Genomic DNA, 46,085 nt, shown 5'->3' on the forward strand with positions numbered 1-46,085 from the left:
CTCGTCCCACTTGCGGTTCTGCTCGTCCCACTTGCGGTTCTGCTCGTCCCACTTGCGGTTCTGCTCTTCCCATTTGCGGTTGTCCTCCTCCCACTTGCGGTTCTGCTCTTCCCATTTGCGTTCCTGTTCATCCCAGTGCCGACGCTGGTTTTCGCGATCGGCGGCCAGTTCGTTCAGGACGCGGTCGAAGCGCTCATCGAAGGTTTCCCGCGATACCGTCTGGCGGCGTATGAAGTCCTGCAGCCATTCACGGAAGCCTGGCGATTCCTGCAATATCGCCGGCACCTCGGTTTCCAGCAACTGTTTGATCTCCTGGGCGTTCATGGTCGATCCCTCGCGTCGTCTGCGGGGATTGCGCCTGGTCTCCCGCCTGTGGCAGAGCATAGAAGATCCGCCACCGGTTCAGCAAGGGTCGTGCGCCCGGACGGGCCGTCCGCTGCCGTGGCCTGGGAACGGCTGCCCTGGGTCGCTGGATCGCACGGCCGATGAGGCGAGCGCACCGATCGGGAGGGTCAGGCAGCTCGCGATCTTCAGGCGGGTGACGGCCGGCAGGCGGCAGATCATCGGGATCGTCTGGCCCGCTCGACGCCATTCGTCGTTGGCGACGGCTTCGGCGGTAGAGCCTGCCTGCGGGAATTCGCTGGACAGGAATCGGGCGAGCTTGCTCCGGGGGGCCATGCGGCAGACTCCTCTGGCGTCGAAGCACAAATCGGCGGCGCTGCGCGGGGCTGTGCACGGCGTCGCCGCGCTGGCAAGCTTGCCAAAGCGGACACGCGACGCGCCGGGGCGCATTCTGGCGGGCATGAGCGATGCGGCGCGAACCCTCTACCTGGTCTGCTACGACGTCAGCGAGCCGAAGCGGCTGCGCCGGGTGCATCGCTTCCTGCTCGGCTACAAGGTCGGCGGCCAGAAGTCGTTCTTCGAGTGCTGGCTGACTCCGGCCGAACTGCGCGAGGTCGAGCGGACGCTCGGCGAGCTGATCGATCCGGAGGAGGATCGGGCGCACATCTTCCAGCTCGACCCGCGGATGAAGCGCGATCTGCTCGGCTGCGCGAAGCCGGTGGTGAACGACGTTTTCCTGATCGTCTGAAGGGGGAGGGCGATGACCAGTCTGTATGTCGATCGACGCGGGGTGACGCTGAAGGCGGACGGCGAGGCGCTGGTCTTCTACGAGAACGACGAACGCGTCGGGACGGTGCCGCTGGCGCCGCTGTCGCGCGTCTTCCTGCGCGGCGACGTGACGCTGTCTTCGGCGCTGCTCGGCAAGCTCGGCGAGCGCGGCATCGGCGTGGTCGTCCTCTCCGGGCGCAAGGCGGTGCCGACGATGCTCCTCGGCCGGCCGCACAACGACGCGGCGCGGCGTGTCGCGCAGTACCGCCTGGCGCAGGACGCCGACTACTGCCTGCGCTTTTCAAGGGCGATCGTCGAGGCCAAGCTGCGCGCGCAGTCGGCGTTTCTCGCCGCGCGGCGGGAGAGCGAGCCGCAGTCGCGCTATCTGCTGACCGTCGCGCTGCGCCGGCTGGCGGGGCACATCGCGGCGGTCGACGAGCAGGCTTCGCTGGCCTCGCTGCGCGGCCTCGAGGGGGCCGGGGCGGCGGCGTACTTCGAGGGCTTCGCCGACCTGTTCGCCGATCGCCTGCATTTCTCGGGGCGCAATCGCCGGCCGCCGCGCGATCCGGTCAATGCGTTGCTCTCGCTCGGCTACACGCTGCTCCACGCCGAGGCGGTGCTCGCGCTCTACGGCGCCGGGCTCGATCCGTTCATCGGCTTCTTCCACTCGCTCGACTTCGCCCGCGAGTCGCTGGCCTGCGACGTCGTCGAGCCGCTGCGCGTCGAGGTCGATCAGCACGCGCTGATGCTCTTCCGCACCGAGAAGCTGCGCCCGGAGGACTTTTCGATGACCAGCGCCGGCTGCCTGCTCGGCAAGGCCGGACGCGCGTGCTTCTACGCCGAGTGGGAGCCGCTCGCCGCGCGCCTGCGCAAGCTGCTCGCCGAGAGCGTCGGCGACGTCGCCGCGGCGCTCGGCACCGACGGCGTGACGCCCGAGGGCGGCGAGGGAGCGCCGGCGGGCACGCCGGGTGGCGCAGCCACGGACGACGATCCGCCGGCCGACGACGATCCGGCCACCGACGACGACGATGCGTTCTGAGCAGGCGTTCGTGATCGGCTACGACATCACCCAGCCGCGGCGGCTCGCGCGCGTGCATCGCGAGATGTGCCGGCACGCGACGCCGCTCGAGTACAGCATCTTCCTGCTCGTCGGCAGCGTCGCCGACAAGGACCGTTGCCTCGGAGAGGTCGAGGCGCTGATCGACCGCGACGAGGACGACGTGCGCTGCTACGCGCTGCCGCTGCGCGGCTTCCAGGGGCGGATCGGCCGGGCGAGCCTGCCGGCCGGGATCGTCTGGACGGGTCTGCCGGCGGCGGTCGCCTGAGCAGGGGGTAAAAATGGGGACAGACCCCGTTTTCTGCTCTGCAGAAAACGGGGTCTGTCCCCATTTTTACCATTTTTACCAGGCGTTGAATTTGCCCGTCCGATCCCGTAAAGTGCCGGCTTCCGTGACCCAGGGGGGAGGCAGCGGACCGGTCTCGCGCCAGGCGTGCCCGTCGTCGGGCCGTGCCTCGTTCCGGTGGGTCGATCACGCGGCGTTTTCCCAGCGTTCATTCCGGGGCCTGAATTGTTCGGCCAAGCGAGACATTTGCTGCATTTTCACGAGAACCCCACGGTCGTCGCCTGGTGGCGTACGCGGCTCGGCCGTCCGCTCGACTGGCTGACTCCGGCGCGGCGCCGGGCGATCCTCGCTGTCGGTGCGGGGCTGGCGGGGATTCTTTATCCGCTGACCACGCTGCACGGTGGCAAGGACTGGCAGCAGGCCTTCGATGGGCTGGCGATTTCCCTCGTCGTGCTCGTCCTGTTCGGCTTCCTCTGGCTGGTCTACCGCGCAGCGGCGGCCTTCGCCGCGCTGCCGGCCGCCGTCCGCGGCCATCCGCAGCTCAGTCTGCATCTGATTTACTGGGCGTGTCTGGGCATCCTGTGGTCGACTCCCGCCGACGCGGGCCTTTGGCGGACGGTGCTCTTCGGGGTCGCGGTGATGTTCCCGTTCCTCCTCTGGCGCTGCGGCTACCTGATTTTCTCCGGCCAGTACGGGCGGATGCGCGGCACGGGTTTCAGCGATCACCTGATCACGCTGTGGCCGGCCTTCGGCGGCAACAACACGCCGTACGGCAAGGGGCTCGACTACCTCGCGCGCTGCGAGGCGAAGACGGCCGAGCAGCTCGCCCGCGCGCAGCTTTCGGGAATCCGGCTGATCGGCCTGGGGATGATCTGGGGGGTCACGCTGTTCGTTCTCGAGGGCACTCTCTACGGCGACGGCAACGCACTGACGCACTTTCTGGGCGGCCAGCGGCTGCCCGTTCCGAGTCTCAAAGAGCTCGTCTTCGAGGGGGCCGAGGCGCCGTTTGTGGCGGCCTGGGCGAGCATCTACTGCGAGCTGTTCAAACAGGTGCTGCGCCACGCGGCGGGCAGTCACGCAATCATCGGCGTCCTGCGCATCTTCGGCTTCAACGTCTTCAGGAGCACGTACAAGCCGCTGCTGGCCGAGTCGATCAGCGAGTTCTGGAATCGTTACTACTATTACTTCAAGGAGTTGCTGGCCAATTTCTTCTTCCTGCCGACCTTCGCGCGGCTCGGCAGGCGGCTGCGCAACTGGCCCCGGCTGCGCCTGCTCTGTGCAGTCTTCGCCGCGGCGTTGGTCGGCAACCTCTATTACCACCTGCTGCACATGGCCGTCCCGCTGGCCGAGGGCCGGATCCTGCCGGCCCTCGCCGCCCTCGATTCGCGGATGCTCTACTGCCTGCTGTTGGCGATCGGCATTTACGTGTCGATGCTTCGCGAGCAGGGCCGGCTCGGCCAGGGTGCACGACCCGGGGGCGTCCGGCGCCTGTTGCGGATCTTCGGTGTGTGGACCTTCTTCGGGCTGATCTTCATCTGGGACGTGCGCAGCCCGGCCTCACTGCTCACCCGCGTCGATTTCTTCCTCGGCCTGTTCGGCCTGCGCTGAACGGGGCGGCAGTCGAATCTCCGCGCCGGTGCTCAGCAGCGCGGGGATCGGCTATCATGCCGGCCTGGCCTCGCTCGCGCCGCAGCTGCGCGCGGCGCCCTTCCCATGGAGCACCGATTCCCGGATCAACGACAGATGAATCAGTCTTCCCCATCACGGGCGACGCGCCTCTTCGCCCATCGCTACGGACCCTTCTGGCTGCTGCTGGCGGTCTTCCTGGCCATCTCGCTGCTCACGCGGCTCGCGCTGCTGGTCAAGACAGGTCTCGCCGCCGAGCCGGGTCCGGGCAATCTGCTGCAGATTTTCGGTCTCGGCCTGGCCTTCGATCTGGTCGCCGCGAGCTACTTCTTCATCCCGCTGATCGTTTTCCTCTTCCTCGTTCCGGACCGTCTCTATCGCTGGGCGCCGTTCCGCTGGTTCCTGCTCGCCGGGACGGTGGTCTGGATCTTCATCATGCTCTTCAACGCCGCCGCCGAATGGACCTTCTGGGACGAATTCGGTTCGCGCTACAACTTCATCGCCGTCGATTACCTGTTGTACACGCACGAGGTGATCGGCAACATCATGGAGTCGTACCCGGTCGGGCCGATCCTCGCCGGACTGGCGATCGTCTCGCTTGCCGTCGCCTGGGCGCTGCGCCACTGGCTCTGGGCGTCGCATCACGTTCGCTCGCACTACACCGGGCGGGCCGGCTGGCTGGTGCTGTTCCTGATCCTGCCTTTCCTCGCCTTCTCGCTGGTCGATTTCCGGCTCAAGGACCTGTCGGCGAACCGCTACGTCAATGCCCTCTCGGGCAATGGCGTCTACGAGTTCTTCGCCGCGGCGTACAACAATGAACTCGATTACGCCACCTTCTACTATTCGTTGCCGCCCGAGCAGGCCTTCGCGCGGCTGCGTGAGCTGCTGCCGACCCGGCATGCGCGGCTGGCCAGCGACGACCCGCGTGACGTGACGAGGATCGTCAGTCATCCCGGTCCCGAGAAGCGCCTCAACGTGATCCTGATCTCCGTCGAGAGCCTGTCGGCGGAATACCTGACCCGTTTTGGCGAGAACGGCGGGATCACCCCGAGGCTCGACGCACTGGCCAGGCAGGGGCTGCTGTTCACCAACCTCTACGCAACCGGCACGCGAACGGTCCGCGGTCTCGAAGCGCTGGCGCTGTCGATCCCGCCGACTCCGGGGCAGTCGATCGTCAAGCGTCCGGCCAACGAGGGGCTCTTTGCCCTCGGTGAGGTGTTCCGTGCGAAGGGCTATGAGGTCCGTTTCCTCTACGGCGGCTACGGCTATTTCGACAACATGAACGACTTTTTCGACGGCAACGGTTACCAGGTCATCGACCGCGTGGCGATTCCCGCGGAGCGCATCCATCACGAGAACATCTGGGGTGTCGCCGACGAGGATTTGTTCACCCAGGCGCTGATCGAGGCCGACAAGGCGCACGCCGCGGGCAGGCCGTCGTTCATGCAGCTGATGACCACCTCGAACCACCGGCCGTTCACCTATCCCGAGGGGCGGATCGACATCCCCTCGAAGAGCGGCCGCAAGGGCGGCGTCAAGTACACCGACTGGGCGATCGGCGACTTCATCGACCGGGCAGCGACCCGGCCGTGGTTTGCCGATACCGTCTTCGTGATCGTCGCCGATCACTGCGCGTCGTCGGCGGGCAAGTCCGACCTGCCGGTCAACCGCTACCAGATTCCCGCGCTGTTCTACTCGCCGAAGCACATCCCGCCGGGCGAGTTCGACCGGCTGACCAGCCAGATCGACCTGGCGCCGACTTTGCTCGGGCTGCTCAACTTCAGCTATCGCAGCCGCTTCTTCGGGTACGACATGTTCGACCTGGAGCCCGGACGCGAGCGAGCGTTCATCAGCACTTACCAGGACCTCGGTTATCTGCGTGGCGACCGACTCGTCAAGCTCGATCCGCGGCGCGGCCGGGGGGTCTATCGCCCGGATTTCGACGATGGATCGGCGGTGCGCGTCGAAGACGACCCGCAAATGGTGACCGATGCGGTCAGCTGGTATCAGGTCGCCGCCTGGGCCTACGGGCACGGCGCACTGAGGTGGATTCCGCAATAGCGAAAGGACGATCATGGCCGTAGCGCCCGAAACCGCGATCATGGCGCTGTTCTGCGACTTCGAGAACGTCGCGCTCGGCGTTCGCGACGCCAAGTACGACAAGTTCGACATCAAGCCGGTGCTCGAACGTCTGTTGCTCAAGGGCAGCATCGTCGTCAAGAAGGCGTACTGTGACTGGGAGAGATACAAGGGCTTCAAGGCGACGATGCACGAGGCGAGCTTCGAGCTCATCGAGATTCCGCACCTGCGCCAGTCGGGCAAGAACTCGGCGGACATCAGGCTGGTCGTCGACGCCCTCGACCTGTGCTACACGAAGGCCCATGTCGACACCTTCGTGATCATCAGCGGAGATTCGGATTTTTCGCCGCTGGTTTCGAAGCTGCGCGAGAACGCCAAGTACGTGATCGGCGTCGGGGTCAAGCAGTCGACCTCGGACCTGCTGATCGGCAACTGCGACGAGTTCATCTTCTACGATGATCTGGTCCGCGAGATGCAGCGTTCGGCGAGACGCGACGCCAGGGAGTCGCCGCCGGCGGTGCGGCGCTCGCCTGAAGAGGAGGCACAGCGGCGGGCCGAACTCGATGCCCGGCGCAGCAAGGCGATCGAGCTGGCCGTCGCGACCTTCGATGCCCTGGTCGACGAGCGCGGCGACAGCGGCAAGATCTGGGCCTCGATGCTCAAGGAAGCGATCAAGCGGCGCAAGCCGGACTTCAGCGAGTCGTACTACGGTTTCCGGGCCTTCGGCAACCTGCTCGAGGAAGCGCAGGCACGAGGGCTTCTCGAACTCGGCCGCGACGAGAAGTCGGGAACCTACATCTCGCGGGGGAGCGGCCTCGCCCAAGTCTCCGAGGCACCGGCAGAGGCGGTGATCGAACTACCGGCTGCGCCGCTGGCCGAGGGACCAGCCGAGCCGGCTCCGGTCGACGAGGCCGGCGACAAGACCGGCACACGGCGCAAGGGTGAAGGTCGTCGCAAGGCGGCCGAGAAAGGCACGCGGCGGGCGAGGGGAGCGAAGGAAGCGAAAGACGACGAAGCGCCGTCGGCCGAGGCCACGGGAGCGCCAGCAGTGGCCGCCGAAGACCGTCCGCCCGACGCCCGGCCGGTTATCCCGGCCGACTTCGCGGAAGCTGCGGAGCCGGCGGCGCTTGCCCCGTTGCCGCCGGCTGCCGGCGAAGCCCCGAGCGGCGCGCCGAGCGCGCTGGTCGCCGACGAACGCGCAGCGGAGGGGCTTGCCGCGGAGAACCCCGAGGAGTTCACCGCGGGTGAGCGGACCGCGCGGCCGGCGCGCAAGGCGCCGAGCCGACCCCGCCGTCCGCGTGTGCCCAAGCCCGTGGCCGAGGAGACCTGACCACCGGGCGGACCCGCCGGGAGTCGGCGGCGCGGCACCCCGCCCCGATCAAGCGGAGCCGAGCCGCGCGGCGGGAGTCGGTGGGCAGAATCGCTTCAGGCGGCGGCCTGGACCGGAATCCACCCGGCCGTGCGCACGATGCGGTTCTGGGTATCGACGTAGATCAGCCGCGGCGCGTACTCGCTCATTTCCGCATCGCTGTAGCTCGCGAAACTGGCGATGATCAGGATGTCGCCGGGAGCTGCCCGGCGCGCCGCCGAGCCGTTGACCGAGATGACCCCTGAACCGCGCTCGGCGCAGATCGCGTAGGTCGTGAAGCGCTCACCGTTGTTGACGTTCCAGACGTCGACCTGCTCGTATTCCCGGATGCTCGCCGCGTCGAGAAGATCCTCGTCGATCGCACAGGAGCCTTCGTAGTGCAGCTCCGCGTGGGTCGCGGTGACGCGGTGCAGCTTCGACTTGAGCATGGTTCTGTGCATGGATTCACCGCCGGGGAAGTTGGGGGAAGCGCATTTTAGCGGCTGCCCCGAACGTGTCAATGACCGCCGGAATCAGTGATTTCGAGGTTGTCGATCAGCCGCGCGCTGCCCAGACGGCTGGCCGCGAGGACCACCAGTGCTTCCCGGCCGTTGCCCTCGGGCACCTGCAGGTCGCTCTGGCGTCGCACCGCAACATAGTCGGTCGTCCAGCCGTGCGCGTTGAGCTCGGCGCTGGCGGCCGCCTCGAGCCCGGCGAAGTCGCGTTCTCCGCCGCAGATGGCCCGGCCAATTTCCTGGAGCAGGCGATGCAGCCGCGGCGCTTCGGCGCGCTCGGCCGGCGTCAGATAGCCGTTGCGCGACGACAGCGCCAGTCCGTCGTCGGCGCGCACCGTCTCGCCGCCGACGATCTCGATCGGCAGCGCCATCTGGCGCGCCATGTTGCGCAGAACCATCAGCTGCTGGTAGTCCTTCTTGCCGAAGATCGCCGCCTGTGGCTGGACGATGTTGAACAGCTTGAGGACGACCGTGGCCACGCCGCGGAAGTGCCCTGGACGGAAAGCGCCTTCGAGCTGCCGCTGGATCTCCGGGGGGTCGACGTAGTACTCCTGGGGTTCGGGGTAGAATTCGGCCTCCGCAGGGGCGAAGAGCAGGTCGACGCCGGCGGCCGCGAGCTGGGCGCAGTCGGCGGAGAAGGTCCGGGGATAGCGGTCGAAGTCGTCGTTCGGACCGAACTGCAGACGGTTGACGAAGATGCTCGCCACGACGGTCTCGCCGTAGGCACGCGCCGTGTGCATCAGGGCGATGTGTCCGGCGTGCAGGTTGCCCATCGTCGGGACGAAGGCGATCTCGCCGCGTCGCCGCAGCTCGGCGCGCACTTGGGCGATCGAAGAAACGATCTGCATGTTGTCCGCAGGCGTTCAGTAGCAGTGCTCGGCGGCCGGGAAGCTGCCGTCCCTGACCGCCGTCACGTAGGCCGCGATCGCCGCGGCGATCGACGGCTGGCCGGACATGAAGTTGCGCACGAAGCGCGCCTTCCTTCCGGACGAAATGTCGAGCATGTCGTGCAGGACGAGGACCTGGCCCGAACACGCAGCACTCGCGCCGATGCCGATCGTCGGAATCGAGAGCTGACTGCTGACCTCCGCAGCGAGCCTTTCGGGAATCGCTTCGAGCACGATCAGACTCGCCCCGGCGTCCTGCTGGGCGATCGCGTCGGCGATCAGGCGGGCGGCAGCCGACTCGCCCCGGCCCTGGACACGGTAACCGCCGAGCTGGTGGACCGACTGCGGGGTCAGTCCGACATGGGCGCAGACGGGCAGTCCGCGTGCGCAGAGGAAGTGTGTCGTCTCGGCCATGTCGACCCCGCCCTCGATCTTGACCATCTGGGCGCCGGCGGCCATCAGCACGACGGCATTGCGCAGGGCCTGCGGCGGGCTTTCCTGGAAACTGCCGAAGGGCATGTCGGCGATGATCAGCGGCCTTCGGCTGCCGCGGGCAACGCATCGGGTGTGGTAAGCGACGTCATCGAGACTGACCGGCAGCGTCGAGTCGTGGCCCTGGAGGACCATGCCCAGCGAGTCGCCGATGAGCAGGGCGTCCACGCCGGCGGCATCGCAGAGTCCGGCGAAGCTCGCGTCGTAACAGGTGAGCACGGCGATCTTCTCGCCACTGGCCCGCATCCGGGCCAGGTCGGCGGGAGTCAGGCGGCGCGTCGCGGCGTGGCTGGACATGGCGTCACTCTCCCCGGTTGAAGTACTCGCGGTGTCCGCGCATCGCCTCGATGCGCCTGACCAGCAGCTGGAAATCATCGTCGCTGTCGACGAAATTGATGTTCTCGGAGTTCACCACCATGACCGGTGCGGCGTCGTAATCGTGGAAGAAGTGCATGTAGCTCTCGGCGAGCACGGTCAGGTACGCGTCGTCGATGCGTCGCTCCATGTCCACGCCGCGCCTGCGCACCCGGGCGATCAGTGTTTCCGGGCTGGCCTGGAGATAGATCACCAGGTCGGGTCGCGTTGCGGGTGGCGAGAGCTGTCCGGAGATCCGGCCATAGAGCTCGTATTCGTCAGCGGAAAGGGTCAGTAACGCGAACACCGCGTCCTTCTCGAGCAGAAAATCGGCGACGACCGGGCGCGCCAGAGCGTCGGGCTGCGACAGTTCGCGCGACTTGGCGATGCGCTGGAGAAGGAAGGAGAGCTGCGTGGCCAGCGCGAAACGCTCGCGATCCTCGTAGAAGCGACTCAGGAACGGGTTCTGCTCGGGCTCTTCGAGTACCAGGCGGGCGTCGAGCAGCGCGCCGAGCCGACGCGCGAGGCTCGTCTTGCCGACGCCGATCGGTCCCTCGACGACGATCTGGCGCGCGCCGGTCAACGTGCTGCGCCCGCCCGACGGATGGCGATCGGTGAAACCCTCCTTGCGCGCTGCAGACTCCATCCTCGTTCCTCTCCGGCCGGCGATGCTTGCAGGCTGTTCGTTCGCCGCGCGGCCTCTTCTGCGATGGCCGCGTAGGATACACAGTGCAGGCGGCCAATGGTCGATTTCGCGGCTTCCCGGTGCACAAAAAATCTTGCCAGGCCCGGCTGTGCCGAGGCCCCGCCTCGTGCCGACCTCGACCGGTGGTGCCGGGCTGTCCGGTCGGCCGGCGAAACATCCCGTTACAAATGGCGGTGAGCCGATCGGCTGCTGGCGCGTTAGCCGATCATCGATCCCCGGAGAGCACTGCAAATGAAGAACACCGTCCTCCCGCTGGTCCTGCCGTTGGCTCTGGCCGGTTGCGTCGTCGTCCCGGCCCAGCCGGCTTATGTCCCGCCTCGCGTCCATCCACCGCCGCCGGTCGTCTATCCATCGCCTCCACCGCCGCCGCCGGTGATCTTTCCGCCGCGACCGTACGTCAATCCGCCGCCGGTGTTCATCGTTCCCGGTCGGCCGTATCGAGGACCCGGTTACTGGCCGCCACGCTACTATCGGGACTGAGCGGGGCGCGGACCGATCCGCGTTCGGGCTGCCAGGCGGCGAGCCTTTCGATGCGCTGCCGGCTGACTGCAGTGAGCCAGGCCGCGGCCAGTCCGCGCCCGGGGATCCGGCAGTCGGCGGCGATCTCGACGAGCGGCGCGAGGACGAACGCGCGCAGGTGCATCCGCGGGTGAGGCAGGCTCAACCGGGGGCTGTCAAGGACGAGTTGATCGTAGAGCAACAGGTCGAGGTCAAGCGTTCGCGGCGCGTTGCGGAACTCGCGCAGTCGCCCGAAGCGGCGTTCGACGGCGAACAGTGCGTCGAGCAGTTGTCCGGCTCCGAGCGCAGTGTGCAGCGCGGCGACGGCGTTGATGAAATCAGGTTGACCACGGATGCCGACCGGTTCGGTGCGGTACAGCGAGGAGAGCCTGGTCACGGTCGACTGCGGCAGCTCGCCGAGCGCCTCGTGCGCGGCTCTGACCTGGGCTACGGGATCGGCCAGGTTGGCCCCGAGCGCGACGAAGGCGAGATGACCCGCGTCACTCATCTCCGCCGTTCTGCGTGTCGGCGGCAGCCGACCGCCGGCGCCGGCGGCGCTTGCGCGTCGCTCCGGCCGACGGTGGCAGCAGCATCGCCGCCCGCTCGTCGTCGGAGGCGTGCAGGAAGGCCGTCCACCACTCGCCGACTTCCGGCTCGAGCTCGCCCGACTCGACACGCAGCAGCAGGAAGTCGTAAGCGGCGCGGAAACGCGGGTGTTGCAGGACGCCGTACGCGCGCTTGCCGCCGCGCTGGGCGAAGCGTGGCTGCAATGCCCAGATTTCCTTGATGTCGCCGACGATGCGCCGGGTGATGGCCAGCTTTTCGGCCTGCACGTCGACCACCTCGTCCATCGCCCGGAACAGCGCAGGGATCGACGGCTCGCCGTTCGCCTCGAACTGCTGCCACTTGCTCAACACCTCGTGCCAGAGCAGCGTGGCGAAGAGAAAGCCCGGCGAGATGTGCCTGCCTTCGCGGACGCGTCGATCGGTCGTCTCGAGCGCGAGGGTGACGAAGCGTTCGCCGAGCGGCTGGTCGAAAATCACGTCGAGCAGCGGCAGCAGGCCGTGGTGCAGCCCTTCCTCGCGCAGCTGGGCGAGGCAGCGGACGGCGTGTCCCGAAGTGAGCAGCTTGAGCATTTCGTCGAGAAGCCGCGACGGCGGGACGTTCTCGATCAGCTCGCTCATCTCGCGGATCGGCCGGCGGGCTTCGGGATCGATCGACAGACCGAGCTTCGCCGCAAGGCGGACCGCGCGGAGCATGCGCACGGGATCCTCACGGTAGCGCGTGCGTGGGTCGCCGATCATCCGCAAGGTCTTTTGCTGGAGGTCGGCGACGCCGTGGTGATAATCGACGATCGTTTCCGCCGTCGGGTCGTAATACAGGGCGTTGACCGTGAAATCGCGCCGTGCGGCATCCTCGGCCTGACTGCCGAAGACGTTGTCGCGGAGCACCCGGCCCTGGTCGTCGATGTGCGCCCTGGCGTTGCCCTGTTCGCCGTGGTGACCGCGGAAAGTCGTCACCTCGATCGTCTCGTTGCCCATGCCGACATGGACGATCTGGAAACGCCGTCCGATGATCCGCGACCGGCGGAAACACGAGCGCACCTGCTCGGGCGTCGCGTCGGTCGCCACGTCGAAGTCCTTGGGTTTGAGGCCGGCGAGCAGATCGCGGACGGCGCCGCCGACGATGTACGCCTGGTAACCATTTTCCTGGAGGATCTGGACGGTCCGTTGCGAGGCGCGGCTGATGTGGTCGCGCTCGAGTCCGTGCTGGGCGACGCCGAGAATCGCTGGCTGATCGTTGGTTGCGCTGTCCTTGTGCCCGAGGACGCGGGAGATGAGCTTGCGGATCATGGCGGTGGGCTCGGCTCGGCGGCTGCTCTGGCGGCCGATGGTGGCGGCTGGTTCATGGTAGGCGCCCGGTCAGTCGCGCAGGCTGAGGATCCGCCAGCCGGCCGCCTCGGCGTGCGCACGCAGCGTCGGGTCCGGGTCGACGGCGACCGGGTGACTGACCCGGGAGAGGAGCGGCAGATCGTTCAGCGAGTCGCTGTAGAACCAGCTGCGCTCGAAGCTTCCCCACCACAGGCCGAGCGACTCGAGCCAGGCGTCGACGCGGACGACCTTGCCTTCGCGGAACGACGGGATGCCGCGCGGCCGGCCGGTGAACTGGCCCATCTCCTGCGCCGGGATCGTCGCGATCAGGTGGGCGACACCGAATTCGCCGACGATCGGCCCGGTGACGAAGCTGTTGGTCGCGGTGACCACCGCGCACAGCGCGCCAGCGTCGAGGTGGCTGCGCACCAGCGCGCGCGCCTGCTCGCTGACCAGCGGCCGGATGTGCCGCGCGAGGAACTCGCGTTGCCACGCTTCGAGCTGCGCGCGCGGGTGCCTGGCCAGCGGTTGCAGCTGGAAGTCGAGAAAGGCGTCGATGTCCAGCGTGCCGGCCTTGTATTGCTCGTAGAACTCGACGTTGCGCGCCTCGTACAGTTCGCGCTCGAGGATTCCCTTGCCGATCAGGAACTGCGCCCATTCGAAGTCGCTGTCGCCGCCGATCAGCGTGTTGTCGAGGTCGAAGAGGGCGAGGTCCATGCCTGGCTCCGGGCGGATCAGAAGTCGAGCGAGGTCTGGAGCACCTCGCGCACCAATGAGACGGTGATCGGTCGCTGGCGCTCGAGCGAAAGCCGGTCGAGCGCTCCGAGCAGCGCGGTCAGGCTGCGCATGTCGCGCGGGGCCCGGGAGAAGAGATACTGGATCGCTTCGGCCGGGAGGACCAGGCCGCGTGCGCGGGCCCGTTCGGCGAGCGCCGTCCGCTGCTCGGCGTCGGTGAGTGGCTGCAGCCGGTACACGAGGCCGCTGCCGAGCCGGGTGCGCAGGTCCTCACGCAAGGCGAGGTGCAGCGGCGGCCGGCCGGCGGCGACGAGCAGGCGTCCGTGCTGCGCCGGCAGCGCGTTGATCAGCCGGAAGAGCGCGATCTGTCCATCTTCGTCGAGCGCCTCGAGGTGGTCGATGGCCAGCAACTCGCCGGCCATCGGCTCCTCGTCGCGGTCGGTGAGACCGGGCGTTTCGATCGCGTCGTGGTAGCGCGCGCCACAGGCCCGGAGCAGATGCGACTTGCCCGCTCCCGGCTCGCCCCAGAGGAAGAACAGGGGCTCCTGATTGTCGGCCGAGAGCCAGGCAGCGAAGGCGGTCAGCGTCTCGCCGTTGCGGCCGGTGACGAAGCTGTCGAAGCTCGGCACCTCTTCCGGCAACAGATCGAGGATCAGCTGGCGCATCGCAGTCTCGGGGCCGGGGCTGCGCGAGCCGCACGGCTCGACCATTTGGGATAAGATTCGCGTTTCATGAGGGTGGAGCCGGGCATTCTACCACCGCGCCGCCCTTCCCAGTCCCGCCCGGAAGGCAGTCGATGACCCAGGAATCCCTCTCGTACCGTGACGCCGGTGTCGATATCGAAGCCGGCGATGAGCTCGTCGAAAGGATCAAGCCGTTCGCGCGAAGGACGCTGCGCGCCGGCGTGCTCGCCGGGATCGGCGGGTTCGGCGCGCTTTTCGAGGTGCCGCGAGGCTACCGCGAGCCGGTCATCGTTTCCGGTACCGATGGCGTCGGAACCAAGCTCAGGCTCGCCTGGGAACTGCGGCGCCACGACGCCATCGGCATCGACCTGGTCGCGATGAGCGTCAACGACATCCTTGTCCAGGGCGCCGAGCCGCTCTTCTTCCTCGATTACTTTGCCTGCGGCAAGCTCGACGTCGCCATCGCCGCCGAGGTCGTCAAGGGCATTGCACGCGGTTGCGAACTGGCCGGCTGTGCGCTGATCGGCGGCGAGACGGCCGAGATGCCCGGGATGTACCCCGAAGGCGAGTACGACCTCGCCGGATTCGCGGTCGGCGTCGTCGAGAAATCGGCGATCGTCGATGGCTCGTCGATCGTCCCGGGCGATCTCGTCCTTGGCTTGCCGTCGTCCGGTGCACATGCCAACGGGTACTCGCTGATCCGCCGGATCCTTGCCCGGTCGGGAGCCGATCTGACCCGACCTTTCGACGGCGAGGCGACGCTCGCCGAGGTGATCATCGCGCCGACGCGAATCTACGTGCGGCCGCTGCTCGCGCTGATGCGCGCGTTGCCGGTCAAGGGGATGGCGCACATCACCGGTGGCGGGCTGACCGGCAACGTGCCGAGGATCCTTCCGCCGGGAGTCTGCGCCGAAATCATCGAGGCCGCGTGGCCACGCTCGAAGCTTTTCTCGTGGCTTCAGGAGCAGGGTGGCGTCGCGGACAGCGAGATGCACCGCGTCTTCAACTGCGGCATCGGCATGGTCGTCGTCGTCGCGCGCGAAGACGCCGACCGGGCGATCGCGGTGCTGCGTGAGGCCGGTGAGACGGCGCGGGTCATCGGCTGCATCAGACCAAGGGAAGACGGGGAGGCGGCGACCGTCGTCGTTTCCGGCTAGCGGTCGCGCGCTGCCGCCGACGCGTCGCCGCGGCGCCAGCGAGCTTTCTCGGTGACGTGCTCGAAGCGGGCGGCCGACGGCGCCTGACTGAAGAACCTGTGCCGTTCCCGCAACCAGCTGCGCGGCCTGCGCGACCGCTGGCAGGCGGGTACCGCGGAGAACCCGAGATCAAAGCAGCGCGCGTGTCGTCGAGGATCGCCCACGCCGGCCACGCCGCCACGTGGCACTTGCACGCCCTCCTTCGCGGCGGGTGGTTCGACCCGTCGCGGGAGCCTGACGGCCCGCCTGTCGGGCGCGTACTGCGTGGCGGCTCGTGGGACAACAAGCCGCACAACGCACGCGCAGCCAAACGCAACAGGAACGACACGACGAACCGGAACGACAACGGGGTTTCGTCTGGCCAGGATGCCTCCGATCGCCGGAGCCGACGGATCCGCGGATCCGCCGGGTGTGCAGGGAAGCATCCACGAGCCGTCATGATCAGTGCTGCATCCCGCCCCCGTCTTGCCGGACGACCGGGACGGGGCGGGTTGGGCCAGCCGGACGTTTTGGTCGACATCGACGAACGCCGCTGCGTCCGTCAGAGTCGGTGGATCGCGGGCCAAGGCAGAAGGGCGCGGCTCGACCCGCCTGACGCAAGGGCTCAGCCCGGAAGCGCGTGAGACAGCGGACGTCGTCGGGGCGAAGCAGGCTGGTTGCTTGCCGAGTCGCACGCAGCCGCTCGCCGTCAGTCGGGACTCGAGGGAGATCGCAGTGGCACGAGCCTTCGCCGACGGGATCGCGTCCGAGCGGCGGCAGCGTGGCGACCGACCGTGAGGAGAACGGTCACGTCAGCCCGGCTGCCCGCCGGGCGGTGTTTTCGACACGTGCGGGCGTCGCGACTGCTATCATCAGGGCCTTCCAGCGTCACGCGTCGGTCTGCCAGCAGGAGCGGGGCCACGGGGCGCCTGCCGGGCCAAAGGCATGAAGCTGAGGGTTGCCACCTACAACATACACAAGGGCGTCACCGGAATTCGCCGACGGCCGCGCATCCACGACGTGCGCTTCGCGCTCGAAGCGATCGATGCCGACATCGTCTTCCTGCAGGAGGTCCAGGACCGCAACGAGCGGCTGGCGGGCCATCCCGCCTATCCGTCCGGTACGCAGCTCGATTTCCTGGCTACCGGCGCGTACGCGCATCGCGCCTACGGGATGAATGCGGCGTATCCGCACGGCCATCATGGCAACGCGATCCTCTCGCGCCAGCGGATCATCGCGCACATGAACCATGACATATCGGACCATCTGCTCGAGCGGCGCGGTCTGTTGCATGTCGTGGCTCGTTGCGGGCGGGGCAGGGGCCGCGAGGTCCATCTGATCTGCGTCCACTTCGGGCTGATCAAGCGCAGCCGGCTGCGCCAGGCCGTGTTTCTCGCCGACTTCGTGTTGAGGGAGATCCCGGCCAGGGCGCCGCTGATCATCGCTGGCGATTTCAACGACTGGCAGCGGCGCGTCGATGGCCTGCTGCGCGATCGGCTCGGCGTCGAGGAGGTGGCGGCCGCTTCGGCGCCTGCGCGCCAGGGGTCCAGCGTACTCGACTGGCTGCTGCCCTGGCGATCGTCGGGAGACGTGCAGGCCGGTGTCGCGCGGACCTTTCCGAGCATCGCTCCGTGGCTGACCCTCGACCGCATCTATGTCCGCGGCTTCCGGATCCTCGGCATGCACGTTCCCAAGGGGATCGCCTGGGCGCGGTGTTCGGACCACGCGCCGCTGATCGCCGACCTCGAACTCTAGCAGCCGGTCGGACTCAGGGCGGAAAAACCATCGGCCGGATGAAGGGGCCGCGGTTTGGCGATTTTCCCGCCTTTTCCGGGCGTTTCCCCGGGTTTCTCTTAGGATCTTCGGCGGCGCCAAGCGGAAAGTCCGACAGGCGGCCAGGCGGAAGTGGGCCGGGACGCTCCGCCGGGCACGTCGCGTGCGATCAGCGGATCGCGCCGACAAAGGAATCGATGCTCGCCCTGGACGCAGCAAGCTGGGCGAGGCAGTCGTCCCAGATTCTCGCGCCGAGGCCAAGGCCGTCGACCAGGACCGTCGCCGACGGAGTCAGAGTGCCGACGGAGGAGGGCGCATCGAATGCGGCGTGGGCGGCCGCGTCGGCGAGGCCGATCAGCGCGCAGAATCGGCTTTCCTGCCCGGCGGCGGCCGGATCGTGGTGAAAGGCGATCGCCGCGACGTGTCTGGCCGGCAGGTTCCAGCGCTCGGCGACGAGCTGGCCGACCTCGGCGTGGGTGAAGTCGAAGAGTGTCCGCTCGGCTTCGAGGCTGCCGATTGTCGAGTCGCGCCTGAGTTCGAGGGATCGCCGGTAGGCCGTTTCTGCCTGGAGAGCGAAAATCAGTCTCCCGATGTCGTGCAGCAGGCCGGCCATGAATGCCTCGTCGCCCGAGCAGCGGGCGCCAGCAGCGAGGAAGCGCGCGGCGGTGGCCGTGGCGATCGAGTGCTTCCAGAAGTCGACGAGGTCGAGCTGTTCGGTCCGGAACGCGTCGAAAGCGGCGACCGAGATCAGCATGCCCTGGACGTTGGTGAAGCCGAGCACGCGGACGGCCTCGGCGACCGTCCCGACGCGCCGCGAGAAGCCGAAGAACGCCGAGTTGGCGACGCGAAGGATCTTGGCCGAGATCGCCGGATCGTGGACGATCACCCGTTCGACGGCGCGCGCGTCGCTCTCGGGACTCTGCAGCACCTCGAGCGCCTGGACGACGACGCTGGGCAGCGTCGGCACCTCGTACAGGTCGACCGGCCGGAACTGCGCGATCGGCTGAGCGGTGAGCTTCGCCGCACCCGTGTTCTCGCTGACCTGCTGCAGTTCGGGCGGCAGGTCGGGGTGGATGAGCTGGTGGACATGCATCGGCTGGGGCAGGTCGCGCAGGCGTAGCATGCCGGTGTCGCGGAGCCGGCAGTCGGGTGGCAGCGAGTCGCGAACGAGCGTTTCGGTCGCCGAACTGAGCAGCGTCTGGCCACCGTGGGTCACGGCAAGCAGCCGGGCAACCCGGTTCAGCGTCGTGCCGAAATAGTCGCCGCCGCTGAGGTAGGCGGCGCCGGTGTGCAGCGCGATGCGGACGCGCAGCGGCGAGCTCGTCGGCCACTTCGCGAGGGCCAGGCTTCTCTGGATCGCCGAGGCCGCCGCGACTGCGCTCGCCGGTTCGTCGAAGCTGACGCAGAAGGCGTCGCCGACGGTCTTGAAGACGCAGCCGCCGTAGCGCTCGATGGTCGCGCTGAGCAGGCCGTTGTGGCGTTGCAGGGCAACGCGCATGGCCTGCGGTTCGCGCTCCCAGAGGCCGGTCGAACCTTCGATGTCGGTGAACAGGAAGGTGGCGGTGATCAGTGCGGCGTCGCCGAGAGTCGGTCCCATGGTTGTCCTGCAATGGCGGTCGGTGGAATGCAGCGCCGGTCTTTGCCCCGGATGGTCGCTGGTGAGTGACAGAAGCCGCACTTGGCCGCGAGAGTATCCGGGCACTGGTCGTGCGCCGTCAATCCCCGGCGTGCACGAGGGATCGGACGACCGGCGGCAGTTCCATGGCTCCGGGAGCATCGACCAGGCGTTATGCACAAGGGTATGCTGCGCAGGACCCGTGGGTGGCGAGGTGGCCGGCGATGGCCTGCGAGCGAATAGGCGGATTCTTTGGGCAGTCTCGTTGATTCTTGGCGTCGCTCGGGCGCTGGCCGGGGAGATTACCGTGTCGGCAGCGGCGAGCCTGACCGGTACGTTCAGGGAGATCGCCCGCGATCTCGAAGCCGTGTGGCCGGGGAATCCGCCTGCTGCTGAATTTCGGTGGTTCGGGCGCTCTGCTGCAGCAGGTCGCGCGGGGCGCAGCGGTTGACGTCCTCGCCTCGGCCGACGAGGAGACGATGAATGCGGCGATCGTCCAGGGCCTCGTCGCCAAGGGCGCGGCGCGGGTCTTGGCGCGCAACAGCCTCGTGCTGATCGTTCCAGCGGGCAGCCGGCTGGCCATCGGCCAACTCGACGATCTGGCGCGCAGCAGCGTGCAGAGGGTGGCCATCGGCGGCCCGGCGAGCGTGCCGGCCGGCCGCTTCGCCCAGCGCGCGCTCGAAGCCGCCGGCGTCTGGGCTGCCCTCCAGGGCAGGATGGTGATGACCCAGAACGTGCGCCAGGCCCTCGACCATGTCGCCCGCGGTGAAGTCGATGCCGGCTTCGTCTACGCGACCGACGCTGCGCTGATCGGCGACCGGGTGACGGTTGTTCTGAATGTGCCGACGGGTACCGCGATCCGTTACCCGATCGCCCCGATTCAGGGCAGCGCGAACCGGCAGGATGGCGCACGCTTCGTCGACCATGTATTGTCGCCGCCCGGCCAGACGATCCGTGGTCGGCACGGCTTCGAGAAGCCCTGAGCACGGGCAGCCGATGGGCGCCTCGGTCAGGCCGGCGCTGGTCCTTTCGCTGAAGGTCGCCGGCTCGGCAACGGTGCTGACCCTGGCGCTCGGCGTCACCGTCGGCTACCTGCTGGTCGTGCTCGGCAGGCGCGGCCCCGTCGGCGCCTGGCTTGACGCGACCTTCGGCGTGCACCTGGTCTTCACCTGGCAGGGGGCAGTGATCGTCTCGAGTATCGTGGCCTTCCCTCTGGTCTTCAAACCGGCTCGTGCCGCCTTCGAGTCGGTCGACCGGCAGCTCGAACAGGCGGCGCGGGTGCTCGGTGTTCCTGATGTGGCGATCTTCTTCCGGGTCACTCTGCCCCTCGCTTGGCGCGGCATTCTGGCCGGCCTGCCGCTCGCTTTCGCGCGTGCCCTCGGTCCCGACGACGGAAGGGCGCCGGGTGAGGAGGTGCTGTCGATGCGTCGCGGCCGGACCGTCGAGCAAGCCGAGGTTGGAGCGGTGAATGCGGCGCTGGTCTGAAGACCGGCTTCCGGGAAAGTTGGCGACGACCGTGAACGGATGAACCCAGGGGCCCAAACCAGCGACGGCGGAATAGGGCTGCACGGTTCGCTGTCGATGACCGCCGGGGGAAGGACCCTCGGCGGAAGAGGGCGTGTCATACTGCTCGCCGCGCTCGCCGAGCACGGCTCGATCACCCCGGCCGCGAGAGCGCTGGGGATGAGCGACCGCGCGGCCGGCAGCTGGTCGACAATTTCCGGCTGATCGAGCAGGAGCATCGGCGTTTCATCGAACGACTGGACCGCCACGCTCGGTGCCTTGCGGACGATTATCTGCTGATCGGAAGGTTGGGCATGAGGACGAGCGCACGCAATCAGTTTCAGGGTCGGGTGACCGGGATCACGTCGGGCGCGGTGAATGCTGCGCCTCGGGACAGCCGATCGCGCGACCTGCAGTCACCCTCTTGCGCACGCGAAGGAGCCCCATTGAAAACCTGTATCGCCATCCGCCACGTTGCCTTCGAGGACCTCGGCTCATTCGCTGAGGTCCTCGAACAGCGGGGCTTCTCGGTCGCTTACCGCGAAGCCGGCGTCGATGATCTGGCCATCATGGACGTCGTTTCACCCGATCTGCTGGTCGTCCTCGGCGGACCGATCGGCGCCTGCGACGAAGCGGCCTACCCGTTCATTCTCGACGAACTGCGACTGCTCGATCGACGTCTGGCCGCCGACCTGCCGCTGATCGGAATCTGTCTCGGCGCGCAGATGATCGCCCGTGCGCTCGGCGCGCGGGTGTACCCGGCGCCAGTCAGGGAGATCGGCTGGTCGCCGCTGATTCTGAGCGAAGCCGGGCGGGCCTCGCCGCTCGGGCAGCTTGATGCTTCGCTGACCTCGATGTTCCACTGGCATGGCGATACCTTCGACCTGCCGCCAGGGGCGACGCTGCTCGCCTCGACCGAGGCCTGTGCCCACCAGGCCTACGCGTGGGGCACGCGCACGCTGGCATTTCAATGTCATCCCGAGGCGCGGGCCGGCGATCTCGAGCGCTGGTTCATCGGTCACGCCTGCGAGCTGGCGAGCGGCGGGCTTTCGGTGCCGCGGCTGCGTGCGGAAAGCCGGCGCCTCGCGCCGGTGCTCGAGCCGCGCGGGCGCCGTTGCCTGGCCGAATGGCTCGCCGGGATCGGCCTGGCGGAAGTCGAGCGGTCCTCGCCTCGGCGAGACGCGGACGGGAGCTGACCGGCCGGTTATCGGCGTTTCCCGGGAACGCGCGACGCTCGCGCGTGTCAACCACGATGTCCTGTCCGGGCTTGATCCGAGCCCATCGAGGAGATCGTCGATGCCCGCCTCACCGTTCGCCACGCTGTCCCGTTTCACTCCGCCCGGCCAGCAGGCGGTCTGGTTCCACTCGCTTCCTGCACTGGCGGCAGCGGGGTTCGCTCGCCTCGGCCGGCTGCCGGTGTCGCTGCGCATCGTTCTCGAGGCGCTGCTTCGGCACTGCGACGGTCATCGGGTGACTGCGCAGCACGTCGCCGACCTGGCCAACTGGCAGCCATGCGAGGAACGCAGTGCGGAGATTCCCTTCGTCGTCGCACGGGTCGTTCTCCAGGACTTCACCGGTGTGCCGCTGCTCTGCGACCTGGCGGCGATGCGCCACGAAACGCGCCGTCGCGGACTCGATCCACGACGGATCGAGCCGCTGGTCCCGGTCGATCTGGTCGTCGATCACTCGGTCCAGGTCGACCACTACGGGACACCTCTCGCGCTGCAGCAGAACATGGCCCGCGAGTTCGAGCGCAACCGCGAGCGCTACCAGTTCCTCAAGTGGGGCATGCAGGCGTTCGAGAGTTTCCGGGTCGTGCCGCCAGGCGTGGGCATCGTCCATCAGGTCAACCTGGAACACCTGTTCGGCGGCGTCCACCATCGGCCGACCAGCGACGGGCGACTGTGCTTCCCCGACACGCTGGTCGGAACCGACTCGCACACGACGATGATCAACGCCCTCGGCGTCGTGGGCTGGGGAGTCGGCGGCATCGAGGCCGAGGCGGCGATGCTCGGCCAGCCGGTCTATTTCCTGGCCCCCGACGTCGTCGGTGTCGAGCTCTCGGGTCGCCTGCGCGAAGGAGTCACGGCGACCGACCTGGTGCTCACGGTGACCGAACTGCTGCGGCGCGAGAAGGTCGTCGGCTGCTTCGTCGAGTTCTTCGGCGACGGAGCGAGCGCGCTGCCGGTGACCGATCGGGCGACACTGGCCAACATGGCGCCCGAATACGGGGCGACGATGGGCTTCTTTCCGGTGGATGAACAGACCGTCGCCTATCTGCGCAGCACCGGGCGCAGCGACGAGGAGTGCGCCCTTTTCGAAGCGTACTTCCGCGCCCAGCAACTGTTCGGAATTCCGCGGGCAGGCGAGATCGACTATTCGCGAAACGTGCGCCTCGATCTGTCGACGATCGTTCCGTCTCTCGCCGGGCCCCGCCGGCCCCAGGATCGTGTCGCGCTGCCCGAGATGGCCAGGCGCTTCGACGAGCTGTTCGTCGCAGCCGAGTCGGCCGGCGGTTTCGGGCGTTTGGCCGAGAGCCTCGCAGAGCGCCACCCGAGCGATCTGCCCGGCGTCGACGTCGGGCACGGCGACGTGCTGATCGCCGCGATCACTTCGTGCACCAATACGAGCAATCCGGCGGTGATGATCGCCGCCGGCCTGCTCGCGAGGAAGGCGATCGAGCGCGGCCTGAGCGTCAGACGGCACGTCAAGACCTCGCTCGCGCCCGGGTCGCGGGTGGTCACCGACTATCTCGCGAAGGCCGGCCTGCTCGAGCCGCTCGCCGAACTCGGCTTCGCGCTGGCCGGATACGGGTGCACGACGTGCATCGGCAATTCGGGCGACCTCGACCCGGCGCTGAACAAGGCGATCGCCGAGCATCGGCTGATCGCCGCAGCCGTTCTCTCGGGCAATCGCAACTTCGAAGCGCGAATCCATCCGAACCTCCGCGCCAATTACCTCGCTTCGCCGCCGCTGGTCGTCGCCTTTGCCATTGCCGGCAGGGTCAACATCGATCTGAGCAGCGAGCCGCTCGGTGTCGGCCGTGCCGGCGAGCCGGTCTTCCTGCGCGACGTCTGGCCGTCGTCGGACGAGATCTCGGCGCTGCTGCCGTTCGCCTTCGATCCGCAGACCTTCCGCAGGCGCTACACCGATTTCGCGGCGGACCACGAGCTGTGGCGGGCGATACCGGCTCCGCAGGGCGATCTGTACGACTGGCCGGAGTCGACGTACATCGCCCGACCGCCCTTCCTCGATCTGGCCGAACAGCCGGTCGGCGATATCCGCGGGGCGAAGGCGCTGCTGATTCTCGGCGATTCGGTGACCACCGACCACATCTCGCCAGCGGGCTCGTTCGGCGAAGCGACTCCGGCCGGCTCCTGGCTGCGCGAACGGGGGGTCGATCGTGCCGACTTCAATTCGTACGGCGCGCGCCGCGGTCACCACGAGGTGATGACGCGCGGCACTTTCGCCAACGTGCGCCTGCGCAACCTGATGCTCCCGGCGGATGTCGACGGACGGCGCAGGGAAGGCGGCTACACTTTGCTCGACGGGCAACTGGTCAGCGTCTTCGAGGCCGCGTCGAGCCACATGCGATGCGGCACGCCGACCCTCGTCTTCGCCGGCGAGGAGTACGGAACGGGATCGTCGCGGGACTGGGCGGCCAAGGGTACGCGGCTGCTCGGCGTTCGCGCGGTGATCGCGCGCAGCTTCGAGCGGATTCATCGAGCCAATCTCGTCGGCATGGGCGTGCTTCCGCTGCAGTTCACCGGCGACGATTCCGTGCTGACGCTCGGTCTGACCGGAGGGGAGAGCTTCGCGATCGTCGGCCTCGGCGAACGCCTCGCACCGAGGCAGACGCTGACGCTGATCGTCGAGCACGCCGATGGGCGCGTCGTCGAACGGCCGCTTCTCTCGCGAATCGATACACCGGTCGAGGTTCGCTACTATCTCGCCGGTGGCATCCTCCCCCATGTCCTCGAGCAGGTGCTCTCCGGGTCGTCCGGCACGGGCTGACCAGCGGGCCCCGGGCAGGGCCCGCAAGGCTAGACGCCGCGCACCCGCCGATTGCCTGGAGTGCGACGGGATGCGGCCGTCAGACCGGCTGGAGCGAGCCGGCGAAAGGCGGCCACGCGCCAGGCGCTGCGGCGCTGTCGCGCGCGCGGGTGGCGCGCAGATCCTTCTTGTAACTGCCCAGCAGCGCGAGACTCCGCTCGACGTACTCGGGCGAAGACAGCTCGCTGGCGGCGTAGGCGAGCAGCAGTTCGAGCCACTGATGGTGGATCGCGCAGGGCGTCTGGCGGTTGCCGCCGGCGAGCGGACAGTCCGGACAGCGCGCCCGGGAAAGCGCGCCGACAGCCGCGCGCTTCTGCCACTGCAGGCGGTACTGGCGCGCGTTGGCCTCGATCCATTCGAATGCCCTCTGCTCCCTCTGCGGCTCGGGAAAACGGTCCACGTAGGCTTCGATGGCGGCGAGCTGCTGACGGAAGAACTCCTCGTCCGAGAACTCGGAGTCCTCGGCGTCGCCGACGAAGCGCGCGATCAGTGCCAGGGTGGGATCGTCGATGATGTACATGATCGCCTCGTCAGGCAGCGAGCCGGCGCTCGACACAATCGCACTATAGTGCAGACCTTGTTGCAATGCAACATAGGTGGGGGCGCTTCGACTGGTGCGCTGCACAACCCGGCCGGTGGCGAGAGGGGCGCAAGCGGGGCTGGCGGGTAGCCAGGTCGAGGCGCCATCGCCGCGTGGCTTGGCCGCCTGCGCCGCGCGGTTTACACTGGCCGCCTGCGCTGGCCATCGAGGTCGGCCGGCCGTCGGCCTGCGGGCTGCCGGGTGGCCGAAGCAGGGCAGCCCGGCCAGCGGCTGCCGCTTGTCGCCAAGGAGGTTCCGATGCTGATGTCCGTCGATCGTTCCGTGCTCGTGCTCGTCGATCTGCAGGAGCGTCTTCAGCCAGCGATTCACGATGCCGCGCGGGTGCTCGAAGCGAGTGTCTGGCTGACCCGCGTCGCGCAGAAGGTCGGTGTGCCGGTAATCTGTACCGAGCAGTATCCGCGCGGGCTCGGGCTGACGATGCCGGCGCTGCGCGCGCTTCTGCCGGCGAACTGCGTGGTCGAGAAGATCCACTTCTCGGCGGTTCCCGAGAACGTGCTCTACGGCATGCCCGGTGGCGAGCGCGAACAGTTCGTCGTCGCCGGCACCGAAGCGCACGTCTGCGTGCAGCAGACGGTGCTCGATCTGCTTGCCGCCGGACGCCAGGTGTTCGTCGTCGAGGAGGCGGTCGGGTCACGGCGCGAGGGCGACAAGGCACTGGCCATCGAGCGCATGCGCCGCCGTGGCGCGGACGTCGTGACGCGCGAGATGGTCGTCTTCGAGTGGCTCGGAAAGGCCGGAACCCCGCTCTTCCGCGAGATCAGCCGCGACTTCGTCCGCTGAGCGAGCGTGGAGCGCCGCCTGCGTTGGCGCGCGGCTCAGGCGGCGCTGGGGATCGTCTCGGCGCCGCGGGTTCCGAAGGCCTGCTCGCGCAGTCGGAACAGTTCGTCGCGAGTCGCCGCCGCCTTCTCGAATTCGAGGTTCTTCGCGTGGTCGAGCATTTCCTTTTCGAGACGCCGCAGGTGGCGAGCGAGCTGTTTTTCGCTCATCGCGGCGTAGGTCGCCTGCTTCTCGGCAGCGCGCAGTTCGCGCTGGGCGCTCTCGCTGTCGTAGACGCCGTCGATGATGTCGGTGATCGGCTTGCTGACTCCCCTGGGGATGATGCCGTGCTGGTCGTTGAAGGCCAGCTGCTTGAGACGGCGCCTTTCGGTTTCGGCGATCGCCCGCTGCATCGATCCGGTGACCCGGTCGGCGTAGAGGATCGCCGTACCGTTGAGATGTCGAGCGGCGCGGCCGATGGTCTGGATCAGCGAACGTTCGGAGCGGAGGAATCCCTCCTTGTCGGCGTCGAGAATCGCGACCAGTGAGACCTCGGGGATGTCCAGGCCTTCGCGGAGCAGGTTGATGCCGACGAGCACGTCGAACTTGCCGAGGCGCAGGTCGCGGATGATCTCGACGCGCTCGACGGTGTCGACGTCCGAATGCAGATAACGCACACGGATGCCGTGTTCGTCGAGATACTCGGTCAGATCCTCGGCCATGCGCTTGGTCAGCGTGGTGACCAGGACGCGCTCGCCGCGTGCTGCGCGCACACGGATTTCGGAGAGCAGATCGTCGACCTGGGTCGATGCCGGGCGGACGATCAACTGCGGATCGACGAGCCCGGTCGGGCGCACGACCTGCTCGACGACCTGGCCCTGGTGTTCGGCTTCGTATTCGGCCGGGGTCGCCGAGACGAAGACCGTCTGGCGCATCATCGCCTCGAACTCGGCGAACTTGAGCGGCCGGTTGTCGAGCGCCGAAGGCAGTCTGAAGCCGTAATTGACGAGGTTCTCCTTGCGCGAGCGGTCGCCCTTGTACATGCCGCCGATCTGCGAGATCGAGACGTGCGACTCGTCGATGAACATCAGCGCGTCGGGAGCCAGATAGTCGATCAGCGTCGGTGGCGGCTCACCGGCCTGGCGGCCCGAAAGGTGCCGCGAGTAGTTCTCGATGCCCTTGCAGAAACCGAGTTGATCGAGCATTTCGAGGTCGAAGCGGGTGCGCTGTTCGATCCGCTGCGCTTCGACGAGGCGGCCCTCGGCGTGGAAGAAGGCGACGCGTTCGCCGAGTTCGAGCTTGATCGCCTCGATCGCCCGGAGCACGGTGGCTCGTGGCGTGACGTAGTGCGACGACGGGAAGACGGTGAAGCGCAGCAGCCGGCTGTGCAGGTGCCCGGTCAGCGGGTCGAACAGTTGCAGGCTTTCGATCTCGTCGTCGAAAAGCGTGATGCGGATGGCCTGTTCGGCGTGCTCGGCAGGGAAGACGTCGATCACGTCACCGCGAACGCGGAAGGTCGCCCGGTGGAAGTCGCTTTCGTTGCGCTCGTACTGCATCTCGGTCAGGCGCCTGATGATCTCGCGCTGTCCCATGCGGTCGCCGACGCGCATGGTGAGGATCATCCGGTGGTACTCGTCGCGGTCACCGATGCCGTAAATGCACGAGACCGTCGCGACGATCACGCAGTCGCGACGTTCGAGCAGGCTCTTGGTCGCCGACAGGCGCATCTGCTCGATGTGCTCGTTGATCGACGAATCCTTCTCGATGTACAGGTCGCGCGCCGGCACGTAGGCCTCGGGCTGATAGTAATCGTAGTAGGAGACGAAGTACTCGATCGCGTTGTCCGGAAAGAACTCGCGGAACTCGGCGTAGAGCTGTGCGGCCAACGTCTTGTTCGGAGCCAGGACGAGTGCCGGGCGACCGCTGCGCGCGATGACGTTGGCCATCGTGTAGGTCTTGCCCGAGCCGGTCACGCCGAGCAGCGTCTGGAAGGAGAGGCCATCGGCGAGGCCTTCGATCAGTCTGTCGATCGCCTCGGGCTGATCGCCGGCTGGTGGGAAAGGCCGGTACAACCGGAAAGGGCTGTCCGGGAAAGTCGTCCACGGCTCGGCGCCGGAGGGCTTTGCGGAATCGCTCATGCTAGAATTCTACGCCGTCTGGCCCTCCGCTGTAGCGGCCACCGGGAAGCACCCGGGGCTGCCGGACGCTCAGAGGTTGTGAGGAAGTCTGCTGCGCGACCGATCTGCGGTGTTGCCCGCTCGCTCACTTGTCGCCTATCTATCTGATATGTCTCGTCGTTCTTTCGCTCGCGCCGGGCATCTCGGCGTGCTCGCGACGATTTCTTCGCGATCTCCCGGCCCAGTCCCTGGAGTTGGCCGGGAAACCCCGGCAAAGGGAGCCGGTGCCGCGATCCGCGCGTCCACGCTCTGCCGGGAATTCCCGAAAACCCTCAACAACCTGGAAGGCTCTTCATGACCGCTTCGCTTTTCGCCGCCGTGGAAATGGCTCCGCGCGACCCGATCCTCGGCCTGACCGAATCCTTCAACGCCGACCCCCGGACGACCAAGGTCAATCTGGGCGTCGGCGTCTATCTCGACGACAACGGCAAGGTGCCGTTGCTTGCTGCGGTTCGCCAGGCCGAAAAGGCGCGCGTCGAGGCGATGCCCGCGCGCGGCTATCAGCCGATCGAGGGGCCGGCTGCCTACAATCAGATCGTCCAGAAGCTGCTGTTCGGTGAGGCGTCTCCCTTGCTTGCCGAAGGCCGGGTGCTGACCATCGAGGCGCTCGGCGGAACTGGCGCGCTGAAGGTCGGCGCAGACTATCTACGTCGTTTGCTGCCCGAGGCGCAGGTCTTTCTCAGCGATCCGAGCTGGGAGAACCATCGCGCGCTGTTCGAGTACGCGGGCTTCGCCGTGGCGACCTACCCCTACTACGATGCGGCGACGCGCGGTGTCGACTTCGCAGCCATGAAGACTGGCCTGGCGTCTGTCCCGGCGGGTTCGATCGTCGTTCTGCATGCCTGCTGCCACAATCCCACTGGCGCCGACCTCGACGAAGGGCAGTGGCGTCAGGTGATCGAGCTGATCTCCGCACGCGGGCTGGTCGCCTTCATCGACATCGCTTACCAGGGCTTTGCCGACGGCATCGAGCGCGATGCCGTTGCGGTCAGGTTGTTCGCCGAGTCGGGCTTGCAGTTCTTCGTCGCCAGCTCGTTCTCCAAGTCGTTCTCGCTCTACGGCGAGCGTGTCGGGGCGCTGTCGGTGGTCACCGAAAGTCGCGAAGAGGCAGCGCGCGTCCTGTCGCAGGTCAAGCGCGTGGTGCGCACCAACTACTCGAATCCACCGACGCACGGGGGGGCGATCGTCGCTGCCGTGCTGGCCAGTCCCGAGCTTCGCCGGATGTGGGAGGACGAACTCGCCGGGATGCGCGAGCGTATCCGGACGATGCGCGAGACTCTCGTCAGCCGCCTTCGGGCCAGCGGAACCGCTCAGGATTTCTCCTTCGTGATCAGGCAGCGGGGGATGTTCTCCTACACCGGCCTGAGTGTCGCCCAGGTCGACAGTCTGCGTGAGGATTTCGGCATCTACGCGGTGAGCACCGGCCGTATCTGTCTCGCCGCGCTGAACACGCGCAACGTCGATTACGTCGCCGAAGCGATTGCCGCGGTTCTCCCGGCCGATCACTGAGGGTCTGGCTCAGAACGATCCGCGGCGACCTCGGGCAGCCGGGCGGGTTGGCGCTCTGCGCGCGACCCTTGCCAGGCGCGTGCTCAGTGCTTGACGGCCTGGCTCAGCGGCGACTTCAGCGGTCCGCTGAGCACGACCGTCGTTGCCGTCTGGTCGGTATGCCCGCGCATCTGAACGTTCATCCGGCCGTTCAGCTCAAGATCATGGCTGATTTCGAGCTGCCCGGTCGACTCCATCAGCCCGGCGTTGAGGACCAGCCTCGAAAAGCGGTAGACTCCGGGTGCGAGATTGATCACTCCGGAGAGTTCCTCGAAGCGCGTTGCGCCGCCAAGTGTTGCCGGGGTCGTAGACACGCGCCTGACCGCTTCGGGCAGGTCGATCGCGCCGAGGCTGCCGCGGTGGACCAGGAACTCGCCGCTGCCGTTGATCTGCGAGAAGATCGATGGCCAGGTTGCCGCGCTGGCCGAGAAGCGCAACCTCCCCTTGGCTTCCCCGTCGAACTGAGCACCGATGCCCAGGGCCTCGCCGAGTCGTTTCAGATTGATCCGCTCGAAGGATACGTCACCCGACAGACTCGCCTTCCCGTTCCCGCTCAGGCGAGTCGTCCCGCTGACGGCACCGTCGAAGATCCGGAGATCGAGCGTGTCGATGGCCAACTGCGGCCCGACGACCTCGCCCTCGATGCTCACCGAGTCGAAGACGAAAGGCGATCCGGGCACTGGCCGCCAGGCCACTCCGTCGACGCGCACGGCGACGCCGTGCGGTGTCGGCATGAGCCTGACTCGCAGACTGCCGTCCGCGGAGCGCAGCGCCAGCGACTCGGTCCGGTGGTCGGCCGAGACGTTGACTTCGCCGTGCATTCCTCCGAGAACGAGCCCGGCGAAAGACAGGCTGGCGTCCTTGAGGGTGATCCGCTCGACGCTGGCACTCAGAGACGCTGTCGTGACATGGTCGATGATCGCCGCCAGATCGAGCAAGCCGTCCGCGGACAGCATCAGTCCGCTCAGCTCGGCTTCGTGGAAGACCTTGCGCGATCCGCTCAGCGACGAGACGACCGGCAGCAGCCGGATCGAGTCGATCCTGAGCTCCGCTTTCCCGGGGTCTGCGCCGAGATGCACGTCGGAAAGCAGCAGGCCTGGCATCGGACGCAACTGGACGTGCATCTCGCCGATCTTCGCCATTTTCCCGGTGCTTTCGGCAAGAGCCGCTTCGACTTCCGGCAGGTAACGCGAATAGGGAAAGAACAGGGCGAGCAGGGCGACGACCGCCGCAAGCACCACGATGCCGAGCAGCAGAGCCATCGGCCAGGTCACTGACCGGCGGCGCGTGCCGCGCCGGATTGGCTTGAGGAGTACCGGTTCTTCGACGGGAGTTGCCGGAATGCTGGCAGGCACCGGAACGCCCGGCGGCGGCGTATCCTTGGTGGCTGCCAAGGCCGGACCGGCCGAGGTCAACGAGGGTCGCGTCGGGGTGCCGGAGTCGGGCGCTTTGCTGGATCGCCCGCCCGTCGACGGCTCGAAGAAACCCGCGCCGACCGTCGTCGCTTCCCCGAGCGGCCCGCCGTCGGCCAGCAGGCTGGGTTTCCTGTCCCGGGCTTCGGGGAAGGGGATGACCTGGGCCCCTTCGGCGGGCGGTGCGGCCAGCGTCGCGGGCCGCTCGCCACCGGTCGGGGGCGCGGAGTCCGCCGGCGACTTGACCGCGGAGCCCTTCGGGCGTGACGCCGAACTGCCAACGTGGCGCCAGACCGATTCCTTGTCAACTCGTCTCTCGATGAAACCGTCCGTTTCAAGTTCGAGCAGCGCGCTCTGGGTCAGCGGCGGATTTCCAGTCTTCTCGCAGAGTTCTGCGACGGTCGCGTTGCCATCGACGAGGATCAGGACCATGCGCAGGTTGCGCTGGACGACCCGCGTCCTCTGCACCATCGCTTCCTCGCCAGCCGGAGTCTTGGCGAAAACCAGGGTCGGCTCGAGCGTTTCAGCGTCCATCTAAGCAGCCAGCGGGCGGTGCGGGTCGAGGATCGGCGCGGCGGCCGGCTTCGCGTTGTGCAGTTCGCAATGCTCGGCGATCACCGTTCGGGCTGGTCGCTCGCGGGTCGTCGCCGGGCCGTGAAGCCGCTCGGCGACCCGTCGCGCGCTCGTAGCGAGTGTGCGATGCGCGGCCGTCCGGCGCGGCCTGCCCGCTCGTGCAGAGATTCGGCAGAGCGTCGCCTTGCGCCGTGCGACGAGGCTCATCCGGACAGTTCCGGCAAGCGGTAATGGATGGTCAGCCATATCGTTTGCGGCCGGGCGCTGGTCGCCTCGACGCGGTGTCGGCGGTGCGCAGCGATGTCCAGGTAGTCGCCGGCGACCAGCTGGCGCGATTCGGGCTCGTCGGCGAAGCGCAATGAAGCCTCGCCCTGGATGAGCAGGATCCACTCCGCGTTCGGCTGATCGTACCAGAAACCCGGCGGGCTCGACTGCCCGCTCGAGACGATCCGTTCGACGACCAGATTCCGCTGGACGAGCAGGCGCGAGAACTCCTCGGCTGAAGCATCTGCGGCTGGCAGGTTGGCGAAGAGATTGGGCATGCAAGATCCGGCTCCGCAAAGAGGCGTCCCGACCCCCGGAGCAGGCCGGAGGCGATTCGGCACGGCGACGATCATACGACGTGTGCAGCGCGTATGTTAGCGCGAACGCCCTGACAAGAGGGCGCCCGACGTCATGTCAGCGCAGCGCGTTGCAGCGGACTCGCGCCCGCCGGCTGCCCACGACGCGGCCGGACGCGGGATCCGGCCCGCCGAGTGGCGCCGCCGCTTCGTCCGGCTGACCCTTTCTTGGGTCAGCAATCGTTTAGGCTGTCGACTTCCACCCGTGAAAGGACTGCCATGAACACGATTCTGCGTGCGTCGCTGATCGCCGCGCTGCTGATCACCCTGCTCGTTCCCCCGACTGCGGCGTCGTTCGCCGGCGACTCTGGCGGGCCACGCCGGACCCTCCGTGCGTTTGCCAGCGAGCAGGAACTCGACGACCTCTTCCGCACCTGGGCTGAAGAAGCTCGCCGCCGTCGCGACGAGCTACGGGTCCGCCGCCAGATGTCCGCCGAGTCGGCGCCGGAGGCGGCGGTCACGCAGCCCGTCCCGGCTCCGGAGGCGGCTGCGAAGGGCGCTGCCGGAGACCGGAGCGAGTCGGTGACCAACGTCCAGCATGCCGGTGTCGACGAGGGAGGGATCGTCAAGCTGCACGGCGAGCATCTCGTCATCCTGCGCCGCGGCCGGCTGTTCACGGTCCGTGTCGGTGGCGACACGCTGCAGCCGGTGGCGGCGATCGACGCCTACGGCCCGGGTATCGATCCCGGCGGTGCCTGGTACGACGAGTTGCTCGTTTCCGGTGATACGGTCGTGGTCATCGGCTACAGCTATGCGCGTGGCGGAACCGAAATCGGTGTCTTGGACATCGACCACGCTGGACGACTCACCTGGCGAGCCAGCTATCATCTGCGCTCGAATGACTACTATTCGTCGCGGAACTACGCCAGCCGCCTGGTCGGCAGCCGCCTGATCGTCTACTCGCCGCATCTGCTGAGTCCGTGGTCCGACCCCTACGCGGCGTTCCCGGCGCTGCGCCGCTGGCATCCTGGCGCGTCGCTGGGCGAGTTCCGGCGCATTGCCCCGGCGACGCGCATCTACCGGAGCGACGAGCCACTCGATCCGTTTGCCGGAGTCGCCCTGCACAGCGTGACGATCTGCGACCTCGCCAGGCCGGAGATGGACTGCGCGAGCACGGCCGTGTTGGGGCCACCAGGCCGTGTCTTCTACGTTTCGCCGGGTGCGGTGTATGTCTGGACGACCGTGTCGTCGCGCGCGCCGGAGCCGGCCGGTCGTCCGGGTTCGGCGGTGTTCCGGATCCCGCTCGACGGGTCGGCTCCAGGTGCGCTCAAGGCGTCGGGCAGCCCGATCGACCAGTTCTCCTTCCATGAGGACGCCGACGGAGTACTCAACGTGTTGTTGCGTGATGGTGGGCGAGGCGACGCGATGTGGGCCGCCGAGGGTCAAGGCGGCGGCCTGGCGCTGCTGCGCGTGCCGCTGGCCAGCTTCGGCGACGGCCGGGAGAGCGCGCCGAGCGGGTCGTACCGGCGGCTGCCGGCTGCAGTGGGGCGCGCGCTGCATAGCCGCTACGTCGGACCGTTCCTGCTCTACGGTGCGGGCAGCGGCTGGGGCGCTGCGCAGGCAGGCAAAACGTCGCCCCTGTACGCCGTGCGCTACGCTCAGGGAACGGTGTTCGAGGTTCCCGTCGACCATCCGGTCGATCGCCTCGAAGCTCTGGGGGAGAACGCGCTGGTCGTCGGCAGCGACGGCAGTCAGCTGCATCTGACGAGCATCTGGCTGCGCGAACTGCCGCTGGTCGCCGGTCACTACACGCGCGCTGATTCGGCGCAGGGAGAGACGCGCAGCCACGGCTTCTTCTACAAGGCCGAAGGCGAGACCGACGGGCTGCTCGGTCTGCCGATCGTCGGCGGTGGCGAATCGGCCGCGCGGCAGTTGCGCAGGGAGTCGGCCGCCGTGCTCTTCCTGCGCAATCGCCGGTTACAACTCAGCGAACTCGGAACACTCGACGCGCGTCCGGCAACCACCGGCGCGAGCGACGGCTGCCGGGCCTCGTGCGTGGATTGGTACGGGAACACCCGGCCGCTGTTCGTGAGCGGTCGGATCTTCGCCCTGCTCGGTTACGAACTCGTCGAGGGGACGGTCCGCGAGAAGCGGATCGTCGAAAGGCGCCGGGTCAGTTTCGCGCCGGTCATGCTCGCCGTCGCGCGCTGATCCGTTGGCCGGTCGATCATCGCCGGTGCAGAACCTTGCGCAGCAGACCGGCCATCCGCTGCGACGAGGCCGGGGGAACGTCGCGGACGATCTGCAGAACGCCCTCGCTCCGGTCGCCGGTGACCACGAAGTGCAACGAGCGGGCGAGCCTGAGCATCGGCTGGTTGTCGGCGAGCACCTCGCCGGAAATCTGCCGCAGGCCGCGGCGCGATGCTTCGCGCAGCAATGCCTTGAGCAGGCGCCGTCCGACCCTCTGACCCTGCCAGCGGTCGCCGACGAGCAGCGAGAAGGAGCACTCGCCATCGCCTGGGTGCTCGACCAGCCGGCCGCCGGCGACTGGCACTGGAGTCCCTTTATCGAGATGGGTGACGACGAGCGCGTAGACGTTCTGCGGGTCCACGTCGACGAGCTGACGAACCGCTTCGTCGGAGAACTCGGTGATCGGCGCGAAGAAACGGTTGCGGCGCGACTTCGGGGACAGCCGGTTCAGCGACTCCTTGACCAGCGGCGCGTCGCGCGGCTGCATCAGGCGCATGTGCAGCCAGCTGCCATCTGCTGCGCGCCAGCGGTCGACGAGGGGCTTCTTCATCAGCGGAGGCTGCCCACGAGGGGGACCGGCAGGTCGGAAGCCCATTGTACGCGGATCCCGCCAAGCCGATGACGGTCAGCCGAAGCGCCCGGTGATGTATTCCTCGGTCAGCTTCGACGACGGGTTGGTGAACATCTTTCGCGTGTCGTCGAACTCGATCAGTTCGCCGAGATACATGAACGCCGTGAAGGCCGAGACGCGCGCGGCCTGCTGCATGTTGTGGGTGACGATCAGGATGGTCACCCTCTCCTTCAGTTCGTCGAGCAGTTCCTCGATTCGCGCAGTGGCGATCGGATCGAGCGCCGAGGTCGGCTCGTCGAAGAGCAGGATTTCCGGGTCGGTGGCCAGCGCGCGCGCGATGCACAGGCGCTGCTGCTGCCCGCCGGAGAGGTTGAAGGCGAGGTCGTCGAGCCGGTCCTGGACCTCGTTCCACAGCGCAGCCGAACGCAGGGCCTCCTCGACCTTCTCGTCGATCAGCTGCCGGTTGCGCACGCCGCGGACGCGCAGTCCATAGGCGACGTTCTCGTAGATCGACTTGGGAAAGGGGTTCGGCTTCTGGAAGACCATCGAGATGCGCATGCGCACTTCGATCGGGTCGACGTGCCGGTCGACGATGTTGACGCCGTCGGGGTAGAGCAGAATCTCGCCGGCGTAGCGCATGTTCGGGTAAAGGTCGTGCATCCTGTTGAAACAGCGCAGAAAGGTCGACTTTCCGCAGCCCGACGGGCCGATCAGGGCGGTGACGCGGTTCTGCTCGACCGGGAAGTCGATGTTCTTCAGCGCCTGGAAGTCGCCGTACCAGAAGTTCAGCGACCTGACCAGCGCCTTGAGTCCGGCCTGCGCTGCGTGGGCGGGCGTGCTCGGCGTGTTCACGGGATCCTCAATGGTCTTCGGGAGTCTGGCTCACCACTTGATCGTTTTCCGGAAACGGTAGCGGATCCAGATTGCCAGTGCGTTCATCGACAGGGTCATCCCGACGAGGACCAGTCCGGCGGCTGCTGCGTTCTGCTGGAACGCCTCCTCGGGCCGCGACAGCCAGTTGAACATCTGGATCGGCATGACCGAGAACGGGGCCATCAGCCAGTCGAAGGAAATCAGGCGGTGTGGATCCGAGAACGGGGACGGCGGCAGGAAGGCGATGAAAGTCAGCGCGCCGATGGTGATGATCGGGGCGGTTTCGCCGATCGCGCGCGCCAGTCCGATGATCACCCCGGTGAGAATGCCCGGCAGCGAGTACGGGATGACGTGATGCGCGACCACCTGCCATTTCGTTGCTCCGCAGGCATGTGCGCCTTCACGGATGTGCTGCGGGATCGTGCGGATCGCTTCGCGCGTGGCGACGATGACCACCGGCAGGATCAGCAAGGCCAGCGTCAGTCCAGCCGAGGCAATGCTCTGTCCGAGGCCGAACTGGTAAACGAAAAGCCCGAGGGCGAGCAGGCCGTAGATGATCGACGGCACGCCCGCGAGGTTGGTGACGTTGATCTCGATGATGTCGGTGAGCAGGTTCCGTGGGGCGTATTCCTCGAGATAGATTCCGGCACCGATACCCAGCGGGACGGCCACGCAGGCAGTGACCAGCATGACCAGCGTCGTGCCGACCCATGCCGAGAGGATGCCGGCGTCGGCTGGCCGCCGTGACGGGAAGCTGGTCAGGAAGTCCCAGGAGAGATGCCGGAACCCGGCGACGAGCATTTCGCTGAACAGCGCTGCGAAGACCGAAGCCGCGAGCACCAGCGCGAGCACGCCGACGAGGCCGAAGAGCCAGTCCCAGGCCCTGCGGCGGGCGATGACCCGGCGCCTCCAGCGGACTTCGGATTCACCGGCGGGGCGCATTTGCCGAGGGCTGTCCATCGTTAGTAGACCTCCCGGAATCTCTTGCGCAACAGGTGCCCGAGGATGTTGAAGAGGAGGGTGATGAGCATCAGCGTCAGCCCGGCTGCGAAGATCGTCTGGTAACCGATCGAGCCGTGCGGCAGGTCACCGAGAGCGACCTGGACGATGTAGGCGGTGATCGTCGCTGCCGGCTCGGTCGGGTTGAAAGTCAGCTTCGGCTGCATGCCGGCAGCGATCGCGACGACCATCGTCTCGCCGACGGCCCGCGAAATGCCGAGGATGTACGACGAGGCGATTCCCGACAGCGCCGCCGGGGTGACCACGAACAGCGCCGTCTGCAGGCGCGTCGCGCCGACCGCGTACGAGGCCTCGCGCATGTCCATCGGCACTCCGCGCATCGCGTCCTCGGACAACGAACTGACGTAGGGGACGATCATGATGCCCATCACCAGTCCGGCCGAAAGCATGTTGAAGCCGGGCAGCTCCGGGTACAGCTTCTGCAGCATCGGGGTGACGAAAAGCAGCGCGAAGTAACCGTAAATGATCGTCGGTATCCCGCCGAGCAGTTCGAGGAACGGCTTGGCGAACTCGCGAACCCGGTAGCCCGCGAACTCTGAGAGATAGATCGCCAGGATCGTCCCGAGCGGGATGGCCACGACCAGTGCGACGAGCGTCGTCGTCAGGGTTCCCGAGAGCAGGGCGATGATCCCGAAGTGTGCATCGTCGAAGAGCGGAGTCCACTGCGTGTCGGTCAGGAAATCGATCAGCGGGACGCTGCGGAAGAAGACGATCGACTCCCAGACCAGGATCGCGACGATGGCCAGCGTCGTGGCGACCGAGACGAGTGCGGCGAGGAACAGCAGCCCCTCGATCGCTGCTTCGCCGAGCGCCCGGCGCCAGCGTCCCGGTGGCGTCGCCCGCCAGGGTGCCGGGCCGACCGCCGCCGGCTGGGCGGCGGCCTCCTTCCAGGGAATGCCGTTCATGCGGCGAAGGCCACGCGATTCGTCCGGCGCGCGAGGCTCGCCCGGCGACTCGCCGGGCAAGCGCTGCCGATCGTCGGCCGGCCCGGTGCGCAGCCCGGTGGCGGTGGGTGCCCGATGGTTCAGATCTGGGCCTCGCGCTTGATCAGTTCGTCGATGGTCAGGCCGACCTCGCTCTGTCCGCCGAAGACCGTGCCGAGCTTCCGTTTGGCGAGGTGTTCGAGATTGCCCGTATACGCCCTGGCCGGTAGCGGTATGTACTTGACTTCCCTGACCAGCTGAGGCGCGTTGTTCATGTAGAAGTCGACGAACTCGCGGAGTTCGGGGCGTTCGAGGGACTTCTCGCTGACGTAGATGAACACCGGTCTGGACAGCGGCTGGTAGGTGCCGTTCTCGACGGTTTCGGGCGTCGGCGCCACCGGACCCTTGCCGTTGTCGATGGCCACGGCCTTGAGCTTCCTGCGGTTCTCGGCGTAGTACGCGAAACCGAAGTAGCCGAGTGCTCCCCGATCTCCGGAGACCCCCCGGACGAGCACGTTGTCGTCCTCCGACGCCGTGTAGTCGCCGCGGCTCGACCTGGCCTTGCCGACGATCGCCTCGGTGAAGTAGTCGAAGGTTCCGGAGTCCGCGCCCGCGCCGTACAGCATGATCTTCTGGGCGGGCCACGCCGGATTGACGTCCTTCCAGGTGCTGATCCTGCCCTGGGCCGACGGTTCCCAGATCTTCCTGAGCTCGGCGACGGTCAGGCTGCCGACGAAGCGGTTCTCGGGATTGACGATCACCGTCAGCGCGTCGTAGGCGACGGGCATCTCGTAATAACGGACTCCCGTCTTCGCGCAGTCGTCCATCTCCTTCTTCTGAATCGGGCGCGAGGCATTGGCGACGTCGATCTCGCCACGGCAGAATTTCCTGAAGCCGCCGCCGGTACCGGATATGCCGACGGTCACCCGGACGTTGCCTTTGTGGGCTTTCTGGAATTCCTCTGCGACGGCCTCGGTGATTGGAAAGACGGTGCTCGACCCGTCGACCCGGATCACCGGCGCTGCGGCGGTAGCCGGGGTGGCGACGGCGAAGCCGCAGACGAGGGCGAGGATCGGGCTCGCCGGCGCGGGCCTTTTCGGCTTCAGGTTCATCATCGGCTCCTGGTTGTCGTGTCTCGGGGTGTCACGGACCGGGAGTGTACCTGCACAGTGTGTCGGCCGGATGACGGCTGGCGTAGTGCTAGCTGCGAGTGTTCGCTTCCGGGGCGATCACGTCGCGTATCGCCGCCTTCAACTCTGCGCGGTCGAGGTTAGCCAGCAGAAGCAGCCCGGCACGCAGCAGTTGCCCCTTGCCGGCGGCAACGCCGCGGCTGGCCAGGCGCTTCCTGAGGCGGACGAGTTGCTTCGCTTCGCGCGTGGTCAGGCGGACCGTACAGCTGACCGCCTTCGCCGGCGGGCTGGCGGCCGCCGTGGCGGCCTTGCGTCGGACTTCGAGTTCGCGTGCGGCGGCAGCGATCGCCTTGCTGTTCGCCTTGCTTTCAGCAGGGGACATCAGGATCTCCATCAGGGGAAGGGGAAGTCAGCGACTGCCCGCGCCCGGCGCGTGCAGTCGATCGTCCCGGTGTACTCGAGGCCGCACGATCCGGCGGGACGCCGGGAGCGCGGCGCGGCCGACGGTCAGGAACCGTGGATCAGCGCACGGAAGATCTGCAGAGAATCGGCCGGACGCATGCGCGCCTTGTTCTCGCCGCCATAGACGCTGCCGACTTTCTTCGCCGCGATACGTTCGAGGTTCTCGGAATAGGCTCTAGGCTGCAGCGGCAGATAGTTCGCTTCGACGACCAACTGCGACGCGTTCTTCATCGCGAAGTCGACGAAGTCCCTGACCGCCGGCTTTTCGAGCGACTTCTCGCTGACGTAGAGGAACAGCGGGCGCGACAGCGGCTGGTAGCGACCGCTGCGCACGTTGTCGACGCTCGGCAGGACGGCGGCCTCCTTGCCTTCGCTGATCGCCACGGCCTTGAGTGCCTTCTGGTTCTCGACGTAGTAGTCGAGACTCAGGTAACCGATCGCGTCCTTGTCGGCAGCGACGCGCTGGGCAAGGACCCCGTGGTCCTCGGCGGTACTGACGTCGCTTCGGCTAGACCGCGGCGTCCCGACGATCACTTCGGTGAACGATTCGAAGCTTCCCGAGTCGGCGCCCGGCGCGTAGAGCTTGATCTTCTGCGCAGGCCAGGCCGGGTTGAGGTCCTTCCAGGTATTGACCTTGCCCTGCGCGCGAGGCTCCCAGAGACGTCTCAGCTCATCGACGCTGAGGCTGCTCACGAAATCATTCTGCGGATTGACGATGACGGTCAGCGCGTCATAGGCGATCGGCAGTTCGTAGAAGCGGACGCCGGCCTTGCTGCACTCGTCCATTTCCTTCTTGAGAATCGGCCGCGAGGCGCTGGCGATGTCCGTTTCGCCGCGGCAGAACTTGGCAAAGCCGCCATGAGTCCCCGAGACGCCGATATTCACGTGCACCTCGTTGAGCTTGAAGCGCTGGAATTCCTGGGCGACGAGTTCGGTGATCGGATAAACGGTACTCGAGCCATCGATCCGGACGACCGGCGACGCAGCGAATGCCTGCGCGCTGAAGACCAGCGCAGCGGAGAGGGCGAGCGCCCTGAAGAGGGGGGCGGCGGGTCGATCGGACTGGCGGCTTTGCATGAGGCATCTCCCTGAGTGAATTGAAACGGCACACAGATTGTCTGACGATCGTGTGACGACTTGATGACGATTTCTGATCCGTGTTCCCGGGCGGGGAACCCGGCCGGTTGCGGGACGAATTGCGCGGCCTTTGGCGAGGGCCGATAATGGCGCGCCGCCAGCCGAGCCCGGCGGCGGCCAGCGGGAGACAGCGAATGGATTTGTGGTCATGTCCGGCGGTGGTCACCGGGGCGGCATCCGGCCTCGGCGCCGAGACCGCGCGTTACCTCGTCGAGGCCGGTGCGCGGGTGACGGTGATCGACATCGACGCCGACGGCGTGCGCCGTCTCGGCGCCGAGATCGGCGCGCACGCGATCCACTGCGACGTCGCCGATGCGCTCGCTGCCGAGCAGGCGCTGGCCAGCGCTCGCGCCAGGCACGGGGCGGCTCGGGTTCTCGTGCATTGCGTCGGTCGCGGTCACGCGCAGCCGATCGTCGCCGCCGACGGGCCGATGCCGCTCGACCAGTTCCGGCAACTCGTCGAGGTGAACCTGATCTCGACCTTCAACATGCTGCGCCTCGCCGCCGCCGACATGGCTCGCCTGCAGCCGTTGGCCAACGGCGAACGCGGGGTGATCCTGTCGACGGCGTCGGTCGCCGCCTATGAAGGGCAGAGTGGCGAGGCGGCGTATTCCGCGTCGAAGGGCGGGGTGGTCAGCATGATCCTGCCGGCGGCGCGCGAACTCGGGCCGCTGGGCATCCGCGTCGTCGGCATCGCTCCGGGCCTCTTCGGCACGCAGACGCTGTTCCACATGGAGAAGAACCTCGACTCGCGCCTTGCGCACCAGATCCCCTTCCCGCACCGCTTTGGCGATCCGGCCGAGTTCGCGATGCTCGTCCTGCACGTGCTCAAGAACGTGATGATCAACGGCAGCGTGCTGCGCCTCGACGGAGGCTACCACCGGTGACCGACACCGCACCGGTGAGCGAGTCCGAGGGAGTCGGGAGGACGATCGTCCTCTACCTCGTCTCGCATGCCTCGGGCGAGATGATCGAAATGCTCGCGCGCAACGCGGTCACCCAGCTCTCCGGGGTCGAGGCGAGGCGGCGGATCTGGAAGATGGTCCGCCACCTCGAGCAGATTCCCGAGATCCTCGGCGAACTGGCCAGCTGCCCCGGCTACGTCCTGCACAGCATCAGCCATACCGACATCCGCGAGGCGCTCGAGGACGGTTGCCGGCACCTCGGGTTGCCCTGCCAGTTCGCGCTCGAGCCGCTGCTCGGCCAACTCGCCGAGTATTCCGGGGCGGCGATCCGCAGCCACAGCAGTTCGGGCGATGCGTTCGACGAAGACTACTATCGCCGCGTCGAGGCGATGAAATATACGCTGGCGCACGACGACGGGCTCGGCAGCGACGACCTCGACGGTGCCGACGTGATCGTCGTCGGCGTTTCGCGGGCGACGAAGACGCCGACCTGCATGTACCTCGCGTCGCGCGGGATCAAGGCGGCGAACGTGCCGCTGGTTCCGGGAGCGCCGTTGCCGTCGGGACTGCTGCGCGCGAACGGACCGCTGATCGTCGGGCTGACCGTGGACCCGGCGCGGCTGGCGATGATCCGCGCGGCGCGGCTGAGCGCACTCAGGGACGAGGCCAACGCCGACTACGCCGACCTCGACGCGCTGCGCAAGGAGGTGCTGGAAGCGCGTCGCCTGTTCGTACGCTGGGGTTGGCCGATGATCGACGCCAGCCACCGCTCGATCGAGCAGACCGCATCGATGATCATCGCGATGCTCAGGAAGCGTGCCGGCGACGCCCGCTGAACGGCGATCGTTCGCTCTCAGACGAGCAGCCGGTGGACGGCGAAAGCGGCGAGCCCGGCGGCGATGGTCAGCAGCAGCCTGCGCGTGGCGATTCCCGAAGCCAGCGCGACCAGAGCCGCGACGAGGTAAGCGTTGGCCAGCGAGAGATCCCACTGCCCGCGTGGTAGCAGCACCGCGGGAACGGTGATCGCGGTGAGCACCGCCGGCGGGATGAACTTCAGCGACTCGGCGAGCCACGGCGCCATGCGGATGCGTCCGGCGACGCCGAAGAGCAGATAGCGGATGCCGAAGGTGACCGCGACCATCCCGCCGATCATCCACGCTTCGCTGGTGCTCATCGCCGGTTCGCCTCGCGGCGTGCGCGCCCGGCGCGCTGGGCGGCGATCCCCGAGCCGACGCCGGCGAGCGTCGAGACGACGAGGCCGAGCCGGTACGGCAGATCGATGGTCAGCAGCGAGGCGATTCCCGCGGTTAGCGCGCAGACCACCGCCGGGCGGCTGCTCAGGAAAGGGATGACCATGCCGATGAAGGTCACCGGCATGGCCACGTCGAGGCCCCAGTCCTGCGCGTCGGGAAGGCGGTTGCCGAGCAGCAGGCCGGCCGCGCACCAGAACTGCCAATTGAGATACATGGCGATCGACGAACCCAACTGGTACCAGTGCTTGCACGGCGAAGCGTCGTCCTTCCCGTAGCGATGCACGCTGACCGCGAAGGTCTCGTCGGTCAGCCAGAAGGCCAGCGGGATCCGCCAGCACTGCGGCAGGTCCTTGAGATGGGGGAGCAGCGTCGCGCTGTAGAGCAGGTGCCTGAGGTTGACGATCAGGGTCGTGAACACGATGATCGCCACCGGCGTCTGCGCGGCGACGAGGCCGACGGCGATGAACTGCGACGAGCCGGCGAAAACCAGCGCCGACATCGCCAGCGTGGCCACGGCCGACAGTCCGGAGCGCGCGGCGAGCGCGCCGTAGATCAGCGCGAAGGGCAGCGCGCCGAGGAGCAGCGGCAGCGTATCGCGCATTCCGGAGAGGAACTCGCGCTGGCGAAGGTCAGGCAAGCCGTCCACTGGCGTGTCGTCGTTCGGCGAGGGGCTCAGAGCAGCGGACTCATCACCTGCACCGCATTCTCGACGAGACGCCGCCAGCGTGGCCGAGAATGCCAGTGTTCGACGTCGACCGGCTGCGATCGCGCCTCGTACTCGCGCTGCAGCCGGCGCACCTCGGCCGAGAAACGCTGGTCGTAGGCGATCAGCGAGATTTCGAAGTTGAGCTCGAAGCTGCGCAGATCCAGATTGACGGTTCCGAAGATCGTGATCTGCTCGTCGATGACCATACTCTTGGTATGCAGCAGGCCGTCGGTGAAGCGCAGGATCTCGATACCCACGGCGAGCAGGTCGTCGGTGTACGAGTCGCTGGCGTAGCGCACGAGCACCGAGTCGATTCGCTTCGGGACGATCAGCACGACGCGCACGCCGCGAATCGCCGCCGAACGCAGTGCGCTGAGCAGCGGCTCGCTGGGCACGAAGTACGGGGTGGTCAGGACGATCTCGCTCCTCGCCGCATAGACTGCGGTGAGCAGAAGCGCCTCGATGTGCCGCGTCGAGGACTGCGGGCCAGAGGGGAAGATCTGGACGCGGCAGTTGTCGGTCAACGAGAGGATCGGCGGCTCGGGCGGCGCAAAATCGGCGCCGGTCTGCAGTGCGGTCAGCGACAGCGAGACGGCTTCGAGAGCCCACGCCGCCGGCCCTTCGATGCGCACCATCGCGTCGACCCACTCGCCGACCCCGGCGTCCTTTTTGAAGAAACGGGGATCGGCGATGTTCATGCTGCCGGTGTAGGCGACCGAGCGGTCGATCACCGCGATCTTGCGATGGTCACGCAGATCGAGGCGAACGAACAGCGCGCGCAGCGGATTGACCGGCAGGACCTCGACGATCTCGACGCCGGCCGCGCGCAGACGCTCGATCGCCGGGCTCCGGAAAAACTCGCGGCTGCCCAGCGAGTCCATCAGCGCGCGACAGGAGACCCCGCGGAGGGCGGCGTCGACGAGCGCCGAGATGAGATCGTCGACGAATCCGCCCGGGCTCCAGATATAAAACTCGAGGTGCACGGACTGGCGGGAATTGTCGATGTCGGCGATCAGCGTGCGCATGATCGACTCGCTGTCGGTGAGCAGGCGCAGCCGGTGTCCGCCCATCAGCGGCAGGCCGGCGAGGCCGCTGGCCAGCCGGCTGACGCTCTCGGCGGCCGGGGTCAGCGTGCTCGCCGGGACGATGTCGGTCGCCGGGATGCCGCGCGCCCAGCACAGGATCTGCGGCTGCAGGTTGATCGCCCGGCGCATCCACGTGCGGCCGAGCCGGCGCTCGCCGATCAGCAGGTAGGCGAGCGCGCCGATCGCCGGGACGAGGATGACCAGCAGCAGCCAGGCGAGCGCAGTCCCGCGCGAACTGCGGCGGGAGAAGATGCGCAGCGAGACGACGACGGCGAGCAGGACATAGACGACCGACAGGAGGAAGCTCAGCGACATGGCCCCGAGTATGCCGCCGTGCGCGTGATCCGGTCAACGCGACGCCCGGCTACCCGAGCCGCTGCCGTTGTGCTAGCCTCGCCCGGCCCGGTATGCTGCCCGGCCCGGTACGCTGCCCGGCTTGGGCGCAATCCGGCGCGGGCGTGCCTGCCCGGGGATTCTGAAAACCGCGTTGGCCAAGCCCGAGCTTCGAGGACTGCTGCGTATGACTCCGACCCTGACCCTGTTCATCAGCCTGTTCACCACCCTGCTGGCGATCATCAATCCGCTCGAGGCCATCCCCGTCTATCTGGGTCTGACCGACGGCCAGCCGGAGGCCGAGCAACGCCGCGTCGCCTGGCAGGCGTGCTGCTACGCGCTGCTGCTGAGCTTTTTCTTCCTGCTTTTCGGCACCGTGCTGCTGCGCGTCTTCGACGTGCCGCTGAGCATGGTGCGCGTCGTCGGCGGCGTGATCCTGACTCGTGTCGGTTTCGAACTGTTCAATCCACCGCCGACCGGCGGGATCATCCCCCGCGGCGACAGTGGCGACGCGAACGTCGCCTTCGTTCCGCTGGCCATGCCGATCATGTTCGGCCCGGGGGCGATCGCCACGCTGATCAGCATGGCCTCGACGATCAAGCAGTCGCCCGGCGAACTGACCCATTTCATCGCCGCCAGCGCGGCGATCGTCGCCTGCATGGCCACCACCTACCTGTCGCTGATCTACGCCAAGCCGATCCTGCGCCGGATCGGCAAGCAGGGAATCGATGCCGCGACACGGATCGTCGGCTTCTTCGTCGCGGCGATGGGCATGGGCCTGATCTTCCACGGTGCCGTCGAGTTCCTCGAGCCCTACACGCTCGTCGGCCGGGCTGCGACCGGCGGCTGAGAGGTTGCGAAGAAATCGTCACGAGCAGGCCGACATGCCAGGCGCGAGCGAGCGAACGACGAGACATATCAGATAGATAGGCGAGGAGTGATCGAGTGAGCAACGCCGCAGACTGGCCGCGCAGTAGATTTACTCACAACCTCTGAGCGGCGCGCCGCCAGGTCGCAGGCAGGCAACGGTGGCCGCCAGCGGGCTGTCGTGAATTGTCGGTTTTCTGTCTGCAAATGTCGATCGGCCGGGCGCACGCGCGGTTGATAATCGCGCGGCGGCCGGCGATCGCCGACGTTCGTACACTGACCATGGTCGATGGGAGATCGAAAGATGAACAAAGGGAAATACTGGAGTCTGGTTCTGCCGGTCGGCGCGGCGCTGCTGACCGGCTGTGTGTCGCAGCAGACCTACGACCAGCAGGTCCAGCAGACGCAGACCGCGCTGGCGCTCGAGCGGCAGTATCAGGCGCTCAACCAGCAACTGCAGTCCGAGATTGCCGCCGATCAGGTGCAGATCCGGCAGCTCCAGGACAAGCTGGTGATCACTTTCGTCGACATGATTAGCCACAATGTTCAGCAAACCTGATCACGCGCTCTGGCCGAG

The 46,085-nt window shown here is 67.5% G+C and carries 44 protein-coding genes and 2 pseudogenes; 21 read left to right on the plus strand and 25 right to left on the minus strand.

Annotated elements, in window-relative coordinates:
• A pseudogene (locus NFW05_RS02250) lies at positions 1 to 324 on the minus strand (hypothetical protein); the annotation flags it as partial.
• 352 nt (positions 325 to 676) lie between these two features.
• On the opposite strand from NFW05_RS02250, the gene cas2 reads away from it, so the two are divergent.
• From cas2 to NFW05_RS02280, 6 genes are all read left to right on the plus strand, one after another.
• Positions 677 to 1,090, plus strand: a complete 414-nt coding sequence (gene cas2 / locus NFW05_RS02255; protein ID WP_295302421.1) for a CRISPR-associated endonuclease Cas2 — start codon at positions 677 to 679, stop codon at positions 1,088 to 1,090.
• 12 nt (positions 1,091 to 1,102) lie between these two features.
• Positions 1,103 to 2,149, plus strand: coding sequence for a CRISPR-associated endonuclease Cas1 (gene cas1 / locus NFW05_RS02260; RefSeq protein ID WP_295302423.1), 1,047 nt, complete (start codon positions 1,103 to 1,105; stop codon positions 2,147 to 2,149).
• Positions 2,139 to 2,435: a CRISPR-associated endonuclease Cas2 gene (locus tag NFW05_RS02265; RefSeq protein WP_295302425.1), complete on the plus strand. Its 297-nt coding sequence runs from the start codon at positions 2,139 to 2,141 to the stop codon at positions 2,433 to 2,435. Before cas1 ends, NFW05_RS02265 begins: the two co-directional genes overlap by 11 nt.
• A 264-nt stretch (positions 2,436 to 2,699) precedes the next feature.
• Complete coding sequence (locus tag NFW05_RS02270; protein WP_295302427.1) at positions 2,700 to 4,061, plus strand: hypothetical protein; 1,362 nt, start codon at positions 2,700 to 2,702, stop codon at positions 4,059 to 4,061.
• Between the two features lie 135 nt (positions 4,062 to 4,196).
• Positions 4,197 to 6,140 (plus strand): LTA synthase family protein, encoded by a 1,944-nt coding sequence (locus tag NFW05_RS02275; RefSeq protein ID WP_295302429.1) that lies wholly within the window; start codon positions 4,197 to 4,199, stop codon positions 6,138 to 6,140.
• 13 nt (positions 6,141 to 6,153) lie between these two features.
• Positions 6,154 to 7,488: an NYN domain-containing protein gene (locus tag NFW05_RS02280; RefSeq protein WP_295302431.1), complete on the plus strand. Its 1,335-nt coding sequence runs from the start codon at positions 6,154 to 6,156 to the stop codon at positions 7,486 to 7,488.
• A gap of 95 nt (positions 7,489 to 7,583) precedes the next feature.
• On the opposite strand, the gene panD is transcribed toward NFW05_RS02280, so the two are convergent.
• From panD to NFW05_RS02300, 4 genes are read right to left on the minus strand one after another with little or no spacing between them, the layout of a single operon-like run.
• Positions 7,584 to 7,967 (minus strand): aspartate 1-decarboxylase, encoded by a 384-nt coding sequence (panD, locus tag NFW05_RS02285; protein WP_295302432.1) that lies wholly within the window; start codon positions 7,965 to 7,967, stop codon positions 7,584 to 7,586.
• Between the two features lie 56 nt (positions 7,968 to 8,023).
• Complete coding sequence (gene panC, locus NFW05_RS02290) at positions 8,024 to 8,869, minus strand: pantoate--beta-alanine ligase (RefSeq protein WP_295302434.1); 846 nt, start codon at positions 8,867 to 8,869, stop codon at positions 8,024 to 8,026.
• Positions 8,870 to 8,884: 15 nt separating this feature from the next.
• Positions 8,885 to 9,697: a 3-methyl-2-oxobutanoate hydroxymethyltransferase gene (gene panB / locus NFW05_RS02295; RefSeq protein WP_295302436.1), complete on the minus strand. Its 813-nt coding sequence runs from the start codon at positions 9,695 to 9,697 to the stop codon at positions 8,885 to 8,887.
• A gap of 4 nt (positions 9,698 to 9,701) precedes the next feature.
• A complete protein-coding gene (locus NFW05_RS02300; RefSeq protein WP_295302437.1) occupies positions 9,702 to 10,400 on the minus strand; it encodes a deoxynucleoside kinase in 699 nt (232 codons plus the stop codon).
• A 291-nt stretch (positions 10,401 to 10,691) separates the two neighbouring features.
• On the opposite strand from NFW05_RS02300, the gene NFW05_RS02305 reads away from it, so the two are divergent.
• Positions 10,692 to 10,940: a hypothetical protein gene (locus NFW05_RS02305; protein ID WP_295302438.1), complete on the plus strand. Its 249-nt coding sequence runs from the start codon at positions 10,692 to 10,694 to the stop codon at positions 10,938 to 10,940.
• On the opposite strand, the gene folK is transcribed toward NFW05_RS02305, so the two are convergent.
• The 4 genes from folK to hda form a co-directional block, all read right to left on the minus strand.
• A complete protein-coding gene (folK, locus tag NFW05_RS02310) occupies positions 10,876 to 11,466 on the minus strand; it encodes a 2-amino-4-hydroxy-6-hydroxymethyldihydropteridine diphosphokinase (RefSeq protein ID WP_366918256.1) in 591 nt (196 codons plus the stop codon). The two genes, NFW05_RS02305 and folK, sit on opposite strands and share 65 nt — an antisense overlap.
• Positions 11,459 to 12,811 carry a polynucleotide adenylyltransferase PcnB gene (gene pcnB, locus NFW05_RS02315; protein WP_295302439.1) on the minus strand — a complete coding sequence of 451 codons (1,353 nt, stop codon included), beginning with the start codon at positions 12,809 to 12,811 and terminating at the stop codon, positions 11,459 to 11,461. Before pcnB ends, folK begins: the two co-directional genes overlap by 8 nt.
• A gap of 69 nt (positions 12,812 to 12,880) precedes the next feature.
• Complete coding sequence (locus tag NFW05_RS02320) at positions 12,881 to 13,546, minus strand: HAD family phosphatase (RefSeq protein WP_295302440.1); 666 nt, start codon at positions 13,544 to 13,546, stop codon at positions 12,881 to 12,883.
• Between the two features lie 17 nt (positions 13,547 to 13,563).
• Positions 13,564 to 14,229 carry a DnaA regulatory inactivator Hda gene (gene hda, locus NFW05_RS02325; protein WP_295302442.1) on the minus strand — a complete coding sequence of 222 codons (666 nt, stop codon included), beginning with the start codon at positions 14,227 to 14,229 and terminating at the stop codon, positions 13,564 to 13,566.
• Between the two features lie 131 nt (positions 14,230 to 14,360).
• On the opposite strand from hda, the gene purM reads away from it, so the two are divergent.
• A complete protein-coding gene (gene purM, locus NFW05_RS02330; protein ID WP_295302444.1) occupies positions 14,361 to 15,404 on the plus strand; it encodes a phosphoribosylformylglycinamidine cyclo-ligase in 1,044 nt (347 codons plus the stop codon).
• Between the two features lie 963 nt (positions 15,405 to 16,367).
• Positions 16,368 to 17,177, plus strand: a complete 810-nt coding sequence (locus NFW05_RS02335; RefSeq protein WP_295302446.1) for an endonuclease/exonuclease/phosphatase family protein — start codon at positions 16,368 to 16,370, stop codon at positions 17,175 to 17,177.
• Between the two features lie 187 nt (positions 17,178 to 17,364).
• Here NFW05_RS02335 and NFW05_RS02340 read toward each other — a convergent pair whose 3' ends face one another.
• The gene (locus NFW05_RS02340; RefSeq protein ID WP_295302449.1) at positions 17,365 to 18,792 is read right to left on the minus strand and encodes an HDOD domain-containing protein; all 1,428 of its coding nucleotides are present in this window, start codon (positions 18,790 to 18,792) and stop codon (positions 17,365 to 17,367) included.
• A gap of 437 nt (positions 18,793 to 19,229) precedes the next feature.
• Between NFW05_RS02340 and modA the strand changes: the two genes are divergently transcribed.
• The 5 genes and pseudogenes from modA (at position 19,230) to acnA (ending at position 24,327) form a co-directional block, all read left to right on the plus strand.
• Positions 19,230 to 19,793, plus strand: coding sequence for a molybdate ABC transporter substrate-binding protein (modA, locus tag NFW05_RS02345; protein WP_295302492.1), 564 nt, complete (start codon positions 19,230 to 19,232; stop codon positions 19,791 to 19,793).
• Between the two features lie 13 nt (positions 19,794 to 19,806).
• Positions 19,807 to 20,193, plus strand: a pseudogene (locus NFW05_RS02350) (ABC transporter permease subunit); the annotation flags it as partial.
• 141 nt (positions 20,194 to 20,334) lie between these two features.
• Positions 20,335 to 20,538 (plus strand): hypothetical protein, encoded by a 204-nt coding sequence (locus NFW05_RS02355; protein ID WP_295302452.1) that lies wholly within the window; start codon positions 20,335 to 20,337, stop codon positions 20,536 to 20,538.
• Between the two features lie 221 nt (positions 20,539 to 20,759).
• Positions 20,760 to 21,509: a glutamine amidotransferase gene (locus NFW05_RS02360; RefSeq protein WP_295302454.1), complete on the plus strand. Its 750-nt coding sequence runs from the start codon at positions 20,760 to 20,762 to the stop codon at positions 21,507 to 21,509.
• A 100-nt stretch (positions 21,510 to 21,609) separates the two neighbouring features.
• A complete protein-coding gene (gene acnA, locus NFW05_RS02365) occupies positions 21,610 to 24,327 on the plus strand; it encodes an aconitate hydratase AcnA (RefSeq protein WP_295302455.1) in 2,718 nt (905 codons plus the stop codon).
• A 79-nt stretch (positions 24,328 to 24,406) separates the two neighbouring features.
• Here acnA and NFW05_RS02370 read toward each other — a convergent pair whose 3' ends face one another.
• The gene (locus NFW05_RS02370) at positions 24,407 to 24,886 is read right to left on the minus strand and encodes a hypothetical protein (RefSeq protein WP_295302457.1); all 480 of its coding nucleotides are present in this window, start codon (positions 24,884 to 24,886) and stop codon (positions 24,407 to 24,409) included.
• A 318-nt stretch (positions 24,887 to 25,204) separates the two neighbouring features.
• Here NFW05_RS02370 and NFW05_RS02375 point away from each other — a divergent pair, with 318 nt between their 5' ends.
• A complete protein-coding gene (locus NFW05_RS02375) occupies positions 25,205 to 25,747 on the plus strand; it encodes an isochorismatase family protein (protein WP_295302458.1) in 543 nt (180 codons plus the stop codon).
• 35 nt (positions 25,748 to 25,782) lie between these two features.
• Here NFW05_RS02375 and uvrB read toward each other — a convergent pair whose 3' ends face one another.
• Positions 25,783 to 27,861, minus strand: coding sequence for an excinuclease ABC subunit UvrB (uvrB, locus tag NFW05_RS02380; RefSeq protein WP_295302460.1), 2,079 nt, complete (start codon positions 27,859 to 27,861; stop codon positions 25,783 to 25,785).
• 333 nt (positions 27,862 to 28,194) lie between these two features.
• Here uvrB and NFW05_RS02385 point away from each other — a divergent pair, with 333 nt between their 5' ends.
• Positions 28,195 to 29,409, plus strand: coding sequence for an amino acid aminotransferase (locus NFW05_RS02385; protein WP_295302462.1), 1,215 nt, complete (start codon positions 28,195 to 28,197; stop codon positions 29,407 to 29,409).
• A gap of 83 nt (positions 29,410 to 29,492) precedes the next feature.
• Here the strand turns inward: NFW05_RS02385 and NFW05_RS02390 are convergent, their stop codons facing one another.
• The 3 genes from NFW05_RS02390 to NFW05_RS02400 are packed head-to-tail and all read right to left on the minus strand — an operon-like array spanning position 29,493 to position 31,975.
• Positions 29,493 to 31,394 carry an AsmA-like C-terminal region-containing protein gene (locus tag NFW05_RS02390; RefSeq protein WP_295302463.1) on the minus strand — a complete coding sequence of 634 codons (1,902 nt, stop codon included), beginning with the start codon at positions 31,392 to 31,394 and terminating at the stop codon, positions 29,493 to 29,495.
• Positions 31,395 to 31,640, minus strand: a complete 246-nt coding sequence (locus NFW05_RS02395; protein ID WP_295302465.1) for a hypothetical protein — start codon at positions 31,638 to 31,640, stop codon at positions 31,395 to 31,397.
• Positions 31,637 to 31,975 (minus strand): cupin, encoded by a 339-nt coding sequence (locus NFW05_RS02400; RefSeq protein ID WP_295302466.1) that lies wholly within the window; start codon positions 31,973 to 31,975, stop codon positions 31,637 to 31,639. Before NFW05_RS02400 ends, NFW05_RS02395 begins: the two co-directional genes overlap by 4 nt.
• A 297-nt stretch (positions 31,976 to 32,272) precedes the next feature.
• On the opposite strand from NFW05_RS02400, the gene NFW05_RS02405 reads away from it, so the two are divergent.
• On the plus strand, positions 32,273 to 34,204 hold the full coding sequence (locus NFW05_RS02405) for a beta-propeller domain-containing protein (RefSeq protein ID WP_295302468.1): 1,932 nt from the start codon (positions 32,273 to 32,275) through the stop codon (positions 34,202 to 34,204).
• Positions 34,205 to 34,220: 16 nt separating this feature from the next.
• On the opposite strand, the gene NFW05_RS02410 is transcribed toward NFW05_RS02405, so the two are convergent.
• The 7 genes from NFW05_RS02410 to NFW05_RS02440 all read right to left on the minus strand — a co-directional run bounded on the left by NFW05_RS02410 (position 34,221) and on the right by NFW05_RS02440 (position 40,299).
• A complete protein-coding gene (locus NFW05_RS02410; protein WP_295302469.1) occupies positions 34,221 to 34,793 on the minus strand; it encodes a GNAT family N-acetyltransferase in 573 nt (190 codons plus the stop codon).
• Between the two features lie 75 nt (positions 34,794 to 34,868).
• Entirely contained in the window at positions 34,869 to 35,666 is a 798-nt protein-coding gene (gene pstB, locus NFW05_RS02415; protein ID WP_295302471.1) for a phosphate ABC transporter ATP-binding protein PstB, read from the minus strand.
• A 30-nt stretch (positions 35,667 to 35,696) separates the two neighbouring features.
• Positions 35,697 to 36,647, minus strand: a complete 951-nt coding sequence (gene pstA, locus NFW05_RS02420) for a phosphate ABC transporter permease PstA (RefSeq protein WP_295302472.1) — start codon at positions 36,645 to 36,647, stop codon at positions 35,697 to 35,699.
• 2 nt (positions 36,648 to 36,649) lie between these two features.
• Positions 36,650 to 37,612 carry a phosphate ABC transporter permease subunit PstC gene (gene pstC / locus NFW05_RS02425; RefSeq protein WP_295302474.1) on the minus strand — a complete coding sequence of 321 codons (963 nt, stop codon included), beginning with the start codon at positions 37,610 to 37,612 and terminating at the stop codon, positions 36,650 to 36,652.
• A 119-nt stretch (positions 37,613 to 37,731) separates the two neighbouring features.
• Entirely contained in the window at positions 37,732 to 38,745 is a 1,014-nt protein-coding gene (locus NFW05_RS02430) for a PstS family phosphate ABC transporter substrate-binding protein (protein ID WP_295302475.1), read from the minus strand.
• An 85-nt stretch (positions 38,746 to 38,830) separates the two neighbouring features.
• Positions 38,831 to 39,142 (minus strand): hypothetical protein, encoded by a 312-nt coding sequence (locus NFW05_RS02435; protein WP_295302477.1) that lies wholly within the window; start codon positions 39,140 to 39,142, stop codon positions 38,831 to 38,833.
• Between the two features lie 125 nt (positions 39,143 to 39,267).
• Positions 39,268 to 40,299: a PstS family phosphate ABC transporter substrate-binding protein gene (locus NFW05_RS02440; RefSeq protein WP_295302478.1), complete on the minus strand. Its 1,032-nt coding sequence runs from the start codon at positions 40,297 to 40,299 to the stop codon at positions 39,268 to 39,270.
• Positions 40,300 to 40,493: 194 nt separating this feature from the next.
• Here NFW05_RS02440 and NFW05_RS02445 point away from each other — a divergent pair, with 194 nt between their 5' ends.
• Positions 40,494 to 41,246 (plus strand): SDR family oxidoreductase, encoded by a 753-nt coding sequence (locus NFW05_RS02445; RefSeq protein WP_295302480.1) that lies wholly within the window; start codon positions 40,494 to 40,496, stop codon positions 41,244 to 41,246.
• Entirely contained in the window at positions 41,243 to 42,100 is an 858-nt protein-coding gene (locus NFW05_RS02450; RefSeq protein ID WP_295302482.1) for a pyruvate, water dikinase regulatory protein, read from the plus strand. The genes NFW05_RS02445 and NFW05_RS02450 overlap by 4 nt, the downstream gene beginning before the upstream one ends.
• Before the next feature lie 17 nt (positions 42,101 to 42,117).
• Here NFW05_RS02450 and NFW05_RS02455 read toward each other — a convergent pair whose 3' ends face one another.
• The 3 genes from NFW05_RS02455 to cls form a co-directional block, all read right to left on the minus strand.
• Positions 42,118 to 42,438 (minus strand): AzlD domain-containing protein, encoded by a 321-nt coding sequence (locus NFW05_RS02455; RefSeq protein WP_295302484.1) that lies wholly within the window; start codon positions 42,436 to 42,438, stop codon positions 42,118 to 42,120.
• Positions 42,435 to 43,118: an AzlC family ABC transporter permease gene (locus tag NFW05_RS02460; RefSeq protein ID WP_295302494.1), complete on the minus strand. Its 684-nt coding sequence runs from the start codon at positions 43,116 to 43,118 to the stop codon at positions 42,435 to 42,437. Before NFW05_RS02460 ends, NFW05_RS02455 begins: the two co-directional genes overlap by 4 nt.
• 71 nt (positions 43,119 to 43,189) lie before the next feature.
• A complete protein-coding gene (gene cls / locus NFW05_RS02465) occupies positions 43,190 to 44,623 on the minus strand; it encodes a cardiolipin synthase (protein ID WP_295302486.1) in 1,434 nt (477 codons plus the stop codon).
• 205 nt (positions 44,624 to 44,828) lie between these two features.
• Between cls and NFW05_RS02470 the strand changes: the two genes are divergently transcribed.
• Both NFW05_RS02470 and NFW05_RS02475 read left to right on the plus strand, forming a co-directional pair.
• Positions 44,829 to 45,491 (plus strand): MarC family protein, encoded by a 663-nt coding sequence (locus NFW05_RS02470; protein ID WP_295302488.1) that lies wholly within the window; start codon positions 44,829 to 44,831, stop codon positions 45,489 to 45,491.
• Positions 45,492 to 45,812: 321 nt separating this feature from the next.
• On the plus strand, positions 45,813 to 46,067 hold the full coding sequence (locus NFW05_RS02475; protein WP_295302490.1) for a hypothetical protein: 255 nt from the start codon (positions 45,813 to 45,815) through the stop codon (positions 46,065 to 46,067).
• Positions 46,068 to 46,085: the final 18 nt, after the last annotated feature.

The sequence above is a fragment of the Accumulibacter sp. genome, assembly GCF_023806625.1.
GTDB lineage: Bacteria > Pseudomonadota > Gammaproteobacteria > Burkholderiales > Rhodocyclaceae > Accumulibacter.

Bases quoted from the DNA above. Each gene is read 5' to 3' on its own strand.
- cas2 (WP_295302421.1), top strand. From the start codon at position 677: ATGCGGCAGACTCCTCTGGCGTCGAAGCACAAATCGGCGGCGCTGCGC.
- cas1 (WP_295302423.1), top strand. From the start codon at position 1,103: ATGACCAGTCTGTATGTCGATCGACGCGGGGTGACGCTGAAGGCGGAC.
- NFW05_RS02265 (WP_295302425.1), top strand. From the start codon at position 2,139: ATGCGTTCTGAGCAGGCGTTCGTGATCGGCTACGACATCACCCAGCCG.
- NFW05_RS02275 (WP_295302429.1), top strand. From the start codon at position 4,197: ATGAATCAGTCTTCCCCATCACGGGCGACGCGCCTCTTCGCCCATCGC.
- NFW05_RS02280 (WP_295302431.1), top strand. From the start codon at position 6,154: ATGGCCGTAGCGCCCGAAACCGCGATCATGGCGCTGTTCTGCGACTTC.
- panD (WP_295302432.1), bottom strand. From the start codon at position 7,967: ATGCACAGAACCATGCTCAAGTCGAAGCTGCACCGCGTCACCGCGACC.
- panC (WP_295302434.1), bottom strand. From the start codon at position 8,869: ATGCAGATCGTTTCTTCGATCGCCCAAGTGCGCGCCGAGCTGCGGCGA.
- panB (WP_295302436.1), bottom strand. From the start codon at position 9,697: ATGTCCAGCCACGCCGCGACGCGCCGCCTGACTCCCGCCGACCTGGCC.
- NFW05_RS02300 (WP_295302437.1), bottom strand. From the start codon at position 10,400: ATGGAGTCTGCAGCGCGCAAGGAGGGTTTCACCGATCGCCATCCGTCG.
- NFW05_RS02305 (WP_295302438.1), top strand. From the start codon at position 10,692: ATGAAGAACACCGTCCTCCCGCTGGTCCTGCCGTTGGCTCTGGCCGGT.
- folK (WP_366918256.1), bottom strand. From the start codon at position 11,466: ATGAGTGACGCGGGTCATCTCGCCTTCGTCGCGCTCGGGGCCAACCTG.
- pcnB (WP_295302439.1), bottom strand. From the start codon at position 12,811: ATGATCCGCAAGCTCATCTCCCGCGTCCTCGGGCACAAGGACAGCGCA.
- NFW05_RS02320 (WP_295302440.1), bottom strand. From the start codon at position 13,546: ATGGACCTCGCCCTCTTCGACCTCGACAACACGCTGATCGGCGGCGAC.
- hda (WP_295302442.1), bottom strand. From the start codon at position 14,229: ATGCGCCAGCTGATCCTCGATCTGTTGCCGGAAGAGGTGCCGAGCTTC.
- purM (WP_295302444.1), top strand. From the start codon at position 14,361: ATGACCCAGGAATCCCTCTCGTACCGTGACGCCGGTGTCGATATCGAA.
- NFW05_RS02335 (WP_295302446.1), top strand. From the start codon at position 16,368: ATGAAGCTGAGGGTTGCCACCTACAACATACACAAGGGCGTCACCGGA.
- NFW05_RS02340 (WP_295302449.1), bottom strand. From the start codon at position 18,792: ATGGGACCGACTCTCGGCGACGCCGCACTGATCACCGCCACCTTCCTG.
- NFW05_RS02355 (WP_295302452.1), top strand. From the start codon at position 20,335: ATGAACCCAGGGGCCCAAACCAGCGACGGCGGAATAGGGCTGCACGGT.
- acnA (WP_295302455.1), top strand. From the start codon at position 21,610: ATGCCCGCCTCACCGTTCGCCACGCTGTCCCGTTTCACTCCGCCCGGC.
- NFW05_RS02370 (WP_295302457.1), bottom strand. From the start codon at position 24,886: ATGTACATCATCGACGATCCCACCCTGGCACTGATCGCGCGCTTCGTC.
- NFW05_RS02375 (WP_295302458.1), top strand. From the start codon at position 25,205: ATGCTGATGTCCGTCGATCGTTCCGTGCTCGTGCTCGTCGATCTGCAG.
- uvrB (WP_295302460.1), bottom strand. From the start codon at position 27,861: ATGAGCGATTCCGCAAAGCCCTCCGGCGCCGAGCCGTGGACGACTTTC.
- NFW05_RS02385 (WP_295302462.1), top strand. From the start codon at position 28,195: ATGACCGCTTCGCTTTTCGCCGCCGTGGAAATGGCTCCGCGCGACCCG.
- NFW05_RS02390 (WP_295302463.1), bottom strand. From the start codon at position 31,394: ATGGACGCTGAAACGCTCGAGCCGACCCTGGTTTTCGCCAAGACTCCG.
- NFW05_RS02395 (WP_295302465.1), bottom strand. From the start codon at position 31,640: ATGAGCCTCGTCGCACGGCGCAAGGCGACGCTCTGCCGAATCTCTGCA.
- NFW05_RS02400 (WP_295302466.1), bottom strand. From the start codon at position 31,975: ATGCCCAATCTCTTCGCCAACCTGCCAGCCGCAGATGCTTCAGCCGAG.
- NFW05_RS02405 (WP_295302468.1), top strand. From the start codon at position 32,273: ATGAACACGATTCTGCGTGCGTCGCTGATCGCCGCGCTGCTGATCACC.
- NFW05_RS02410 (WP_295302469.1), bottom strand. From the start codon at position 34,793: ATGAAGAAGCCCCTCGTCGACCGCTGGCGCGCAGCAGATGGCAGCTGG.
- pstA (WP_295302472.1), bottom strand. From the start codon at position 36,647: ATGGACAGCCCTCGGCAAATGCGCCCCGCCGGTGAATCCGAAGTCCGC.
- pstC (WP_295302474.1), bottom strand. From the start codon at position 37,612: ATGAACGGCATTCCCTGGAAGGAGGCCGCCGCCCAGCCGGCGGCGGTC.
- NFW05_RS02430 (WP_295302475.1), bottom strand. From the start codon at position 38,745: ATGATGAACCTGAAGCCGAAAAGGCCCGCGCCGGCGAGCCCGATCCTC.
- NFW05_RS02435 (WP_295302477.1), bottom strand. From the start codon at position 39,142: ATGTCCCCTGCTGAAAGCAAGGCGAACAGCAAGGCGATCGCTGCCGCC.
- NFW05_RS02440 (WP_295302478.1), bottom strand. From the start codon at position 40,299: ATGCAAAGCCGCCAGTCCGATCGACCCGCCGCCCCCCTCTTCAGGGCG.
- NFW05_RS02445 (WP_295302480.1), top strand. From the start codon at position 40,494: ATGGATTTGTGGTCATGTCCGGCGGTGGTCACCGGGGCGGCATCCGGC.
- NFW05_RS02455 (WP_295302484.1), bottom strand. From the start codon at position 42,438: ATGAGCACCAGCGAAGCGTGGATGATCGGCGGGATGGTCGCGGTCACC.
- NFW05_RS02460 (WP_295302494.1), bottom strand. From the start codon at position 43,118: ATGCGCGATACGCTGCCGCTGCTCCTCGGCGCGCTGCCCTTCGCGCTG.
- cls (WP_295302486.1), bottom strand. From the start codon at position 44,623: ATGTCGCTGAGCTTCCTCCTGTCGGTCGTCTATGTCCTGCTCGCCGTC.
- NFW05_RS02470 (WP_295302488.1), top strand. From the start codon at position 44,829: ATGACTCCGACCCTGACCCTGTTCATCAGCCTGTTCACCACCCTGCTG.
- NFW05_RS02475 (WP_295302490.1), top strand. From the start codon at position 45,813: ATGAACAAAGGGAAATACTGGAGTCTGGTTCTGCCGGTCGGCGCGGCG.